The organism is Microbacterium sp. P5_E9, from assembly GCF_054049175.1.
In genome coordinates, this window is the sequence record NZ_JBFUMV010000022.1 from 1 (window position 1) to 56,394 (window position 56,394).

57 protein-coding genes (1 of these 57 only partly in view) are annotated in these 56,394 nt (G+C 67.4%); 38 read left to right on the forward strand and 19 right to left on the reverse strand.

What is annotated here, in order from left to right; all coding sequences use genetic code 11:
• Positions 1-337, forward strand: a 337-nt coding sequence (locus ACXJ3V_RS18745; RefSeq protein WP_457101862.1) for an aldo/keto reductase, incomplete at its 5' end; no start/stop codon positions are given.
• Here the strand turns inward: ACXJ3V_RS18745 and ACXJ3V_RS18750 are convergent.
• Entirely contained in the window at positions 338-1,369 is a 1,032-nt protein-coding gene (locus tag ACXJ3V_RS18750; protein ID WP_457101863.1) for a LacI family DNA-binding transcriptional regulator, read from the reverse strand.
• A gap of 127 nt (positions 1,370-1,496) precedes the next feature.
• Here ACXJ3V_RS18750 and ACXJ3V_RS18755 point away from each other — a divergent pair, with 127 nt between their 5' ends.
• Positions 1,497-1,901 (forward strand): hypothetical protein, encoded by a 405-nt coding sequence (locus ACXJ3V_RS18755; protein WP_457101864.1) that lies wholly within the window; start codon positions 1,497-1,499, stop codon positions 1,899-1,901.
• Positions 1,902-1,935: 34 nt separating this feature from the next.
• Here ACXJ3V_RS18755 and ACXJ3V_RS18760 read toward each other — a convergent pair whose 3' ends face one another.
• Entirely contained in the window at positions 1,936-2,238 is a 303-nt protein-coding gene (locus tag ACXJ3V_RS18760; protein ID WP_457101865.1) for a hypothetical protein, read from the reverse strand.
• Positions 2,239-2,678: 440 nt separating this feature from the next.
• Between ACXJ3V_RS18760 and ACXJ3V_RS18765 the strand changes: the two genes are divergently transcribed.
• Both ACXJ3V_RS18765 and ACXJ3V_RS18770 read left to right on the forward strand, forming a co-directional pair.
• On the forward strand, positions 2,679-3,497 hold the full coding sequence (locus ACXJ3V_RS18765; RefSeq protein ID WP_457101866.1) for an alpha/beta hydrolase: 819 nt from the start codon (positions 2,679-2,681) through the stop codon (positions 3,495-3,497).
• A gap of 149 nt (positions 3,498-3,646) precedes the next feature.
• Positions 3,647-4,006, forward strand: coding sequence for a protein-L-isoaspartate carboxylmethyltransferase (locus tag ACXJ3V_RS18770; RefSeq protein ID WP_457101867.1), 360 nt, complete (start codon positions 3,647-3,649; stop codon positions 4,004-4,006).
• Positions 4,007-4,033: 27 nt separating this feature from the next.
• Here ACXJ3V_RS18770 and ACXJ3V_RS18775 read toward each other — a convergent pair whose 3' ends face one another.
• The gene (locus tag ACXJ3V_RS18775) at positions 4,034-4,378 is read right to left on the reverse strand and encodes a peptide ABC transporter permease (protein ID WP_457101868.1); all 345 of its coding nucleotides are present in this window, start codon (positions 4,376-4,378) and stop codon (positions 4,034-4,036) included.
• Entirely contained in the window at positions 4,375-4,722 is a 348-nt protein-coding gene (locus tag ACXJ3V_RS18780) for a DUF7882 family protein (protein WP_457101869.1), read from the reverse strand. The genes ACXJ3V_RS18775 and ACXJ3V_RS18780 overlap by 4 nt, the downstream gene beginning before the upstream one ends.
• Before the next feature lie 156 nt (positions 4,723-4,878).
• On the opposite strand from ACXJ3V_RS18780, the gene ACXJ3V_RS18785 reads away from it, so the two are divergent.
• On the forward strand, positions 4,879-5,307 hold the full coding sequence (locus tag ACXJ3V_RS18785) for a MarR family transcriptional regulator (RefSeq protein WP_457101870.1): 429 nt from the start codon (positions 4,879-4,881) through the stop codon (positions 5,305-5,307).
• Positions 5,308-5,352: 45 nt separating this feature from the next.
• On the opposite strand, the gene ACXJ3V_RS18790 is transcribed toward ACXJ3V_RS18785, so the two are convergent.
• Positions 5,353-6,225: a helix-turn-helix transcriptional regulator gene (locus ACXJ3V_RS18790; RefSeq protein ID WP_457101871.1), complete on the reverse strand. Its 873-nt coding sequence runs from the start codon at positions 6,223-6,225 to the stop codon at positions 5,353-5,355.
• A 101-nt stretch (positions 6,226-6,326) separates the two neighbouring features.
• Here ACXJ3V_RS18790 and ACXJ3V_RS18795 point away from each other — a divergent pair, with 101 nt between their 5' ends.
• Positions 6,327-7,586 carry a multidrug effflux MFS transporter gene (locus tag ACXJ3V_RS18795; protein WP_457101872.1) on the forward strand — a complete coding sequence of 420 codons (1,260 nt, stop codon included), beginning with the start codon at positions 6,327-6,329 and terminating at the stop codon, positions 7,584-7,586.
• A gap of 33 nt (positions 7,587-7,619) precedes the next feature.
• A complete protein-coding gene (locus ACXJ3V_RS18800) occupies positions 7,620-8,633 on the forward strand; it encodes a zinc-dependent alcohol dehydrogenase family protein (RefSeq protein ID WP_457101873.1) in 1,014 nt (337 codons plus the stop codon).
• A 40-nt stretch (positions 8,634-8,673) separates the two neighbouring features.
• Here the strand turns inward: ACXJ3V_RS18800 and ACXJ3V_RS18805 are convergent, their stop codons facing one another.
• Positions 8,674-9,489, reverse strand: coding sequence for an IclR family transcriptional regulator (locus tag ACXJ3V_RS18805; RefSeq protein ID WP_457101874.1), 816 nt, complete (start codon positions 9,487-9,489; stop codon positions 8,674-8,676).
• Positions 9,490-9,637: 148 nt separating this feature from the next.
• Here ACXJ3V_RS18805 and ACXJ3V_RS18810 point away from each other — a divergent pair, with 148 nt between their 5' ends.
• Both ACXJ3V_RS18810 and ACXJ3V_RS18815 read left to right on the forward strand, forming a co-directional pair.
• Positions 9,638-10,627: a PDR/VanB family oxidoreductase gene (locus ACXJ3V_RS18810; protein WP_457101875.1), complete on the forward strand. Its 990-nt coding sequence runs from the start codon at positions 9,638-9,640 to the stop codon at positions 10,625-10,627.
• Between the two features lie 9 nt (positions 10,628-10,636).
• Positions 10,637-11,839, forward strand: a complete 1,203-nt coding sequence (locus ACXJ3V_RS18815; RefSeq protein ID WP_457101876.1) for a cytochrome P450 — start codon at positions 10,637-10,639, stop codon at positions 11,837-11,839.
• Here the strand turns inward: ACXJ3V_RS18815 and ACXJ3V_RS18820 are convergent.
• Positions 11,836-12,945: a LysR family transcriptional regulator gene (locus ACXJ3V_RS18820; RefSeq protein ID WP_457101877.1), complete on the reverse strand. Its 1,110-nt coding sequence runs from the start codon at positions 12,943-12,945 to the stop codon at positions 11,836-11,838. The genes ACXJ3V_RS18815 and ACXJ3V_RS18820 overlap by 4 nt on opposite strands.
• Here ACXJ3V_RS18820 and ACXJ3V_RS18825 point away from each other — a divergent pair.
• The 7 genes from ACXJ3V_RS18825 to ACXJ3V_RS18855 all read left to right on the forward strand — a co-directional run bounded on the left by ACXJ3V_RS18825 (position 12,938) and on the right by ACXJ3V_RS18855 (position 20,212).
• Positions 12,938-13,954, forward strand: coding sequence for a VOC family protein (locus ACXJ3V_RS18825; protein WP_457101878.1), 1,017 nt, complete (start codon positions 12,938-12,940; stop codon positions 13,952-13,954). The two genes, ACXJ3V_RS18820 and ACXJ3V_RS18825, sit on opposite strands and share 8 nt — an antisense overlap.
• Positions 13,955-14,045: 91 nt before the next feature.
• A complete protein-coding gene (locus tag ACXJ3V_RS18830; RefSeq protein WP_457101879.1) occupies positions 14,046-15,179 on the forward strand; it encodes an FAD-dependent monooxygenase in 1,134 nt (377 codons plus the stop codon).
• Positions 15,180-15,252: 73 nt separating this feature from the next.
• Positions 15,253-15,930, forward strand: a complete 678-nt coding sequence (locus tag ACXJ3V_RS18835) for a fumarylacetoacetate hydrolase family protein (protein WP_457101880.1) — start codon at positions 15,253-15,255, stop codon at positions 15,928-15,930.
• Positions 15,927-16,937, forward strand: a complete 1,011-nt coding sequence (locus ACXJ3V_RS18840) for a phosphotransferase family protein (protein WP_457101881.1) — start codon at positions 15,927-15,929, stop codon at positions 16,935-16,937. Before ACXJ3V_RS18835 ends, ACXJ3V_RS18840 begins: the two co-directional genes overlap by 4 nt.
• Positions 16,934-18,232 carry a phosphopyruvate hydratase gene (eno, locus tag ACXJ3V_RS18845; protein ID WP_457101882.1) on the forward strand — a complete coding sequence of 433 codons (1,299 nt, stop codon included), beginning with the start codon at positions 16,934-16,936 and terminating at the stop codon, positions 18,230-18,232. Before ACXJ3V_RS18840 ends, eno begins: the two co-directional genes overlap by 4 nt.
• Positions 18,229-19,170, forward strand: a complete 942-nt coding sequence (locus tag ACXJ3V_RS18850; protein ID WP_457101883.1) for a C-terminal binding protein — start codon at positions 18,229-18,231, stop codon at positions 19,168-19,170. Before eno ends, ACXJ3V_RS18850 begins: the two co-directional genes overlap by 4 nt.
• A 37-nt stretch (positions 19,171-19,207) precedes the next feature.
• Positions 19,208-20,212 carry a fumarylacetoacetate hydrolase family protein gene (locus ACXJ3V_RS18855; protein WP_457101929.1) on the forward strand — a complete coding sequence of 335 codons (1,005 nt, stop codon included), beginning with the start codon at positions 19,208-19,210 and terminating at the stop codon, positions 20,210-20,212.
• A 38-nt stretch (positions 20,213-20,250) separates the two neighbouring features.
• Here ACXJ3V_RS18855 and ACXJ3V_RS18860 read toward each other — a convergent pair whose 3' ends face one another.
• Entirely contained in the window at positions 20,251-21,258 is a 1,008-nt protein-coding gene (locus ACXJ3V_RS18860; RefSeq protein WP_457101884.1) for a LacI family DNA-binding transcriptional regulator, read from the reverse strand.
• A gap of 226 nt (positions 21,259-21,484) precedes the next feature.
• Here ACXJ3V_RS18860 and ACXJ3V_RS18865 point away from each other — a divergent pair, with 226 nt between their 5' ends.
• The 6 genes from ACXJ3V_RS18865 to ACXJ3V_RS18890 all read left to right on the forward strand — a co-directional run bounded on the left by ACXJ3V_RS18865 (position 21,485) and on the right by ACXJ3V_RS18890 (position 30,200).
• On the forward strand, positions 21,485-22,801 hold the full coding sequence (locus ACXJ3V_RS18865; protein ID WP_457101885.1) for an ABC transporter substrate-binding protein: 1,317 nt from the start codon (positions 21,485-21,487) through the stop codon (positions 22,799-22,801).
• Between the two features lie 78 nt (positions 22,802-22,879).
• Positions 22,880-23,764: a carbohydrate ABC transporter permease gene (locus ACXJ3V_RS18870; RefSeq protein ID WP_457101886.1), complete on the forward strand. Its 885-nt coding sequence runs from the start codon at positions 22,880-22,882 to the stop codon at positions 23,762-23,764.
• A gap of 2 nt (positions 23,765-23,766) precedes the next feature.
• Complete coding sequence (locus tag ACXJ3V_RS18875; RefSeq protein WP_457101887.1) at positions 23,767-24,675, forward strand: carbohydrate ABC transporter permease; 909 nt, start codon at positions 23,767-23,769, stop codon at positions 24,673-24,675.
• Position 24,676: 1 nt separating this feature from the next.
• A complete protein-coding gene (locus ACXJ3V_RS18880; protein ID WP_457101888.1) occupies positions 24,677-27,283 on the forward strand; it encodes a family 78 glycoside hydrolase catalytic domain in 2,607 nt (868 codons plus the stop codon).
• Between the two features lie 23 nt (positions 27,284-27,306).
• On the forward strand, positions 27,307-28,350 hold the full coding sequence (locus tag ACXJ3V_RS18885; protein ID WP_457101889.1) for a family 43 glycosylhydrolase: 1,044 nt from the start codon (positions 27,307-27,309) through the stop codon (positions 28,348-28,350).
• A gap of 35 nt (positions 28,351-28,385) precedes the next feature.
• A complete protein-coding gene (locus ACXJ3V_RS18890) occupies positions 28,386-30,200 on the forward strand; it encodes an adenylyl cyclase (protein WP_457101890.1) in 1,815 nt (604 codons plus the stop codon).
• A 37-nt stretch (positions 30,201-30,237) separates the two neighbouring features.
• On the opposite strand, the gene ACXJ3V_RS18895 is transcribed toward ACXJ3V_RS18890, so the two are convergent.
• The 3 genes from ACXJ3V_RS18895 to ACXJ3V_RS18905 are packed head-to-tail and all read right to left on the reverse strand — an operon-like array spanning position 30,238 to position 32,440.
• On the reverse strand, positions 30,238-31,227 hold the full coding sequence (locus tag ACXJ3V_RS18895; protein ID WP_457101891.1) for a carbohydrate kinase family protein: 990 nt from the start codon (positions 31,225-31,227) through the stop codon (positions 30,238-30,240).
• Positions 31,203-31,535: a hypothetical protein gene (locus tag ACXJ3V_RS18900; protein WP_457101892.1), complete on the reverse strand. Its 333-nt coding sequence runs from the start codon at positions 31,533-31,535 to the stop codon at positions 31,203-31,205. The genes ACXJ3V_RS18895 and ACXJ3V_RS18900 overlap by 25 nt, the downstream gene beginning before the upstream one ends.
• Positions 31,535-32,440: an SIS domain-containing protein gene (locus tag ACXJ3V_RS18905; protein WP_457101893.1), complete on the reverse strand. Its 906-nt coding sequence runs from the start codon at positions 32,438-32,440 to the stop codon at positions 31,535-31,537. The genes ACXJ3V_RS18900 and ACXJ3V_RS18905 overlap by 1 nt, the downstream gene beginning before the upstream one ends.
• Before the next feature lie 182 nt (positions 32,441-32,622).
• Between ACXJ3V_RS18905 and ACXJ3V_RS18910 the strand changes: the two genes are divergently transcribed.
• Genes ACXJ3V_RS18910 through ACXJ3V_RS18945 form a run of 8 tightly spaced genes read left to right on the forward strand, consistent with a single transcriptional unit; the run spans position 32,623 to position 39,482 of the window.
• Positions 32,623-33,930 (forward strand): ABC transporter substrate-binding protein, encoded by a 1,308-nt coding sequence (locus ACXJ3V_RS18910; protein WP_457101894.1) that lies wholly within the window; start codon positions 32,623-32,625, stop codon positions 33,928-33,930.
• Positions 33,930-34,874, forward strand: coding sequence for a carbohydrate ABC transporter permease (locus ACXJ3V_RS18915; protein WP_457101895.1), 945 nt, complete (start codon positions 33,930-33,932; stop codon positions 34,872-34,874). The genes ACXJ3V_RS18910 and ACXJ3V_RS18915 overlap by 1 nt, the downstream gene beginning before the upstream one ends.
• Before the next feature lie 9 nt (positions 34,875-34,883).
• Positions 34,884-35,795 carry a carbohydrate ABC transporter permease gene (locus ACXJ3V_RS18920; RefSeq protein ID WP_457101896.1) on the forward strand — a complete coding sequence of 304 codons (912 nt, stop codon included), beginning with the start codon at positions 34,884-34,886 and terminating at the stop codon, positions 35,793-35,795.
• Positions 35,792-36,799 (forward strand): D-2-hydroxyacid dehydrogenase, encoded by a 1,008-nt coding sequence (locus tag ACXJ3V_RS18925; RefSeq protein WP_457101897.1) that lies wholly within the window; start codon positions 35,792-35,794, stop codon positions 36,797-36,799. The genes ACXJ3V_RS18920 and ACXJ3V_RS18925 overlap by 4 nt, the downstream gene beginning before the upstream one ends.
• Positions 36,783-37,562, forward strand: coding sequence for a DeoR/GlpR family DNA-binding transcription regulator (locus tag ACXJ3V_RS18930; protein ID WP_457101898.1), 780 nt, complete (start codon positions 36,783-36,785; stop codon positions 37,560-37,562). The genes ACXJ3V_RS18925 and ACXJ3V_RS18930 overlap by 17 nt, the downstream gene beginning before the upstream one ends.
• Positions 37,556-38,398, forward strand: a complete 843-nt coding sequence (locus ACXJ3V_RS18935) for a class II fructose-bisphosphate aldolase (RefSeq protein ID WP_457101899.1) — start codon at positions 37,556-37,558, stop codon at positions 38,396-38,398. The genes ACXJ3V_RS18930 and ACXJ3V_RS18935 overlap by 7 nt, the downstream gene beginning before the upstream one ends.
• 18 nt (positions 38,399-38,416) lie before the next feature.
• Positions 38,417-38,800 carry a hypothetical protein gene (locus ACXJ3V_RS18940; RefSeq protein WP_457101900.1) on the forward strand — a complete coding sequence of 128 codons (384 nt, stop codon included), beginning with the start codon at positions 38,417-38,419 and terminating at the stop codon, positions 38,798-38,800.
• 1 nt (position 38,801) lies between these two features.
• The gene (locus ACXJ3V_RS18945; protein WP_457101901.1) at positions 38,802-39,482 is read left to right on the forward strand and encodes a polysaccharide deacetylase family protein; all 681 of its coding nucleotides are present in this window, start codon (positions 38,802-38,804) and stop codon (positions 39,480-39,482) included.
• A gap of 127 nt (positions 39,483-39,609) precedes the next feature.
• On the opposite strand, the gene ACXJ3V_RS18950 is transcribed toward ACXJ3V_RS18945, so the two are convergent.
• Positions 39,610-40,296 carry a hypothetical protein gene (locus ACXJ3V_RS18950; protein ID WP_457101902.1) on the reverse strand — a complete coding sequence of 229 codons (687 nt, stop codon included), beginning with the start codon at positions 40,294-40,296 and terminating at the stop codon, positions 39,610-39,612.
• 72 nt (positions 40,297-40,368) lie between these two features.
• On the opposite strand from ACXJ3V_RS18950, the gene ACXJ3V_RS18955 reads away from it, so the two are divergent.
• From ACXJ3V_RS18955 to ACXJ3V_RS18975, 5 genes are read left to right on the forward strand one after another with little or no spacing between them, the layout of a single operon-like run.
• Positions 40,369-41,193 (forward strand): fumarylacetoacetate hydrolase family protein, encoded by an 825-nt coding sequence (locus ACXJ3V_RS18955; protein WP_457101903.1) that lies wholly within the window; start codon positions 40,369-40,371, stop codon positions 41,191-41,193.
• Positions 41,194-41,207: 14 nt separating this feature from the next.
• Positions 41,208-42,575, forward strand: a complete 1,368-nt coding sequence (locus ACXJ3V_RS18960; protein WP_457101904.1) for a family 4 glycosyl hydrolase — start codon at positions 41,208-41,210, stop codon at positions 42,573-42,575.
• On the forward strand, positions 42,572-44,338 hold the full coding sequence (locus tag ACXJ3V_RS18965; protein WP_457101905.1) for an IlvD/Edd family dehydratase: 1,767 nt from the start codon (positions 42,572-42,574) through the stop codon (positions 44,336-44,338). The genes ACXJ3V_RS18960 and ACXJ3V_RS18965 overlap by 4 nt, the downstream gene beginning before the upstream one ends.
• Positions 44,339-44,800 (forward strand): hypothetical protein, encoded by a 462-nt coding sequence (locus ACXJ3V_RS18970; protein ID WP_457101906.1) that lies wholly within the window; start codon positions 44,339-44,341, stop codon positions 44,798-44,800.
• Positions 44,782-45,675 carry a 1-phosphofructokinase family hexose kinase gene (locus ACXJ3V_RS18975; protein WP_457101907.1) on the forward strand — a complete coding sequence of 298 codons (894 nt, stop codon included), beginning with the start codon at positions 44,782-44,784 and terminating at the stop codon, positions 45,673-45,675. The genes ACXJ3V_RS18970 and ACXJ3V_RS18975 overlap by 19 nt, the downstream gene beginning before the upstream one ends.
• A 10-nt stretch (positions 45,676-45,685) precedes the next feature.
• On the opposite strand, the gene ACXJ3V_RS18980 is transcribed toward ACXJ3V_RS18975, so the two are convergent.
• Together ACXJ3V_RS18980 and ACXJ3V_RS18985 are read right to left on the reverse strand one after the other, a co-directional pair.
• Positions 45,686-46,795, reverse strand: a complete 1,110-nt coding sequence (locus ACXJ3V_RS18980; protein ID WP_457101908.1) for an ornithine cyclodeaminase family protein — start codon at positions 46,793-46,795, stop codon at positions 45,686-45,688.
• The gene (locus ACXJ3V_RS18985) at positions 46,717-47,697 is read right to left on the reverse strand and encodes an ester cyclase (protein WP_457101909.1); all 981 of its coding nucleotides are present in this window, start codon (positions 47,695-47,697) and stop codon (positions 46,717-46,719) included. Before ACXJ3V_RS18985 ends, ACXJ3V_RS18980 begins: the two co-directional genes overlap by 79 nt.
• A 141-nt stretch (positions 47,698-47,838) precedes the next feature.
• Between ACXJ3V_RS18985 and ACXJ3V_RS18990 the strand changes: the two genes are divergently transcribed.
• Positions 47,839-49,254, forward strand: coding sequence for an FGGY family carbohydrate kinase (locus ACXJ3V_RS18990; RefSeq protein ID WP_457101910.1), 1,416 nt, complete (start codon positions 47,839-47,841; stop codon positions 49,252-49,254).
• 26 nt (positions 49,255-49,280) lie between these two features.
• Positions 49,281-50,429 (forward strand): NAD(P)/FAD-dependent oxidoreductase, encoded by a 1,149-nt coding sequence (locus ACXJ3V_RS18995; RefSeq protein WP_457101911.1) that lies wholly within the window; start codon positions 49,281-49,283, stop codon positions 50,427-50,429.
• Between the two features lie 55 nt (positions 50,430-50,484).
• On the opposite strand, the gene hisD is transcribed toward ACXJ3V_RS18995, so the two are convergent.
• Positions 50,485-51,819 carry a histidinol dehydrogenase gene (hisD, locus tag ACXJ3V_RS19000; RefSeq protein WP_457101912.1) on the reverse strand — a complete coding sequence of 445 codons (1,335 nt, stop codon included), beginning with the start codon at positions 51,817-51,819 and terminating at the stop codon, positions 50,485-50,487.
• Between the two features lie 79 nt (positions 51,820-51,898).
• Here hisD and ACXJ3V_RS19005 point away from each other — a divergent pair, with 79 nt between their 5' ends.
• On the forward strand, positions 51,899-52,825 hold the full coding sequence (locus tag ACXJ3V_RS19005) for a LysR family transcriptional regulator (RefSeq protein WP_457101913.1): 927 nt from the start codon (positions 51,899-51,901) through the stop codon (positions 52,823-52,825).
• 31 nt (positions 52,826-52,856) lie between these two features.
• On the opposite strand, the gene ACXJ3V_RS19010 is transcribed toward ACXJ3V_RS19005, so the two are convergent.
• From ACXJ3V_RS19010 to ACXJ3V_RS19025, 4 genes are all read right to left on the reverse strand, one after another.
• On the reverse strand, positions 52,857-53,690 hold the full coding sequence (locus ACXJ3V_RS19010; RefSeq protein ID WP_457101914.1) for a nitrilase-related carbon-nitrogen hydrolase: 834 nt from the start codon (positions 53,688-53,690) through the stop codon (positions 52,857-52,859).
• A gap of 22 nt (positions 53,691-53,712) precedes the next feature.
• Positions 53,713-54,864, reverse strand: coding sequence for a hypothetical protein (locus ACXJ3V_RS19015; protein WP_457101915.1), 1,152 nt, complete (start codon positions 54,862-54,864; stop codon positions 53,713-53,715).
• Between the two features lie 28 nt (positions 54,865-54,892).
• Entirely contained in the window at positions 54,893-55,873 is a 981-nt protein-coding gene (locus tag ACXJ3V_RS19020) for an ester cyclase (RefSeq protein WP_457101916.1), read from the reverse strand.
• 120 nt (positions 55,874-55,993) lie between these two features.
• Positions 55,994-56,394, reverse strand: partial view of a LacI family DNA-binding transcriptional regulator gene (locus ACXJ3V_RS19025; protein ID WP_457101917.1) — the 3' portion only. It continues 601 nt past the right edge of the window; the window shows 401 of its 1,002 coding nt (coding positions 602-1,002); its start codon lies off the right edge, out of view — the gene reads right to left on this strand; it ends in the stop codon at positions 55,994-55,996.

The following is a 56,394-nucleotide window of genomic DNA, read 5'->3' on the forward strand; positions in this document are numbered from 1 at the left end:
GAGTCCGCTGGCAGGAGGTCTCCTCGCCTCCGTGACCGACGGCGGGCGCCGAAGCAATGACCCCGCATTCGACTCCCGCTCCAAGCAGCACGAGGCAGCGTTGCAAGAGACGAGGGCGATCGCAGATGGGTTGGGTGTGAGCCTGGGCAACCTAGCCGTCGCCTGGGTGCTCTCTCGACCGGGCATGACCTCGGCGATCGTAGGCCCGCGCAATCCTGACCAACTGCGCGACCTGCTCAGCGCACCCGATCTGCAGATTCCGGACGACATCACCGCGCGTCTTGATGCCATATGGCCAGGACCCGGCGGGCCGGCTCCCGAAGCGTACGCGTGGTGATCAGGTGGACTCTCGCACAACCAGTTCAGTGTCCAGCGTGAGCCGCCGCGGTGGCAGGCTCGGATCGTCGGCCCTCTCGAGCACGAGCCGGGCCATCGTGCCGCCGATCCGGGCGAACGGAACCCGCACGGTGGTCAGGGTGGGAGATCCACCCAGTGCGACGCTCGAATCGTCATAGCCGATGACTCTGATGTCATCAGGAACGCGGCGACCAGAGTCGAGGATCGCCTGCACAGCCCCCCGTGCCATCACATCACTCACCACCAGGACACCATCAACTTCGGGGATACGTTCCAGAACTCGGTGCATCGCGCTCCGGCCAGACGCCTCGGAGTAGTCTCCATGCTCAACAGCCGTGCGCCCACCGTTGGTGGCCTCGGTGTACGCGGCGATCTGCAGATTGGTCGATGGCTCGCCCGAAGCCCCCGCGATGAGTACCGTGCGCTGCGCTCCGCGAGTCAAGAGATGATCAGTGGCACGACGGAGCGCGCTCGCTGTGTCGACATCGACCACGTCCAAACCGGGTCGTTCGAGGATGGTGCCGGTGGCTGCGAGCGGAACGCCGGCGCGGATCAGGTCTGTCACAACATCCGGGATGATCTCCGGTGAAATGATCACAACGCCGTCTACGTGACGTGCGAGGACGAACTGTCGGACCTTGTCGGCTTGGTAATCGTTGCCCGCTATCAGCACGATCAGCTGCGAACCGAGTTCCGCCAATTCGGCGCTCGCACCGGCCAGAATCGGGGCAATATTCGGGTCGGCGAAGAACTGTTCACCGGCCATTGGAACGACGAGCCCGATCGTGTCAGCGCGATTCGTGGCGAGACTACGCGCTCCGTGATGAGGGACGAAGCCGAGTTGCAGCGCCGCCTCCCGAACCTTGGAGGCAGCGCCCTCGCTTACGTAGCGCTCGTTATTGAGCGCGCGAGAAGCGGTCATGGGCGAAACGCCAGCAAGTTCGGCGACGTCACCCAACGTGGGCCGTCGGGGAGTTGTCGTCGCGTCGCGCCGAGCCACAACTACCTCCACTCATCGTCCTGATTGCGCTACCAGAACCGAATCTAGCAGAGTAGCCAGGCGAAGCTTTGGTCACCCGTGTACGCGCCACCCACTGCTCGCCTTCCGCGCCCTACAGCCCTATGTGCTGACGGCGGCGATGCTCAAACCTGCGCGCCTGATCTATCTCAGCAGTTCGATGCACCGCGGCGGCTCCGTCGACCTCGATCGACTGGCATCCGCGACTGCGACCTACAGCGACACGAAATTGTGGGTGACGACGCTCGGTCAGGCTCTTGCTGATCGATGGCCCGACACGACCAGTCACGCCGTCGACCCGGGCTGGGTTCCCACTCGTATGGGCGGTGCGGCTGCGCCGGACGATCTCGTCGAGGGCCACCGAACCCAGACCTGGCTGGCGACCGATCCCGATGTCAGGCCCGCCACCGGTGGGTACTGGCATCACCGTCGCGCGCAGACTCCGCACCCCGCAGCGACCGACGCCGACTTTCAGGCGCGCCTCCTCGTCACACTCGCCCGACGCAGCGGTATCGATCTCGATTGACTTCTCCTCGCCCGAGCGGGATCGCCCGGGCAGGTCAGTGGGCGAGCGCCTCCCAGTCGACGTCGAGCATGCGGGGCTTCCGCCGCGAGATGCGTGCGCGCAGGACCGTGCCTACGGCCGGCCAGTACCTGCGGTCGAGGACGACTTCGGTCTCGAGGGTCTCCGGCTTCAGTTCAGGGGCTTCGAGCTGGAGCGTCATCTCGCACGTCTGGTAGCGGCCCCGGGGCTTCGGGGCCGACAGCGAGAGGATCCGGATCGTGCCGCGCATCGCATCCGCCATCGGGGAATGCGTCAGCCGCTCGAGCTGCTCCGCCGCGTCCTCTTCCCAGTCCTCCATGGTCCTCAGGCTAGCTATTGTGCGGCTGTCGCCGCTCCGTGGTGGTCGAGAGTATTCCAGCGCGGTCGCCTCTTGCCTGCTTCATCGCCCTCCTCAGCGTGTGTCTCAGTCCGAATGTGGTTCTCGGCGTCGCGAGCCACGGCTATCGCGCGGGCTCGGCCAAACCGTGCGGATCATGGGAGCGGGTGAGGCGGCCGCGCAGCTACGGATGGTGATGACGCCGAGGCCGGCGGGCACCCGCGTCGGTAGCCGCTCCCGGCGCTGCAGCACGCCAATGAGTCGCTTCTCCCAGCGGAGCGTCGCGCAAACCTAGGTATGCGCGACGGATGTCGCGGTGTGCGTACGCCCGTAGCGTTCCCCACAGATCGCAGGTCCACCGACTGCGCACTCGCATCACCGAACTCATCGACGAACTAGGGAGTTGGACGATTTTGAACATCATGCCCGTCAACGGTCGGCACGCTCTGCGCTGGACCCTCGCCCTCGCCGGCGCTGCTGTACTCACTGCCCTCTCGGTCGCCTTGCCGGCCTCCGCACAGGACAAGGCGGCACCACCTGAATCGCTGCCCACGGTGGTGCTGGTGCACGGCGCGTTCGCGGATGCGTCGGGATGGAACGGCGTCACCGAGCGTCTGCAGAAGAAGGGGTTCACGGTGATCGCTCCGGCCAATCCGCTGCGCGGTCTCACCGCGGACTCCGACTATCTGAAGACCGTGCTCGCCACGATCCCCGGCGATATCGTCCTCGTCGGGCATTCCTACGGCGGCGCCGTCATCACGAACGCCGCAACCGGGAACCCGAATGTGAAGTCGCTCGTGTACATCGCCGCCTACGCATTGGCCGCGGACGAGAATGTGCTGGCTGCCAATGCGCTCGGCGGTGGCCACAACGACTTCGCCGATCATCTGATCTTCCGTCCGTTCGGCCCGGGCGCGACGGACCTCGACGCCTACATTGATCCGGCGTTCTTCCGCGATCTGTTCGCCGGCGACCTCGCCAAGAAGCAGGCGGCCGTCTTGGCCGCCTCGCAGCGTCCCGCCGCCCTCCCGACACTCCTGACCCCGTCCGGTGCGCCTGCCTGGGAGACCATCCCGAGCTGGTACCTGGTCGCTGGTGGGGACCACACCATCCCGCCGGAGGCCGAACGGGCGATGGCGGCTCGCGCCGGATCGACGACCATCGAAATCGACAGCTCGCACGTCGCGATGATCAGCAATCCGGATGTCGTCACTCAGATGATCCTGAACGCAGCGAAGTAGCGCCGGGCAGTCGACGAAGAGGGGGCGGGGCCGCGTCCCGCCCCCTCTCGCGTGGCGCCCCTCACAGGGGCGCATCAGGTGGTGCCGCCGTCGCGTAAAATAGATCAGTGCCTCCCTATGCCCGGCACAGGAAGCACCACGGTGATCACATGCCTTACCGCGATCAGGCGACAGTGGACGGCTGGGTGCGCGAGTTCCTCGAGTCCAACGCCAACACGCACATCGAAGTATCGGTGCTCGACAAGGATTTCACGGCTGGACCCGATTCCGGGTTGGTGGTGGTGTCGCTGCGCAACGCGTCGACCCTCACTTATATCCAGCCCGCAATGCGCGATGGCGCGCCGCACTGGCTCGTCACCTTCGAGGCCCGTCGTGAGAGCTTCGATCTCGACTTCGCCGGCGTCGCCCAGCTCGCCGCAGATCTATCCCTCATCTCGCGCATCTGCGAGCATCTGCAGGTCAAGACCGACGTTGCACTCCAGATGAAGGCGGCGGGTTCGGCGCGCTGAGCCGGAGGGGGACCCCTCCCCATCCGGTCATCCCGTCAAGTAGAGCGCCCCTGCGCTGACCATGAGTGTCGCGGCGACAAGACCGGACGATGTCGCAAGCCGGCGTGCCATCAGCTCAGCGGAGGCGCGGGATCGGCGCGTGCCCATTCGCTTGACCTCGAGCACGGCCCGCTGAGCCTCGCGCAGCGAGTAGTAGCGGCCGACGGGCGTCGAGTGGCCATCGACGGCGACGAACGTGCCGTGGGCCGTCGACTCGACGAACCCGAGGTACTCGCCGTTACGCGTGCCGACGCGCAATCCCGGCTGCACCTCATTCCATCGCACCGCAGGCGGGATCATGAGCGGGTGGGATGACACAGCGGGAGCGCTCACGCTGCACGCTCCAGCAGCGAGCGGACGATGGGCACCGGAAGCTCGTCGGGCTCGCCGAGGTCGATGGTCAAGCCGCTGGATGAGCTCGCCGCCTTGGCCATCTGCTCCAGGTAGTCGCGGTCGAGTTTCTCCGCCTCGGCCGAGTCCAACTCGAACCGCAGCGGTATCGAGCAGTGCAGCCAGATCGTGGAGCGGCCGCCGGGCACGCCGTCGGGGTGCCGCCAGCTGACGGAGAAGCTCTCGGAACGCCGGAGCTTTGTCGTGGCCAGCACGCGAAGGTGAGTGAGAGTGCGGTCCGGCATCTCGATCGGGTCGGTGCCGATGCCGTAGTAGAGACGTCCCATTTCCTTGTCTTTCGCTCGGTGAAGCAACTTGCTAGCGAGATTACACACATCATGAATCGCTAGTCAAACTACTTTTATTGATTCGTGTATTGTTGACTTCTGAGAAGTCCGGGGGGCGATATGAACGAGACCGCGACTGTCACGGACAGTGACTCCGTGGTCGCTGCGTACCGCAGCTTCCGCAGCGCCGACGCGGCCTGGCATGAAAGGGTGCGCGCGGCCACAGGGATGGGCGACAACGAGCTGCGGGTAGTCCAGTACCTGCTCTACGCCCGGCGTGAAGGTCGAGATGTCAAGCCGACCGAGATCGCCCGCCACCTTGGAATCTCGTCAGCCTCGACCACGGCGCTCCTCGATCGCCTGGAGCGGGGCGGCTCGCTCCAGCGTCTCAGCCACCCGACGGATCGGCGCAGCATCCTCATCTCCACCACTCCGGAGGCCGAAGCTCGGCTCTCCGCAACCGTCGAAGAGTACGATCGCCGCCTCGCACGCCTGGCCGCTGAGTTGACTGACGATGAGCGCGGCGCGGTCGAGAGGTTCCTCGCAGGCCTCACCGAGGCGGCGGACTCGATCGCAGCCGAATAGGACCACGCCTCGCGTGCAGCCCGGAGGCCGCGGTCCTGCGGCGCATCAGGAAGAAGTCTCGACCACCTGTGGGGTGCTCCATGAGGCGAGGAGTCTGAGCCGCTCGGCTGAGGGCGACCCTGGTTCGGCGGTGTAGATCATCAGCACCTGACCTGGTTCGGCGGTGATGACGAGTTCCTCGTACGCGAGGATCACCTCGCCGATGATCGGGTGGATGAACCGCTTCGTGCCTGCACCGTGGGTTCGAACGTCGTGCGCACCCCATAGCCGCCGGAAGACATCGCTGCGGGTGGAGAGTTCGCCGACGAGGTCCTGGAGTCCTTTGTCGTGCGGGTCGCGGCCGGCTTCTGCGCGCATGATCGCGACGCACATCTCGGCGAACAGGTCCCAGTCGGGGTAGAAGTCATGGGAGGCGGGGTCAAGGAACTGGAACCGGGCAAGGTTCGGGGTGCGCCCACCGTCACCGATGAGGGGTGCGTAGAACGCACGCCCCAGCGCATTGGTGGCGAGCACGTCCTGGTGCTGATCGCGGACGAACGCGACGCCGTCGGTGATCGCCGACAACGCCCACTGCAGGCTCGGCCGCGGCGTGGCCGCCTTCGCGGCACGACGTCGGGGACGACCGGACGAAGGGATGCCGTCGGCGGCACGGGCGAGGTCGAACAGGTGGGCGCGTTCGGTGTCATCGAGCTGGAGCGCGCGCGCGATGGCGTCGAGTACGGATGCAGATGCGCCGGCAATCGCGCCGCGCTCGAGCTTGGCGTAGTACTCGACACTCACGCCGGCGAGGGTGGCCACCTCGGTGCGGCGCAGCCCGGCGACGCGTCGATTGGCGCCGCTCGGAAAGCCGGCCGCGTCGGGGGTCACCTTCGCGCGTCGCGACATCAGGAATTCGCGCACCTCGGCTCGGTTGTCCATGCCGCCATCGTAGGTCGGCCCATCCGAGCGAGGGGTGCCCTGCTGGTACACCTCTCATCAGGAACTCCCTCACTCGCGTGGAACGCGGTTGTGTGGGTGTCATGCCCCCGACATCCCTCACCCCCGTCCGGCCCGCGATCGGCAGATTCGTCCCGACGCTGCTGCTCCTGCTCACGGTCTTCGGGCCGATCTCGATGGACCTGTATCTGCCGGTGCTGCCGGCCCTCACAGTCGAGTTGGATGCCGCGACCTCCGTCGCGCAGCTGACCGTGACCGCGTGCCTGATCGGGCTCGCGCTCGGGCAGCTCATCGCCGGGCCGCTCTCGGACCGGTTCGGCCGTCGCGTCCCGCTGCTGGTCGGGCTGGTCGCGTACGTGGTGACATCGGCGATGTGCGCGGTGAGCCCGAGCATCGAACTGCTCATCGTCGCCCGCGTGGTGCAGGGCCTCGCCGGTGGCGTCGGAATCGTCATCGCGCAGGCCGCGGGACGCGACCTGTACTCCGGTGGCGCACTGATCCGCTTCTATGGGCGGCTCACCGTGCTCGCCGGCCTCGCGGCCATCGTCGGACCGCTCATCGGCGGGATGCTGGCGACCGTCGCCGACTGGCGGGGGCTGTTCCTCTTCCTCGCGGCGATCGGCGCAGTCATCCTGCTCGCGACCCTGCTCGGTTTCCGGGAGACACTTCCGGCGAGCCGGCGCACGTCGGGCGGATTCCGGCAGACCGGCCGTGACTTCCGCGTGCTGCTCTCCGACCAGGTCTTCGTCGGCGCCGTGCTCGTCACCGGACTCGCGAACGCCGCCGTGTTCGCCTACCTCGCCGGCGCCACCTTCGTGCTGCAGGGCATCTACGGGTACTCGCCGCAGCAGTACGCCATCGCGTTCGGGCTCAACTCCGCCGGGTTCATGGTGTTCGGCTTCCTCGCCGCCCGCACCGCCGAGCGGTGGAGCATCCGCGGCACGCTCGTCGTCGGTATCGTCATGTGCGGACTCGGAGCGGGTGGGCTCCTCCTGGCGGGCCTCACCATGGTCCCGGTCGTCGTGGTGAACGCCTCGCTCTTCATCATGGTGAGCGGCGTCGCCGTCACCACTCCGCCCACCACCACGCTGGCGCTCGCGGAGTACCCGCAGATCGCGGGCACCGCATCGTCGCTGCTGGGAATGGCGCGTTTCGCATTCGGCGCCATCGCAGCGCCGCTCGTCGGCATCGCCGGCGCGACCAGCATCCTCCCGCTCGGTCTCGTCACCGCCACCTCGATCGCGCTCGCCACGATCGCCTACGCGACATTGATCGCCGGGCCATCCCGCACGCAGCAACCGCCCTCGGCAGCAGCGCAGTCAGCGCTCGCGGCAATGCACTGACCGCCACCCGTCCGCACTCAAGAAGGAGACCCCATGCGTGGAGTCATCATGCACGCCCCCGGCGACGTCCGCGTCGAGGACCGAACCAACCCGGTCATCATCGAATCCACCGACGCGATCATCCGCATCACCGCGTCCTGCATCTGCGGCTCAGACCTCTGGCCATACCGCGGCACTGATCCGGTGGCGGACACACCCATGGGCCACGAGTACGTCGGCATCGTCACAGAGATCGGCGCGGACGTGACGTCGCTGCACGTCGGCGACTTCGTGGTCGGCTCGTTCTTCGCCTCAGACAACACCTGCGAGATCTGCCAGGCCGGCTACCAGTCACGCTGCGTGCACGCCACCGGGCTGGACGGCACCCAGGCCGAGTACGCCCGGATCCCGTTCGCCGACGGAACCCTCGTCGCAACCCCTGGCCTGCCTGACGCCGACCTGATCCCGTCGCTGCTCGCCGCATCCGATGTGCTCGGAACAGGCTGGTTCGCCGCCGTCGCCGCCGAAGCCGGCCCCGGCAAGACGGTCGCGGTCGTCGGAGACGGCGCGGTCGGCTTGCTCGGCATCCTCGCCGCCAAGGAACTGGGTGCGGAGCGGATCATCGCGATGAGCCGCCACGCCGACCGGCAGGCGCTGGCCCGCGAATTCGGCGCGACCGACATCGTCGTGGAGCGCGGTGACGCGGGTGTGGCGAAGATCAAGGCGCTCACGGACGGGCTCGGCGCCCATAGCGTGATCGAGGCGGTCGGCACCCAGGAGTCAATGATGCAGGCTGTCCGCGCCACCCGCCCCGGAGGACACGTCGGCTATGTCGGCGTCTCGCACGACGTCACACTGCCCGGCCTCGAACTGTTCTTCTCCGGTGTGCACCTCCACGGCGGCCCCGCACCCGTGCGCCGCTTCCTGCCCCAGCTCATCCAGCTGATCTGGGACCGCAAGATCGACCCCGGAAAGGTCTTCGACCTCACGCTCCCTCTCGACCGGGCCGCCGACGGGTACAAGGCGATGGACGAACGCCGCGCCACCAAAGTGCTCCTCACCGTCTGAACAGAGCGAGGTGACCCCGCCTCAGCGGGCGACGTGCTGGTCACTCGCCAAGCTGCTCCCGGTACCGCAACCGGGTCATGTAGTCCCATGACCTCGCGCTCACGCCGGGCAGCGGCTGGCTCTCTGGCGTTGACGGGTTTGCGGAGTAGGCGTCTCGAAGACCGCGCTCGATTCCCTTGGCCGCGATGGCGAGGACTTCGACAATCGGCAGTGGTGAGCTTCCGTCGTTCGGAACGACGGCGCCGAGTGCTGCGTATACCGAGGAGTCCGGACCTCTGACTGGTACGGCGACCCCGCGGGACTCCTCATGGATGTGGCCCTCGCTCACCGCGTAGCCGTCGATACGGGCGCGTTGCAGCGCAGCTTCGAGTTGCGATCTCGTGCGGATCGTGTGGGGTGTGTAGGCGTGAAGCCCCGCTGCCAGGACGTCGTCGAGGGTGGTGCGGGGTGCGTGCGCGAGGAGAACGAGACCGCTGGATGATGCATACAGGGGGAGGCGTCCGCCGATCAGGACGGTGTTGACGACGCCGTCAGGATGCGACAGGCGGTCGATGAACAGCACGTCCGTTCCCGCGAGCACGCCGAGTTGGGCGTGCTGACGGATGCGGGTGTGCGCTGCCGCGAGCCAGGATCGGGCAATTTCGCGAAGTCCGGGTGCCCCGGGCGTATGCGCTGCGAGCTCCCACAGTCGCAGGCCGAGGCGATACGTGCGGTCCGGCATCCGCTCCACAAGCCCCTCGTTCTCCAGGTCGCCGAGCAGGCGGTGCAGTGTGGAGGGCGTCATCGTCGTGGCGCGGGCGAGCTCGCTGAGGGTCAGAAAGGGCTGCAGCGAGGTGAACGCGCTGAGAACGCGCATGTGCCGGTGAAGAGTGGACTCCCCAGCCGATCTCCGCGCCACGGCTTCCCCTTTCGCATCATGCGAATATCGCAGACCCACAGTACTGCGGCTTGCCTAACGTGAGATTGCGATCACAGAGGATCGCGTGAGCGGCAAGGAGGCCGTGATGATCAGGACGCCACTCGCCCCCGCGATCGGTGTGGCTTCGACACCGGTGAACGCACGCGGAGCCGTGGTGGTCGTCGACAAACGTCGTCTCACCGATGAAGTCGTGGAGTTCACGCTCGCACGCCCCGATGGGTCGCGCCTCCCGGACTKGGCCCCAGGCGCGCACATCGACGTCGTTCTCCCGGATGGCGTGACGCGGCAGTATTCGCTCTGCGGTGACCGCTGGGATGCCCTCGCCTACCGGATCGCCGTACAACGCGAGCCGGAGGGACGCGGCGGGTCCGCCGCACTGCACGACGACGTGAACGAAGGCGACATCCTCGGCTTCGGGGGTCCGCGCAACAACTTCCGATTGGCTCCGGCCGCGAGGTACCTGTTCGTGGCTGGTGGCATCGGCATCACCCCGATGCTGCCGATGATCCGGCAAGCGGAGATGCTCGACATCCCCTGGCGTCTGCTCTACCTCGGGCGCTCTCGCGATCGGCTTGCGTATCTGAGCGAGCTCGACCCGCACGGCGACCGCGTGCAGTTTCAGTTCGCGGACGAGGTGGGTCGCGCTGATCTGAGTGCTTGGCGCCCGGAGGATCCCTCGACCCGCGTCTATGCGTGCGGACCGGAGCGACTCCTCGATGAAATCGAGTCCTGGGGATCCAGTGGTCCTGGACTTCCTCCCAGAACGGAGCGGTTCACCGCGTCGGCGGCAGCCCTCGCAGGTCCGTCGATGCCTTTCCAGGTGCACGCTGCGAGATCCGGTGTCACCGAAACGGTCGCTCCCGGGGAATCCATCATCGCGGCTCTTCGACGTAGCGGTGTCGACATCCTCAACTCGTGCGCCCAGGGCGTCTGCGGCACCTGCGAAACGGCCGTCCTCGAAGGCACTCCCGATCATCGCGACACACTCCTGGATGATCGCGAGCGCGCCGAGGGCACGTGCATATTCCCCTGCGTATCGCGGTGTGCCGGAGACCGAATCGTGCTGGACCTGTAAGGAGATCACATGAGCCTCGTGACCACGGCGGAAGCGCCGCACAGTAACATCGACCCGTTCTCGGCGGAGTTCCTCGCCGATCCGCTCCCGCACCAGGAAGCGCTGCGGGAACTCGGGCCAGTCGTCTACCTAGACGCCTACGACGTCTTCGCCGTCGCCCGATACGCCGAGGTCCACCAGGCGCTGACCGACTGGCAGTCGCTCCAATCGGGTGCGGGCGCGGGACTGGCCAACTTTCGGCATGAGAAGCCCTGGCGCCCCCCGAGCCTGCTGCTCGAGGCAGACCCTCCGCGGCACGACGCCCCGCGCGCGGTCCTCACCGCACTGCTGTCTGCCCGACGACTGCGCGCCCTGGAGGAGCAGTGGCGCACGGATGCCGTCGCTGTCGTCGATGAACTCCTGGCAGGAGGTCCCGAATTCGATGGCGTGACGGATCTCGCTGAGGTCTTCCCCCTGCGCGTCTTTCCGGACGCGGTCGGCATCGGGAAGAGTGGTCGGGAGCACCTGCTGCCCTACGGCGACTTCGCCTTCAACGCCTTCGGCCCTCAGAACGACCTCCTCCAGCGCGCTGGGGAGAACATCGCCCCGACGATCGCGTGGATCGGCGAGCAGTGCCGCCGCGAGAACCTGGATGATCACGGCTTCGGTTCGCAGATCTGGGGCGCGGCCGATCGAGGCGAGATCACCCACGAACAAGCCCCTCTGGTCGTGCGCTCGCTGCTGACTGCCGGCGTGGACACCACGGTGACCGGCATCGCGTCCCTCCTGCACGCGGTGGCCACCACCCCAGGGGCATGGGAACGACTGCGCGCTGACCGCTCGCTGCTGCCCCGAGCATTCGAAGAGGCCGTACGTTGGGAATCCCCGGTGCAGACCTTCTTCCGCACCACGACCGCTCCCATCGAGATCGCCGGAGTATCGATTCCAGCCGAGCGGAAGGTGCTGATGTTCCTCGGCGCCGCGAACCGGGACCCTCGGCGATGGAGCGTTCCGGATCGCTTCGACCTTGATCGCGATCCCTCCGGCCACGTCGGCTTCGGGATGGGCATTCATCAGTGCGTCGGGCAGCATGTCGCCCGCTTGGAGGCCGTCACGGTCCTCGACGCGCTGCTGGACCGTATCGAAACGATCGAGCTGGCGGGCGCGCCGGTGCGCCATCTGAACAACACACTCCGCGGATGGGAGCGGATTCCGCTGCGATTCTCCGCTTAGGCCCTCCTCGGCTGAGCATCCGCCTGGGTCTTGCCGTCCAATGCCGGCGGAGTCGCCTCGAGCTCGGCAGCGGCCCGCGCAAACAACCCACGCATCCACTCGTGCTCCGGATCATTGCTGAACAGCGGATGCCACCAGAGCGCGGTCAGCACCGGTGTGGAATCGAACGGTGGAGCCACGGCGACGAGGCCTCCCAGTCGGACGAACCGTTCCGCAAGCCGACTCTGAACCAAGGCGAGCCGCGGGGTGCCGACGATGAAATCCGCCATTGCCAGGAAGCTCTCGACCACCAGATCGACCGCCGGCTCGATACCCAGATTCTGGAGCTGGCGAGAGATGAGGGTGAACGCCGATCGTGACTGGTACGTGTAGACCCAGTAAGCCGTCGACAGATCCTCGACGGTCAGCCCCTGGCGTACCGCCCCGTTGTCTGCCGAAGCGACGATCGTCCAGGTGTCATGCCAGAGGTCTTGATAGGGCAGCGCGTTGAGGAATCCATGCGGAAGAACGATGCCATCGGCGGACCGAAGTCGTGATCGAGCGTCGTCCACGATGTCGGGGCTGTGCAGTTGGAATCGCAATCGCACGTCTGGCGCCTCTGCGGCGGCGGCTCGCGCAACCATTGGCCCAATGGTGCTCAGTGCGTAGTCGGATCCATAGAAGGTGAACTCGCGAGTGGAGTGCTGCGGACTCCACTCCGCTTGGATCGCGAACACCCGCCGTGCACCCTCAAGTGCGATCGCCGCATGAGGTGCGAGGCGGGAAGCCAGCGGCGTCAGATCGAAGGAGTTCCCTCGACGCACCAGGATCGGGTCTGAGAACTGGATCCGGATGCGCCGCAACGAGGCGCTCAGCGCCGGCTGGCTCAGCCCCAGGCGCTCGGCCGCTCGGCTGACACTCCGCTCGGTGATCAGTGCGTCGAGTGCCAAGAGAAGGTTCAGGTCCAGTCGCGAAAGCTTCGGAACGTCGGACATCGCGAACCCCCGTGGATATAACGTCGTTGGATATCGGCTATGCCAAATCTCATCTTCCTTTATACCCCTGAACTGACGGATCCTGTCAGAACGAGCCACCGCGGGCTCGAGGAAAGGATCGATGATGATCAAGCTTCTTGCCCACCTGTCGTTCGTGACGATCACGTCGCCGGACGTCGATGCGTCTGTGAAGTTCTACGAAGACCACGTGGGGCTGACCGTCGTCGACCGAACCGACGACGCCGTGTACCTGCGCTGTTGGGGTGACTACTACAAGTACTCCCTGGTGATCGTGGCCGGGGACGCGCCGTCGCTGGCAACCATGGGGTGGCGCACTTCCAGCCCTACCGCGCTCGAGGAAGCCGCCAAGCGAGTTGAGGCGGCGGGGGTGGTCGGTGAGTGGTTCGAAGACCCCGGGCTTGGTCGTGCGTACCGGTTCATCGGGCCGTGGGGACACAGCCTGACGCTGCACTGGGACGTCGCCCGTCACCAGCCCTCGGCCGCTTCAGCGTCGATCTACTCCGATCGCCCCGAGAAGCGGTCCAAAGTCGCCGGCGCGCCGCGTCAGCTGGACCACATCACGATCGCCGCGAGCAACGTCGATGCGTTCACCGAGTGGTACCGGGACGTCCTCGGCTTCCGGTTCATGGCTCGCACCGTGCTTGACGAAGCGCCGCTCTCGGTGTTCTCGGTGCTGACGACGAACGAGAAGTCTCACGATCTTGGCGTCGTGCTCGACGGCTCGACGATGCCCGGTCGGTTCAACCATGTCGCGTTCTGGGTAGACACTCGGGAAGAACTGCTCATCGCCGCGGACACGCTGATGGAGAACGGTCACCCCATCGAGTACGGCCCCTCGGTGCACGGTATCGGCGAGCAGAGCTTCCTCTACTACCGGGAGCCGTCAAGCCTGCGCATCGAGCTCAACACAGGCGGCTATCGCAACTACGTGCCGGACTGGGAGCCCAACACCTGGAAGCCGTCGCTCGGCTCGAACAACTTCTACCGCAACAGCGCCATGCCGATGTCGATGACGGAGTCTTTCCCAGCAGCTGACGGCCCCAGCGCGACCGAGGAGGGGGTGCCCGAGGAGATCCGGGAAGCCCTCGTCAACCCGTACGCCCAGCATGGCCGAGGCTGACTCGGGCCCACGCCCCAGCACGGGGAAGGCCACTCGCGCGGGCCTTCCGGGGAACCACACCACCAACCAACCAGAACGAGGAGGTTCTGACATGACCGCAGTCAACAAGGTCGCCATCGCAGGATGCGGAGTAGCCGGCATGGCCGCCGCCATCGCACTCGCCAAGGCGGGCGTACACGTGGACATCTTCGAGTCCAAGCCCGAGCTCAGCGCGCTCGGCTCGGGCATCACCCTGCAGGGAAACGCACTGCGTGCCCTCGATCAGATAGGTGTCTGGCAGGATCTGCTCCCGCTTGGTGCCGCCGTCGATGGCCTCACTTTGCGGCTCCCTGGTCCGGGCGCACCGATTCTGCAACAGCTCCCCGAAATGAAGAACGGCGGCCCAGACTACCCAGGCACGTTCGGCGTCTACCGCCCCGAGCTCGCCGGAGTGCTCCTGTCTCACACCCTCGCAGCCGGGACGACCGTCCGATTCGGCGCGAGTGTGACCCGTGTGGAGGTGACCGGCGACGGAGTGGAAGTGTTCGTCGACGATGTGTCAGTCGGCGTCTACGACCTCCTGATCGGCGCCGACGGACTCAACTCCGTCGTACGTGATCTGATCGGCATCGAGGTGAAGCCACAGCCGACCGGGATGGGGGCGTGGCGTTCCTTCGTCTCACGCCCTCCCGAGGTCAACTCCTCCGAGCTGTTCTATGGCGGACCGGTCTACATCGCCGGCTACACCCCGACCGGCGATGACACGATGTACGCGTTCCTCGTCGAAGCCGCTCAGGACCGCGTCGGAGTCTCGGACGAGGAAGCCATGCGCATCATGATCGACGAGTCGCGCGCCTACCAGGGACCGTGGGACTCGATTCGGGCCGACCTCGAAGCGGGTGCACACGCGCATTACACCTGGTTCACTCAGCACCTCGTGCCCGCGCCATGGAACCGTGGCCGCGTCGTCCTCATTGGCGACGCCGCGCACAGCTGCCCGCCCACGATCGCGCAGGGCGCCGCTCAAGCGCTCGAGGATGCGATGGTGCTCACGGAACTGCTGCTCGGTCGCGACTCTCTCGACCAGCAGCTGTGGGATGACTTCCACCAGCGCAGGGTGCCTCGCGCGCAGGCCGTCGTGGAGGCGTCCGTCCAGCTCGGCCAATGGCAGATCGACGGCGACCGCGACGCAGACGCCGGTGGTCTCATCTTCGGGCTGGCGCAGAAGATGGCGCAACCGGCATGAATGTCCTGGCCGATATGTCCCTCCGATCACTGGACAACTACGGGCACGCTCGTCCCAAAAGGGCGCAAGGACGATGACGGGGAGCGGGAGCCGGCTCGCGCTCGATGCGCATGTGGCATCGGCCGAGTCGGCGCCCGGCCACCTGATCGGCTGGAAGGCGGGCCTCGGGGGCCCCGGCGCGATCGACACGCTCCACCTGCAGGGCGCCCTTGTCGGGCGCCTGGTCCGAGAGGGACAGCTGTCCTCAGGGACGACCGTCTCGGTCGCGGACTGGGTGGACCCTCGTCTCGAGCCGGAGATCGCGGTGCGGATCGGACGGCGACTCACCGGCGACGAAACCCCCGAGAGTGTCATCGACGCCATCGCCGAGGCGATGCCGGCGTTCGAACTCGTAGATGTCACCGGGACCCTCGACGATGTTCCAGCCATTCTCCAGGCGAACATCTACCACCGCGCGATCGTACTGGGCGCACCCCTCGATCCTCTCGAGGCTCTTCAGGGTGCGCTGCCGGTCACGATCATTGCCGGGGCGCGTACGGTGGCGCATCGCAAGCGTGCAACGGACGCCATCGGCGGCATTGCCACCGTGATCGCTCATGCGGCGCGTGCCGTCGCGGCCGCCGGAGAGGCAGTCGAATCTGGACAGCTGGTGATGACCGGCTCGCTTGTCGCACCGATACCCGTCGTGGCCGGGCAGGACTACCTCGCCGACCTCGGGCGACTGGGTGTCGTCTCGTTGAGAACGTCATGACGAGCGCGACCGACTTGCTCGATGAGGAGAGTGTCATTGCCTGGGCGTACGCGCACGGAGTGATCCCCTCAATACGTGGCGTGCGCGCGAAGGGATTGTCAGGGGGCATCTCCAATGTCGTGCTCGCCGTCCACTCGGGCGACCGAAGTGCGGTGGTCAAACAGTCCCTTCCCGAACTTCGGGTGGCAGAGAAGTGGGAGTTCGACCGAGCCCGCGTTGTCACGGAGCGAAAGGCAATCTCCTACCTGTCGACGATCATCCCTGGTCACGTGCCCGAGGTTCTCGCGGTCGACGACGAGCACTTCGCGTTCGCGATGACGATGGCCCCTCCGCCCGGCGAGGTCTGGAAGGCACTGCTGATGCGCGGCGAACTCGACCCCGGTACCGCCGGCGCGGCAGGCGCAATCCTCGGCCACATCCAGACCGCCTCGCGATCGGATCGCGAGTTGCTCGCGGACTTCGACGATCGGATGCCGCTTGTCCAGGGTCGAATCCAGCCGTACCACCTGACGGCCGCCGCGAAGAATCCTGACGTTGCTGACATCATCACCCGACATGCCGACCAGCTCGTAGCCGCCCGTGACGTACTCACGCTGGGGGATTTCGCGCCGAAGAATCTGCTGGCGTACCCCGACCGGGTTTTCATCATCGACCTCGAGGTCGCCCACCTCGGCCATGCGGCATTCGACCCGGCATTTCTACTCACCCATCTTGTGTTGAAGAGCCTCGTGCTGCCGTCGCGCGTCGATGACCTCGCCACCTTGGCAGCCACCTTCTGGAGTGCCTATCAGAACACCGCCGGTGAGCCCGCCGCCGAGAGTGACGTGCGCGTTGCGCTCGGCTGTCTGCTGCTCGCCCGGGCGGATGGCAAATCTCAGGTCGAGTATCTGGGCGCCCACGCACCCAGCGTTCGGGCAGCCGCCAAGGATCTGCTCACGAGTGATGTCGACACCCCGATCCACGAGAGCGTCGCACGCGCGCTCCACACCCTCGGAGGGACCCAATGACCACCCACTACATCGATTCTGTGATCGGACGCGAGATCCTCGATTCGCGTGGTCGCCCGACTGTCGAGGCGGAGGTGCGCCTGAGTGACGGGCGTTCCGTCATCGCCAGTGTCCCTTCAGGTGCCTCAACCGGACGCCATGAAGCAGTCGAACGCCGCGACGGTGATCCGCAACGCCATCGAGGAAAAGGGGTGCGGCAGGCGGCGAACTCCATCAGCACCGAGATCTCTCGCCGTCTCGAGGGCATGCCCGTCGACGGCCATCAAGTCGATCGCGCCCTGATCGATCTGGACGGAACGGAGGACAAGAGCCGACTGGGGGCCAACGCCATCTTGGCGACGTCCCTCGCCGTAGTTCGCGCGGAGAGCATCGTCGCCGGCCGGCCACTCTGGCGGCACCTCTCCGGAGGCCGCGATGTGACATTGCCCATGCCGATGGTGAACATCATCAGCGGTGGCCTGCACGCAGGGAAGCAGTTGGACTTCCAGGACTTCCTCATCATCCCCGTCGGCGCGGAGCGCTACAGTCAGGCGCTCGACTGGATCAGCGATGTCCACGCGGCCACCGCCGAAGTTCTCAGCCGCCGAGGCTACTCGCTGCTGCGTGCCGATGAAGGCGGGTACGGCCCCGCTCTCTCCGGCCATGAAGAAGCTCTCGAAATACTGGACGCTGCCGTGGAGTCGGCAGGACTTCGCCTCGGCGAAGACATCGGGTACGCACTTGACGTTGCCGCATCCCATTTCTATGACGAGACCCGCGATGTCTACCACCTGGCCAGCGAGGGCCGAGATCTCACTGCCACCGACGTCATCGACCTCCTGGAGGGCATGGTGGACCGGCATCCGATCCTGTCCATCGAAGACGGCCTCGCCGAGGACGATTGGGAACACTGGCCCGCCCTGGTAGAGCGGCTCGGAACCCGTATCCAGGTCATCGGCGACGATCTGTTCACCACGAATACCAAGCGTCTCGCTCGTGGCATCAGCGAGCACTCCGCCAACGCCGTCCTCGTGAAGATGAACCAGATCGGAACCATCTCGGAGACGCTCGAGGTCGTCGTCCAGGCGAAAGCCGAGGGATGGGCGACGATCATCTCGGCGCGATCCGGCGAGACGGAGGATCCCGCGCTCGCCGACCTCGCCGTCGGCTGGGCCGGCGGGCAGATAAAGATCGGCTGCGTCACGCAATCCGAGCGACTCGCCAAGTACAACCAGCTCACCCGCATCGAACAGCAACTGGGCGACCTTGCCGTGTTCGCCGGCCGCGCCGCCCTCGGCGGAGGAGCAGGACAATGAGCGCACCCAAGATTCTGATCACCGACTACACCTGGCCGGACACCGCAGTGGAACGGCGAGTGCTCTCGGAGCTCGACGCGGAGGTCATCGAAGCTCCGAACGGTGACGAGCACACCCTCGTACGGCTCGCCGAGGGCGTATCGGCGATCATGACGTGCTTTGCGCACGTCACCCCCGCGGTCATCGATGCCGCCGCCGCGACTTTGAAAGTCGTTGCCCGCTACGGCGTCGGCGTCGACAACATCTCTGTCGACGCCGCCACCCACCTTGGGATACCGGTCACGAACGTCCCGGCATACTGCGTCGACGAAGTAGCGGAGCACGTGCTCGCGATGATCTTCGCCCTCGAACKAGGCCTTCCTACCTACGATCGCGCTGTCAGGGACAACGACTGGCGACTCCGAGCAGATCTCGGTACCCGACGCATTCGCGGGCGGACAGTAGGAATTGTCGGCGGGGGCCGCATCGGCTCCGCGCTCGCCGAACGCTGCGAGGCTCTCGGCATGCGGGTGCTGATCCACCACCCGCGTTCGCCTCACCTCGGCGACCCTTCGCTGTTCGAGCTGCTCGGCCAATCCGACTACGTGTCGCTGCACGTACCTCTCACGCCGGCTACCGCCCACATGGTCAATGACGACTTCCTGCGGGCGATGCAACCCGACGCCTACTTGATCAACACCGCACGCGGAGCCGTCGTCGACCCGGGGGCCCTGGAGCGTGCACTGAAGCTCGGGTGGATCGCCGGAGCAGGAATCGACGTGTTCGAGCCGGAAATCCTTCCACCTGGACACCCCCTGCTCGCGCAGGCGCGCCTGCTCGCCACCCCACACACGGCCTTCTCGTCGCGGGAGTCGATCGCCTCACTGGCTGAGCAGGCGGCGCAAAGCGTGGTCGACGTCCTGACGGGCAGGACACCGGCCAGCGTCGTGAACCAATGACTACGCAAGCCCCTGAGGATAAAAACGCTTGGATGACGTGCTCGAAGCGAAGGACAACGCCATGACCGATCATGATGCCCCACCTGTCTCGACCGATGCGTTTGGAGTCGGCACCTTTGTCGATTCCGACGGCGCATTCCCGGGAGTGGTGCGTGACAACACGGTGTACGACGCCAGGCCGGTGGTCGGGCGTGATGCGACCCTGCGCGACCTCCTCAGCGACTGGGACGCATGCCTGGATTCGCTGGCGGAGTTCGTCTCGACCCAGCCCCAGGGGCGCTCTATTGCCGACGTCGAGATTCTGCCGCCCGTACAGCCTGTCGGACAGATCCTCTGTGCGGGAGCGAACTATCGACGTCACGTTCAGCAGATCGTGGTCAGCACCTTCCGGAACTCGGGTGACCTGCGGTCAGATGAAGAGCTTCGAGATCTCGCGCTCCAGACGGTGGAGCGCCAGACGCATTCTGACCCCTTCATGTTCGTGGGTCTGCCATCCGCAGTCTCCGGCGCACGCGATGACATCGTCCTGTGGTCTCCCGGCGAGCAGCACGACTGGGAGATCGAACTCGGGGTTATCCTCCAGCATTCGATACACCGCGTCTCGCCCGAGGATGCGATGAGTCACGTCGCCGGGTATGTGATGAGCAATGACCTCACGGTGCGTGACGTCATGTCCCGACCGGGTATGCCTCTTACCGACTTCCTGACGTCCAAGAACGGTCCCACCTATTTCCCTACTGGGCCCATAATCCTTCCGGCTCGATTCGTGCAGGACTACCGCCGTCTGCAACTCACCCTTCGGGTCAATGGCGAAATCATGCAAGACGAGTCGGTCAGCGACATCATCCGTGGTGTTGAGGCGTGCGTCAGCTACGCATCTCACCGCGCCTGCCTGTCGGTCGGTGACATGATCCTGACCGGATCACCCGCAGGCAACGCCGGCCACCACGGGAACCGATGGCTGCGTCCCGGCGATGTTATTGAAGCAACCATCACTGGCCTCGGCACTCAGACCAATCGATGCGTCGCTCCCTCGCGGTAGACGAACAGCATCAAGGACATGTCAGGAAGTTTCGGGGGTCAGTCCCGCCACCAGGCGTCGCCCAGCGTGGAGCGCCGCGGCACCAGATGCGGCGACAGCACGACCGACCGGTTGGCGACTCCGGGATTCGCGATCTTCTCCAGGAGGAGGTCGGCGGCGGTGCGGCCCATCTCCTCGCCGGGCTGACTGACCGTCGAGATCGGGATTGCGCTCTCGGACGCGAAGTGGTTGTTGTCGTAGCCCGTCACTGCGATGTCGCCGGGAACCGAGAATCCGGGCAGGTCTGCCAGCACCTGCACGAGGCCGATCGCGAGCAGATCGGATGCCGCAACGATGGCGTCGTATGTTCCGGCGCCGCGCTCGACGATGAGCTGCGCGGCCTGCCGGCCGTGGCGGATGTTGAGCCCCCGCGTCTCGAGCACCTCGAGGTGGGCGTCGGGAACACGGTCGACCTCGGCTGATGCGCCTCTGTGACGATCGCCCACAGCGGTGAGGGTAAGGGGTCCGCCGACGAAGAGCACCCGTCGCGCACCGCGATCGAGCACGTGCGACGCGGCAAGTGCTCCGCCGCGCTGCTCGTCAACCGCGACAGACGAGTAGGCGTTCGTCGCGGACGTGAAGTTGACGAGCACCGTCGGGGTGGAGCGGATCGGCAGCACCCCGGAATGCGCGAGAGGAGTGTCGAGGGGGGCGAGCAGGATGCCGGCGACCCGTGACCGTTCGAAGAGCTCCAGGTTGCGCACTTCACGGTCGCGGTCGATCTCGGAGTTCGCGATGAGCACGTCGAAACCGCGGCGGCGCATGGCCTGCTCGACGCCGCGGGCGATGTCGACGAAGAAGGAGTTGCCGAGGTCTGCGAGGACCAGCCCGATGGTCGTGCTGCTGCCTGCAGCGAGGGATCGCGCGGCGTCGTTGCGGACGAAGCCGAGCTCGGCGATCGCGCCGAGCACCTTGCGGCGGGTGTGCTCCGAGACCTTCTCCGGATTGTTGAGCGTGTTCGACACGGTGCCGAGCGCGACTCCCGCATGCCGCGCCACATCGCTCATGCTCGGCTGTGAGCGTGAGCTTCCTTGTGGATCGACGGCGATGAAGTCCTCCGGGCGGGGGCCGAGCGATGAATCCGCTCTCTGAGCATTATGGCGGACGATCGACTGAGGGATGACATTGAAGCGCTTCATAACGGATTGGTCACGCGTTTGACGCTATCCGATCGCTGTGGCACCATGTCAAATGAAGCGCTTCAAAACGAGGCGTCGCATTCAAGGAGGAATAGTGACCACTGCAGCAGGGCGCGTTCGGCGCCTCATCCCGGTCGCAGCACTTGTCGGTGTCGGCGCTCTCGCCCTCACGGCGTGCTCGGGTGCCGCCGACTCGGGGTCGGCCGCCGGCACCGGCGAGTTCACGTATCTCGGCCAGACCGAGAACACCACGATCATCGCAACGCTCGAGACTCTCGCCGGTGACGCCTGTGTCGATGCAAACGCCGCGGCACCCCTGAAGGCCGACAGCATCGCCGGAACCCAGTGGGACCAGCAGCTCCAGCTGCTCGCGAGCCAGGACGGACTGTCCGACATGCAGATGGCGGCAGGCACGCCCTCCCTCATGCAGGACTTCATCGACGCCGGGCAGGTGCTCAACCTCACCGAGACCCTGGACGAGCTGGGCGCGTCGGACGCGATCCTCCCCGCGGCGGAGTCGACGATCAAGGCTCTCTATGGCGGCGGCGATCTCTACGCCCTGCCCACCGAGTTCAACATCGAGGGCTTCTGGTACAACAAGGAGCTCCTCGCGGACAACGGCATCGAGGTGCCCGAGACGTGGGACGCCCTGGTTGACGCGGCGGCGACGCTCAAGAGCGCCGGCATCCAGCCGTTCTCGGCGGCGGGCAAGGACGGCTGGCCCGTCACGCGCCTCGTGGGCGACTACATCTTCCGCGACCTCGGCGCTGACGCGCTGCAGAAGGTCGCCGACGGGGATGCCTCGCTGACCGATCCCGAGTATGTCGCGGCGGCCGACGCCGTCGCAGAACTGGGCAAGGCCGGATACTTCGGGGACGCCGTCGGATCGGTCGACTACAACGCCGCGATGAACCAGTTCCTGACCGGCAACGCCGCGTTCTTCTACATGGGCAGCTGGGCTCTCGCGAACTTCAACGACCCGGAGCAGAACAAGATCGGTGCCGACAACGTCGGCTTCGCACCATTCCCGGCGGTCGAGGGCGGCGCGGGCAGCATCGACGAGGTGCCCGCCAACGTCGGCATCCCGGTGATGTTCTCGGAGAAGGGCGCCGACGCCGACACCAAGGCGTGGATCGACTGCATCGTGAACAACTACGGCGACACCGTCCTCGCGGACTCCGGCGTCGTCTCGGGCTTCACGCTGAGCGATGCGCCGACCGACCTCGCCCCGACCACGCAGATCGTCCAGGACACGATCCAGAACGCGCCCTCGAGCGTGCTGTGGTTCGAAGCGCTGTTCACCTCGAAGGGAACGAGCATCAGCCAGACCAACGGCGGTGCACTTGCCAACGGCTCCGTCAGCGGCGCCGACTTCATGCAGCTGGTCCAGTCGGCCAACGACGAAGGCTGATCGAACCAGGCCCGAGGGGGGCGCAGCTGCTCGCCGCGTCCCCCTCGGGGCCACCCACGACATAGGAGTCACCCGGTTATGCAAAAGGTGCTCGGCGACAAACGCGCCATCCTGATCCTGCTCGGCCCTGCGCTGCTCATCTACTCGCTGGTCATGCTCGTCCCGATCGTGTGGTCGCTCTACTACACGGTGCAGGACGGCAACCCGATCGTCGGGTTCACCTTCAACGGATTCGGAAACTTCGTCAAGTTCTTCCAGGATCCGGCGGCGTGGGACGCGGTCTTCTTCACCCTCAAGTACGCCGTCATCCTCACCGCCCTCCAGGTCGCTCTCGGCTACGGGCTCTCGCTGCTCTACGTGTTCTGGCTTCGGAAGGGCTCGGGGCTCGTGCGCACCATCGTGTTCTTCCCTGTCGTCCTGCCCACCGTCGCGATCGCGCTGCTCTTCCAGCGACTCTTCGAGGCCGCTCCCACGACAGGGCCGGTCAACTCACTCATCATGCTGCTGGGCGGAGACTCGATCGACTGGTTCGGGATGCCGGCGGCGTCCTTCTGGATCGTCATCCTGATGGACCTCTGGCGCTCGATGGGCTTCTACGCCGTCCTGCTCTACGCGGGACTCGTCGACATCCCGGAGGAGCTCATCGAGTCCGCCCGCATCGACGGCGCGTCTGGCTGGAAGCTCATCCGGACGATCATCATCCCGCTGAGCCTTCCGGTGCTGCTTTCGAGCATCATCTTCAGCATCAACGGAACCCTCAAGGTGTTCGACACCGTCATCGCCCTCACTGCGGGAGGGCCCGGCAACGCCACCACACCGCTCACGCTCTACATGTTCCGCACGTCATTCGCGTACGGCGACTACGGCTATGGCAGCACGATCGCGCTCATGCTGACGATCCTCTGCCTGCTGTTCACCATCGTCATCTTCCGATCGACGCGTCGCGATCTCAGCAAGGAGTGACCATGTCCGCCACGACCGCATTCATTACGGGCAAGGATCTGCCCGACATCCACGAAGCCCCACCGCGACGACGCCGCTCGCTGCGCAAGACGCTCAGTCGCATCCCCGGATGGCTCCTCATCAGCCTCCTCCTCATCATCGTGATCTACCCGATGGTGTGGATGTTCCTGGGCTCGTTCAAGACGCAGGACGAGTTCCTCAACGCCCCGTTCTGGGCGCTCCCCGACAAGTGGTCGCTCGACAACTACATCGAGGTCTTCACGACGGGCAACTTCGGCACCTACGTGCGCAACAGCATCCTGGTCGTCTTCCCCTCCCTTGCGCTCATCCTGCTTCTGGGAGTGGCCGCCGGCTTCGCGCTCGAGGTGATGATGTGGAAGGGCAAGGCGACGGTCCTGCTGCTCTTCCTCATCGGCATCATGGTGCCGACGCAGATGATCCTGCTTCCGCTGTTCACCATCTACTTCCGGCTGCACCTCACCGGCACGTTCTGGCCGCTCATCATCACCTATGTGGCCACAGGTCTGCCACTGACGGTGTTCATGATGGCGACGTTCTTCCGGGCGGTGCCGCGCRAGATCTTCGAGGCGGCGACGCTGGATGGCGCGAACATCTTCCGCATGTTCTGGTCGGTCGGCGTTCCCCTGGTGCGCAACGCTCTGTTCACCGTCGGACTCGTGCAGTTCTTCTTCCTCTGGAATGACCTGCTGGTCGCGTTGACGTTCACGACGAGCAGCGAACTGCGCACCATCCAGGTGGGGCTGCTCAACTTCACCGGGGAATATGGCGCGGTGCAGTACGGTCCGACCTTTGCGGCGATCGCGGTGAGTGTGTTCGGGACGCTGCTGATCTACCTGTTCCTCAACCAGCAGGTCATGAAGGGCCTCACGGCCGGATCGGTCAAGGGCTGACGTGACGGAGATCACAGAGATCTGGCTCGAGAACAGGCGCGCAGGGACGACCGTTGGGATCGACGAGGATGCGCCTCGCATCTCGTTCACCGTGACCGAGTCTGCCCACGCTTATGAGCTCGAGTTCACCCGCGAGGCTGGTGGGGTGGAGCGCGCCAGCGCGGCCGACACGTCGCGCGTCGCCTGGCCGTTCGCTCCTCTCGCCCCGCGCGAAGGCGGGGTGCTGCGTGTGCGCGGCGAGGGGACGGATGCCTGGAGCACCGGTACGACGATCGAACGAGGTCTCGCCGGCGACTGGCGGGTGGACTTCGCGTCGCCATCCACCTCCGCGCCGCAGGGGACGCTGCGCCCCGGTTTCCTCCTGCGAGCGAGCTTCGACGCGGGAGTTCCCGTGGAGCGCATCGCGAAGGCACGGCTGTACTCGACGGCGCACGGCGTCTACGAGCTGGAAGTCAACGGCGGTCGCGTCGGCGACGACCGGCTGGCGCCCGGCTGGACGAGCTACAGCCACCGGCTGAGGCACCAGACGTACGACCTCACCGCGGTTCTCGTGGATGGCGAGAACGTGCTCGGCGCCTGGCTCGCCGACGGCTGGTACCGGGGCCGCATCGGCTTCGACGGCGGACTGTGGGATCTCTACGGGACGGATGTCGCGCTGCTCGCGCAGCTCGAGCTCACCACAGTCGACGGCGAGCATGTCGTCGTCCCCCTCGACTGGACGTTCCGCGAGTCGCCGATCACGGCGGTCGGTCTCTATGAGGGTGAGACCTACGACGCCCGCCTCCTGCCGCAGCGCTGGTCGGCTCCGGGCTTCGATGCGTCCGGCTGGGCGGCCGCGACTACTCTTCCGCGGGAGTCCTTCAGTGCCGCTGTCGAGGCCCCCACGGCGCTGCCGGTCCAAGAAACCGAAGTGCTGCATCCGATCTCGATCGACCGTCGTCCGAACGGTCGCATCCGGCTCGACTTCGGCCAGAACATCTCGGGGGTCCTGCGCATCCGGCCGCGCGCCGCGGCCGGGCACACCATCGTGCTGCACCACGCCGAGGTGATCGAGAACGGCGAGCTCGGCATCCGTCCCCTCCGTTCCGCGACGTCCGTCGATACGTACGTCACGGTCGGGGTGGAGGGCGAGGAGTACTCGCCGCGGTTCACGATCCACGGGTTCCAGTACGCCGAGCTCGAGAACTGGCCCGGAGAGCTGCGCGACGGCGACGTCGAGGCCGTCGTGATCCACACCCGGATGCGGCGCACCGGAACGTTCGAAAGCTCGCATGCGGGCCTGAACCAGCTGCACTCGAACGTCGTGTGGAGCATGCGCGACAACTTCGTGGACCTTCCGACCGACTGCCCGCAGCGCGATGAGCGCGTCGGGTGGACCGGCGACATCCAGGTGTTCGCGCCGACGGCGCTGCGGCTGTTCGCGGCCCACGGCACGCTCACCGGATGGCTGCGCGACCTCGCTCACGAGCAGCGCGATCAGGGGCACGTTCCCAACTTCGTGCCGTGGGTCGAATGCGGGTTCCCGAACTTCCCGACGGCCGCGTGGGGGGATGCCGCGGTCATCGTGCCGTGGACGATGTACCTCGACGACGGCGACACGCAGATCCTGGTCGACCAGTACGAGAGCATGCGCGCGTGGGTCGACCTCGTGGCCGACCTCACCGGACACACGGGACTGTGGAACGCCGGATTCCAGCTCGGTGACTGGCTCGATCCCACGGCACCCCCGGAGAGCCCCGGCGACTCGCACACCGACAAGGCCCTCGTCGCTACGGCGTACCACGTCAAGACCGCGCGCATCGTGGCCGAGACCGCGACCCTGCTCGGCGACAGCGAGGGCGCCGAGCGCTATCAGCGGATCGCCGAGCGAGCAACTGTCGCCTTCCAGGACGAGTTCATCAGCGCGTCGGGCCGAGTCGTGAGCGACACGGCGACCTCGATCGCGGTCGCCCTGGTCTTCGACCTGTTCGCCTCTCCGGAGCAGGCCACACGCGCGGGGGAGCGGCTGCGCGACCTCGTCGGCCACGGCGGCTTCCACATCTCGACCGGCTTCGTCGGCACGCCGATCATCTGCGACGCCCTCGTGATGTCGGGAAGCATGGACTACGCGTACCACCTATTGCTGCAGGAGGGCCTTCCGTCCTGGCTCTACCCGGTGACGATGGGCGCGACGACGATCTGGGAGCGGTGGGACAGCATGCTGCCCGACGGGTCGATCAACCCCGGCGACATGACCTCGTTCAATCACTACGCCCTCGGTGCCGTCGCCGACTTCCTGCATCGCTCCGTCGCGGGGCTGTCGTCGGATGCGCCCGGCTGGGAGGTCGTGCGCTTCGCGCCCCGTCCCGGCGGGGGCCTCGAGCATGCGTCCGCGCAGTTCGACAGCGTGCGGGGAGCGGCTGCCATCTCGTGGCGCCGAGAGGGCGAGACCCTGACGATCGAGGTGACGGTGCCGGCGGCATCCCGCGGGATCGTCGTTCTCCCCGAGACCCGCGAGGAGGTCGCGGTCGGACCGGGCCGCCATTCGTTCCGCACCTCGTTCCGGGCTGTCGCCGACGACCCTGACGCACCGTTCTTCGGCTGGCGGCGCGAGCCCGTCGAAGCCTGACCACCACTCACCGCAGAGGACTCATGAACCAGCTCAGGACGTCGATCACTCCCGGCCGCCCATGGCTCGACACGAAGGGCGAGCGCATCCACGCCCACGGCGGCTCGGTGATCACCGTCGACGGGGTGCACTACTGGTACGGCGAGAACAAGGAGTTCTCGACTCCGGGCAGCGGCATCTGGCACTGGGGTGTGCGCTGCTACTCGTCGACGGACCTCTGCAATTGGGAGGACCGGGGGCTCATCATCCCGCCGGACGAAGCGGATGCCTCGTCCCCGCTGCATCCGTCAGCGGGGATGGATCGACCGCACATCATCTACAACGCGTCGACACGCAAGTACGTGTGCTGGATCAAAGTCATGACGAAGGGCTCGATCCAGCGCTCTACTGTGCTCACTGCCGACAGCATCCTCGGACCCTACGAGACCGTCCGCACGTGGCTGCGGCCGCTCGACATGAGCGCGGGCGACTTCGACCTCGTGGTCGACCCGCACGATGGCAAGGGCTACTACTACTTCGAGCGCGTGCACTCCGAGATGATCTGCGCCGACCTGACCTCGGACTACACGGACGTGACGGGGTACTACTCGACCCACTTCCCGCAGCCGCAGCCACCCTTCGTACGTGAAGCGCCGGCCTATTTCTCGCGCAAGGGGCAGCACTATCTGCTGACCTCGGGAACCACCGGGTACTACCCGAACCCGTCCGAAGCCGCCGTGGCGAAGTCCTACCACGGGCCCTTCGAGGTGCTCGGAGACCTGCATCCGTCCGATCAGTCGCGGACGTCGTTCCACTCGCAGATCTCGTCGGTGTTCCGGCATCCCGGCAAGAAGGATCTCTACATCGCGATCGCGGATCGATGGCTTCCCACGTACCTCGAGCACGGGGCCCGCGCGCACCAGGCCTTCGTCGATCACTTCGCGCCGGGCAAGGACAGCGACGAGCCCATGGAAGAGTTCGCCCACGTGGACACTTCCACCGCCGACTACGTCTGGCTGCCGATCCGGTTCGAAGGCGATCGGCCGATCATCGAGTGGCGGGACGAATGGAGCCCGGACGAGTACTGATGCAAGAATCACTCTTTCGGCCGGAGGCAGATGAGATGCGCGAACCACAGCAGCACGCGACGTCGGCGCGGTACGCGGACCCGGACTTCGGACCCAACGTCAAGATCTTCGCCCCGGACATCCCCGTCGACGAGATCAATGCCTATCTGCTGAGCATCTCCGATGAGAGCGAGTTCGGTGATGGTCGGCACGCGGTGTTCTTCAGACCCGGCATCTATGGCGAGGCATCCGGCCAAGACGACCCTGCGCACGCTGCGGGCATCCTCAACGCCACTGTCGGGTACTACACGGCGATAGCCGGTCTCGGCCAGTCACCCGACGACGTTCTGATCAATGGTGCGCTGCACGTGGATCCCGGCGACACCCTCACCAACTTCTTCCGATCACTGAGCAACATCGCGATCAATCCCATCCAGCGTCCGGTCGGGGTGGACGCGGCCAGCGAGTCTCCGCACGGTGTCGCGGATCCGCACACGATGACTTGGGCGGTCTCGCAGGCTACGCCGCTCAGGCGCGTCCATATCAAGGGAAGCCTCGATCTCACCGGGAAGGTCCCCAGCAACGCCTTCGGATCGACGCTGATCAACAGCCGGATCGACGGCGCCGTGATCAGTGGCGACGCAACGCTCGGTCCTGCTCAAGCGCAGTGGTACACGCGCGACAGCTGGATCGGCGCCTGGAATGGGGTCGGTGTGAACACCGTCTTCTCGGGCGTGGAGGGCGCTCCACCCTCGAACTTCGTCGGCGACGGCACGACAACCCTCGCGCACACCCCCACCTCGCGCGAAGCGCCGTTTCTGTTCATCGACGAGGACGACGCCTACAAAGTGTTCGTGCCGCACGTGAAGCACATGTCCTCCGGTACGCACTGGTCAACCGGGCCGCAGGACGGCACCGCGCTCCCGCTCGACGCCTTCTTCATTGCGCACCCCGAGCACTCCGCCGCCGACATCAACATGGCGCTCGCGACGGGTAAGAATCTGATCCTCACGCCTGGCCTCTATTCCCTCGAGGCGCCGATCGTGGTCGATCGCGACGGCACGATCATCCTGGGGTTGGGATTCGCAACCCTCGTACCCGCTCCGGGAATCAGCGCCTTCACCGTAGGAGACGTGAACGGCGTCATCATCTCGGCGGTCACCGTCGACGCCGGCCCGAACACCGACATCCTGATCCGCATCGGCGAAAGCGGCAACACCCGCCTTCTCGAATTCGATGCACCGACTTCGCTCAGCGATGTCTTCGTGCGGGTCGGCGGCCGGACCAATGGACAGGTCCGCGTCGCACTGGAGATCAACAGCGACAACGTCATCCTCGACGACTGCTGGATCTGGCGCGCTGACCATGGCGCGGGAGCGGGGTGGACGAGCAACCTGGCCGAGTACGGACTGGTGGTCAACGGCTGCAACGTCACCGCCACCGGACTCATGGTCGAGCATTTCCAGAAGAACCAGGTCGTCTGGAACGGCGAACTCGGCACCACTGTCTACTACCAGAGCGAGTTCCCCTACGACGTACCCGCCCAGGTGGAGTGGATGGACGGCGAAAGCAGCGGCCACCCCTCGTATGTGGTGGCCCCGGGAGTGAAAAGTCACCAGGGGACCGGGCTTGCGATCTATGGCCTCTTCTTCGCCGGGCTGTCGCGGCCCACTCCTTCTCACATTCGCGTGTCCGCGGCGGTCACAGCACCCGTCGCGGAACATGTGAGGTTCACGGCGCTCTCGTCGGCGATCATCGTCGCCGGCGCCATCGACCACGTGATCAACACGACCGGGCAGTCCGTCGACGCCACGTCACCGAATTCTCTGGTGCCGGGCATGACCGCGGTCACCCGACTGGCGTCCGGCTAGCTCTGCGCACGCAGTCCGACGTTCAAGACCGGTGAGCTCAGACCGAGCGCAGAACGACGCGTCCCGCGATCTCCTCGGCGAGCTGGCGAGATGGCTGCGCGCCCACGCCTCCGGCTCCGCGAGTCGAGGCGGTGCCGCATGCGACGCCGAGGGCGAGACTGCGATCGATCGGCAGCCCCGACAGCCGACCGGCGAGGAACCCCGCGGCGAGGCTGTCGCCTGCCCCGACGGTGTCGACGAGATCGCCCTCGATCTCGGGCACATCGGCCCGGACACGCACGGTGGTGCCGGCGTCCCGCCAGGCGGCGACCGCGCCCTCGGCTCCGAGCTTGTGCACGACGACCGCACCATCGGGCATGCGGTCAAGCAGCGATGCCACCGCGGCATCCGGCTCTGAGATGCCCGTGATCCCCGCCAGCTCCTGTTCGTTGCCGAAGAACACGTCGGCGTGGGCGATGAGATTCAGGATGCCCCGATCCCACTGCTCCTCCGGGTCGAAGTTGCCGTCGACCGAGGTGGTGAGCCCGGCCGCGCGGGCGTGGGCGAACAGGGCGGCCGCGTCGTCCCACAGGGCGTGCTGCAGGAACCAGCTGCCGATGTGCAGGTGCGCGGCGTCGTCGAACGAATCCGGAACGTCGGCGGCGGCGGTATGCCCGATCGAGCCCATCGCGGTGAGGATGGCGCGATCGCCGCCGGGCCTCGTGAGATGCGTCGACGACCCGGTCGGCAGCGACGGGTCGACGCGTACGCGCGACACGTCGATCCCACGGGCCGCGAGCTCGCGGAGGATGAAGTCGCCGAATACGTCGCGTCCGACCACCCCGATCATGGTGGTGGACACTCCCGCCGCGGCCGCACCGCACGCCGTGATCGCCGACGAGCTGCCCATCGTGAGCGCGGTGAACGGCACGAGCTGCTCGTGCTGACCGAAGCGGATGTCGTCGTCGGTGAGGCCGACGATGAGGTCCACGCAGAGCTCACCGACGACGAGCAGGCGACCGGTCACTCCGGAAGCGGCTTCAGCCATTGGGTCCATACCCCTTCGCAATCGAGATCGTGGCGTTCGCACCACGACCGGACGGATGCCTCGGCCTCGCGCAGCGTCGCCGCCATGTTCTCGCGTCCGCGGTCGGATCCCTGCACGGTCACGATGTGCCAGGCGGAGACCGCGGTCGCGGCATCCGCCCCGCTCTTCGCGCTCGCCCCACTGGGCGTGTGCACGGCGATGACGTCGCCGTCGCCGAGTCCCAGTATGGCTGCCACAGTGTCGGCGAGATCGATGAGGAGGCGCCCCACCTCCGGATGGGCGGGGACGGCGACGGTGACGACCGGCATCAGCTGGTGACGAGGACCGAGCGGTTCAGGAACGGCGGGGTATCGGGATTGCGCCCGGCCTCCCGGGCGAGGGCGAGCGCGAGGCGGTGCGCGAGCACGAGGTTCGCCTGCGGGTCGAGATCGTTCGAGTAGACGGTGGCACCGGTGGAGCGCACGTCGGCGGCGACGACTTCGGGCACATCGCCGAGCACCCAGACGAGCGAATCGGGGCCGGCACACGAGATGGGGCCGTGCTGGTACTCCCACACCGGGTAGGCCTCGGTCCACGTTCCCGCGGACTCGCGGAGCTTGAGGGCGGCCTCGTGCGAGAGCCCGACAGTCCAGCGATGCCCGAGGAAGACGACCTGCTTGACCTTCGCGGGGTCGGCCGGCAGCGGGAGTTCGAGCGCGGTGCGCGCGTCGGCGACCAGCGTGTCGGGAACCAGGCCGATCGAGGCACGAAGAGTCGTGAGACCCGTGGTGGCGAACCGCGTCTGCACGACCGAGGTCTCATCGGCGAAGCCGAGGTGCACGATGCGGTCGCACAGCTCGCCGAGCGGGGTTTCGAGGTCGCCGAGGATCGCCGTGATCCGGTGTGTGCCCTTGTACCGCTCGACGACCTCGACGACGTCGGCGGTCGTGCCCGAGCGCGAGATGACGACGATGTGCTCGTCGTCGTCGATCCAGGTCAGCTCTGTGGGGATCGCGGCGCGCGTGCGGCCGAGGCCGGCGTCGTTGCGCAGGTACGCGTACGAGTCGCCGATGTAATACGACGTGCCGCAGCCGATGACGATGACCTTCTCGCCCTGCTGCGGGAGCAGCGCGAGCTGCTCCGCGGGCAGCGCCAGCGCCTGCGTCCAGATCTCCGGCTGGCTCGTGAGCTCCTGCTCGGTGACGACGCCCAAGGCGGCGTTGCTGTCATTCATGCGGTTCCTCCTGGGCTGTCCTCAGCGTCGAGGACTCGATTGAGTGAGCAACATTCAATCAGAAATGAGCATGTTATGGAAGTTCTTGACTATTTCCCCTCGTTTGGTGAATACTCGTCCCAACCAAGAGGCGCAACGCAGCACCGCGGTCGCGCCGCAGACGAACCCGAAGGGATCGCAGCGTGAAATTCACCAACAAGCGTGTTGTCAGCGGGGCGGCCGTGCTCGCCGCCGGAGCACTGGCGCTATCCGGCTGTGCCGGTTTCGGCGGGGGCGGCGGCGACGACGAAGCCGGTTCGCAGAAGCTCACTTTCACCACATGGGGCAGCGAGGCCGAAGAGATCCAGTTCAAGGCGCTGATCAAGCAGTTCGAGAGCGAGCACGAGGGCGCCAAGATCAAGCTGAACGTCGTGCCCTACGACCAGATGTTCTCCAACATCGACGCGCAGCTTTCATCCGGCGATGCGCCCGACCTCTTCCGGGTGGACTACGGCAACCTGGGCGTGTACTCCAGCCAGGGCCAGCTGCTCGACCTCAGCCCCTACTTCACCGACGACGAGATCGCCGATTTCGTCCCCGCGATGTGGGAAGGCGTCTCGTACGACGGCGCACCCTACGGCGTGCCGCACCAGACCGACGTGTCGGCGCTTCTCGTCAACACGGCGATGGTCGAGGCGGCCGGCGTCGACCCGTCCACGTTCCCGACGACGCAGGACGAAGCCTGGACGTGGGATGAGTTCGCGGATGTCGCTGCGCAGCTGCGCGCGGGCCTTCCGGCGGACAAGTACCCATTCGTCTACAACTGGCAGCTGGGTGGCGCGCCGCGCTGGTTCAGCTGGCTGTTCCAGGCCGGCGGCACCTTCATCGGCGAGGACGGCACCACACCCACCATCGATTCCGCCGAGGGCGAGAAGGCGCTGGACTTCACGAAGAGCTTCTTCGAGAACGAGTGGGTGCCCCCGACCAGCTCCACCAAGGGAACCGTCTATGCAGACAACCTCTTCACCGAGCAGACCGCGGCGATGGCGTTCGCCGGCTCGTTCCTCGTGCCTGACCAGGACGCACTGAACGAGTTCGAGTGGACGGCCATCCCGATGCCGAGGGACGAACGCGGCGCGACCGATCTCGGCGGCAACGCGCTGGTGGCCACGAAGGACACGAGCAACCCCGAGCTCGCGGCCGAGTTCCTGAAGTTCATGGTGTCGGCCGATGCGATGTCGGCGTTCTGCGCCGCCACGAACGAGCTGCCCACGCGGCTCGACCTCGCCGGCGACGCGATCAGCTTCGACGTCCGTCCCGACGTGATGCCGGTGTTCGTCGACCAGGCCGCCACGATCGAGGCCGCCGATGTCAAGCAGCTGACTTCGCCCGCCATGGCGGCGATCAACACCGCCCTCCAGGACCAGCTCGAGGCGGCGTTCATCGGCGGTCAGTCGACCGCCGACACCCTGGCGAACCTCACCAAGGCGATTCAGGAAGCGGCTCAGTAATGACCGCTGCCGTGACCGCCTCCGTCCGGAAGGGCGCTCCGGCGCCCTCCCGGACGGGGGCGGCGCGCCGCACGGCGCGCCGTAGGGATTCGCTGACGGGATGGGCATTCATCGGCCCGAACCTGATCCTGCTCGCGCTGTTCATGTTCCTGCCGATCCTGTGGGCCGTCCCGCTCTCCTTCCAGGAGACGAGGGGCTTCGGAGACCCGAGGTGGGTCGGACTGGACAACTACATCCGGATGGCGACCGACCCGGTCTTCTGGCTGAGCCTCGGCAACACCGTGCTCTTCACCATCGTCACGGTCCCCATCGTCATGATCGGCGGCCTCGGCCTCGCGGTGCTGGTGAACTCCGTGCTGCCGGCGCGGGGTATCTGGCGCACGATCATCGTGCTGCCCATGGTCATTTCGGGTGTGGCATCCGGCATGATCGCCGTCGCCTTGTTCTACGAGAGCAACGGGCTGATCAACAAGGTCCTGGTCGCCATCGGTCTCGAGCCGATCCCGTGGCAGTCCAACGGCACGGCGGCGATGATCTCGGTCATGATCGCCGCCATCTGGCTCAGGATCGGCTTCAACATGGTGATCTACCTGGCAGGGCTCCAGGGCATCTCGCCCGAGCTGTATGAGGCGGCACGCATCGACGGCGCCAGCCGCTGGCAGCAATTCCGCTCCGTCACCATGCCGCTGGTGGGGCCGAGCTCCTTCTTCCTGCTGATCATGAACGTCATCGCATCGTTCCAGGTCTTCGACCTGATCTACGTCATGACCGGCGGCGGACCTGGCAACGCGACATCCGTGCTCGTCACCTACGCCTACCGAAAYGGGTTCCAGATCCGCGAGCCCGGCTATGGCGCGGCGATCGGCATCGTCATCCTCCTCATCACGCTCGCCTTCACCTTCATCCAGTGGAAGACCAGCCGAACCCGCGACATGGTCGAATAGGGGCTCCCCATGACTCAGACAACCACCCTCCTCCAGCTCGCGGAAGTGGACCAATTCGGCGAGCGACGGGCCAAGCGCCTGCTGCGACGCCGGCGCCGCGGGCAGGTCGATCGCAAGGGCATCGTCGCCCGGACGATCATCGCGGTCGTCGTGTGCGCCATCGTGATCTTCCCGCTCTACTGGATGCTCGTCATGGCCTTCTCGCCGCGTGGCGAGGTCTTCTCCTCCGAGCTCCGCTTCTGGCCGAGCGAGATCACGTTCGACAACTTCGAGAGGATTTTCCGGCGCTTCGACGTGACCCTGTGGTTCCAGAACTCGGTGGTCATCGGGCTGTTCGTGACGGCGCTCACCGTGTTCGTGAATCTGCTCGCCGGCTACGCGTTCGCGCGGCTGCAGTTCCGGGGGCGGAACACGATCTTCCTCCTGACCCTCGCCACGATGATGATCCCCGTCCAGGCGATCATGGTGGCCCAGTTCAAGCTCGTCTCGGGCCTGGGCATCTATGGAACGTACTGGGGCGTGATCCTGCCGGGCGCGGCCGCAGCCTTCGGCATCTTCCTGGCGCGGCAGTTCTTCATCGGCATCCCCGAAGAGATCCTGGAGGCCGCACGCATCGACGGCGCCGGCCAGATACGCACCTTCATGCAGGTGGTGCTGCCGCTGTGCAAGCCGCTGATCGCGGTGCTCACGCTGCTGACGCTGATGTCGAGCTGGAACGACTTCGCGTGGCCGCTCATCGCCCTGAAGGACAACGAGCTGTTCACGCTGCCGATCGGTCTGCTCTACCTCAAGAACCAGACGGCCCCGGAATACGAGTCGATCATGGCCCTCGCTCTGATCTCGGTCCTGCCCATGGTGATCCTGTTCCTCATGTTCCAGCGCTACTTCGTGCAGGGCTTCGCCCGGAGCGGCATCAAGTGACCCTGACGTACCTGTGCACACTGGACCTGCCCGACGAGTGGTTCGACCAGCTCGCCGAGCGCGTGCCCGACCTGCGCATCCATCGACTCGACCTCGGCGGGCACCCTTCCCCAGCACTGCTCGCCGAGGTGGACCTGCTGCACACCAGCGAGTGGTTCCCGGAGGCCGCACAGGTGCCGGCGCTGCGGTGCGTTCAGCTGGACACGTCCGGCGTCGATCACGTGCGCCGCACTTCGCTGTGGGATACCGACATCCCCATCGCGACCCTCGGTGGCATCGCCCCGGTGCCGATGGCCGAGTACGCGATGATGACGATCCTCGAGCTCGCGCACCGGATGCCGCTGATCCAGCAGCTGCGCGACGGTCGCGAGTGGCCGACGAACGCCGACCGGCTGGAGCGACTCACCCCGCGTCAGCTCGCCGGCGCGACCGTCGGGATCGTGGGGTACGGGCGGATCGGGCGGGAGATCTCGCGGCTCGCGTCGGCATTCGGGATGCGGGTGCTCGGCCTCAAGCGGACGGTGTCTGATGCCGCGGCATCCGGCAAGTTCGACACCGGCCGCCGCAGCCCCGACGAGGACCCCACCGAGCTGTTCGGGATGGATCGCCTCGACGACGTGCTCGCGCAGAGCGACATCCTCGTCGTGGTGGTCCCGCTCACCGAGCTCACGCGCGGGATGCTGGGCGCAGCGCAGTTGGATCGGCTCCCGCACGGCGCGCTCGTGGTGAACATCGCTCGCGGCGGCATCCTCGATGAGGCGGCCCTGCTCGAGCGGCTGCGCGACGGCCGCATCGCCGCGGCGGCCCTCGACGTCTTCGACGACGAGCCCCTGCCGGCGACTTCTGCGTGGTGGTCCGAGCCGAACACGCTCGTCACGCCCCACGTCGCGGGGCTCGCGCCGCAATATCATGCACAGACGCTCGACCTCGTGGTCGAGAACCTGACCAGGCTCGCCGAAGGGCGTCCGGTACTGAATGAGGTCGATCGTGTCTCCGGCTACTGAACCCCTGCTCGGCGCGAAGCGCCAGCGCGAGCTGCTCAACTTCATCCGCGCCTACGGTGCCGGCTCGGTCGCCGAGATGTCGCGCCTGCTCGGCGTGAGCACATCCACCGTGCGACGTGACCTCAACGAGCTGCAGGAGCGCGGGCTCATCGAGCGCGTGCACGGCGGAGCGGCGCACGTGAGCGACGATGTCGAGCCGCTGCGGCCGCTGCGCGAAGTCGCCTTCGCCGAGGAGAAGCGCCGCATCGGCCAGGCCGCCGCACGGCACGTATCGGACAACTCGACGGTGCTGATCACCGGCGGGACCACGACCGAGGCGATGCTGCCGTTCCTCGGCACAGTGAGCGGACTGACGGTGCTCACGAACAGCCTCAGCGTCGTGAACCGGGTCTCGCAGTACAGCGACATCGCGATCATCGTGCTGGGGGGCGTGCTGCGCCGGCAGGAGATGAGCCTGCTCGGTCACCTCACGATCGCGGGACTCGACGAGTTCGGCATCGACCAGGTCTTCACCGGCGCCTTCGGCATCGACCCCGAGATCGGCGTGACGGGAACCAACCTCAGCGAGACCCAGACCGATAGGTCTCTCATCTCCTCCGCTCGGGAGCTCATCCTGCTCGCCGACCACAGCAAGCTGTCGCAGCGCGGGCCTGCCCGGCTCGTGCCGACCAGCGCGATCACGACGCTCCTCACCGACGATGCCGCAGACGCCGGCATCATCGAGCGCTTCCGTGCCGCGGGGGTGAGCGTCGAGACATGCTGACCACCGCTGCCCGCCTGCTGCAGGCGGGGGACGGCGCGCGCCTGCCCGCGCTCGCCGCCTTCAACGTCATCACGCTGGAATACGCCGAAGGGATCGTCGCCGGCGCCGAGCGCGCCGGTCTTCCCGTGCTCTTGTCCGTCAGCCACAATGCGGTGCGGTTCCACGGCGCGCTCGCGCCGCTCGCGGCGGGATGCCTCGCCCTGGCCGAGTCCGCAGGCGTACCGGTCGGCCTGCACCTGGATCACTGCGAAGACGCCTTGCTGATCGAGGAGGCCGCCCGCCTGGGCTTCGGCTCGGCGATGTTCGACGCCTCGCTCCTTCCTTACGACGAGAACGTCGCGCAGACCGCCGCGGTGACGGCCCGTGGCCATGAGCTCGGCATCTGGGTCGAGGCGGAGCTCGGCGAGATCGGCGGCAAGGACGGCGCGCATGCGCCGGGAGTGCGCACCGATCCGGAGGAGGCGGCCGGGTTCGTCGCCGCGACCGGCGTCGACGCGCTCGCCATCGCGGTCGGGACGTCACACGCCATGACCGAGCGCACCGCGCATCCCGATGACGACCTCATCTCGCGGATCGCTTCGGCCGTTGCCGTACCACTCGTGCTGCACGGCTCGTCCGGCGTCTCGGACGATGGTCTGGCCGCGGCGGTCGCCGCCGGAATCCGCAAGGTCAACGTCGGCACTCAGCTCTCCGCCGCCTACACCGGGGCGCTCATCTCGGGGCTCGGCCCCGGTCCCGATCCGCGCAGAGCCCTCGCGGCTGCTCGCGAGGCGATCGCCGGCGATGTCGAGCGTCTGCTTCGCATCATCTCGGTGCCCGCACCCCTCCTCTCCTGAACTCCCGAAAGGAAACTCATGTCCGCGACAGTCAGCGGGCCCTCGTCGCACGACGGCGAGGCCACCGCCGCCCAGCTTCTCGCCGCCGGCGACATCGTCGGTCTGATGCGCGCCTGCCACGACCGCCGCCTCGAACGCGAGGGCATCCCGATGGTGCTCGGCTTCGTCGACGAGCGGGGGACGATTCCCGCCGCGTCCGATCCGGCGCAGATCGCCGAAGGCGGCGCGTACGCCGACGTGTTCGACCGCTATTCCGCCGCTCTGGTGCCGTTCGCACGCGACGAGGACGAAGGCGCCGTCATCGCCGCGATGCAAGTGGTGGCGTACACGCACTTCGCGCCCGGCGCGACGCCGATCACCGACCCCGCGGGTGCCGAGGCATCCGCCGCCGAAGGAGCCTGACGTGACCCAGCCGTCGTTCACCGCCCAGCGCGAGCAGCTGCGCCGCGGGCACTTCATCCGCGTGGTCAACTACCACTCGACCCCTCGCGGCGCGCGGGACGAACTCGCCAAGGAGCTCGCCGGATTCGCCCGCGACTACGCGCCCGTCACCCTCGACGATCTCGATCGGCTCTTCGACACCGGCTCGTGGCACAAGGACAAGCCGGGGCTCATCCCGGTGTTCTACGAGGGATACCGCAACTCCGCGACGGTCGCCGCACCCCTCTGCGACGAGTTCGGCCTCACCGGCTGGTTCCCCATCGCGACATCGTTCGTGGACTGCGACCCCGAGCACCAGGAGGCCTTCGCCCGCGCGCACTGGATCTCACTCGTCGAGGAGGACGCTCAGGGCGGGCGCATCGCGATGAACTGGGACGAGGTGCACGACCTCTCGCGCCAGCACGTGATCTACCCGCACACCGCCCATCACGAGGGCTTCGACACCGTCCTGTCGGATGACGACATCCAGCGCGAGGTCGTCGAGTCGAAGCGGCAGCTCGAGGCTGTCACCGGTCAGCCCGCGCCTGCCTTCGTGTGGCTGCACGGTTCGTCCTACGGCCAGAGCCCCCGCCACGACGCCGCGGTGAAGGATGCCGGCTACCGCTACCAATTCGCCAACACGATGATCCACCGCGTGAACTGACTCCCAGCGCAGCGCCGCCCCACCCCCAAGGGGAGCGCTGTGACCCCAGCGCAGCGCCGCCCCGTCCCCCAGCGGGCGGCGCTGCGCGCTTCTTCGCACGCCGTGAGAGAGAAGCGTGCCGGCGGGTTCAGATTCGCCGGATGCCGAGGTGCATGATGCCGCCGGAGCGGTCGCGCCAGGTCAGCTCGGTCGTGCCGCCGTTGCGGAGGGATGCCGCGGCGCGCGCCGTGCCGGGCTCCATAGTGTCGGCACCCACCCCGGCGGCGACGACCGCGGAGGTTGCGTCGGACTGCAGACCGGGACCGTCCTGGGCGGGCAGCCACGCGCGCGACGGATAGCCGTCCGGCGGCGAGACGCGGTGGCTGATCGCGCCGGCGGCGTCCACGACGGTCACTCCGAGCGTGCCCTCCCGATGCGACGCGCCGAAGCGCGTGACGTCGGCCGCGGCATCCGTGCTCCGTCTTTGAAAACCGGGACCCGGGGACCAGTACCAGCTCTCGAGCACACCGTCCTCGGCGAGTGCGAGCACTTCGAGGTGGTCGGGGCCGAGCGTGGATTGCAGGATCAGCGCATCGAGGTAGCGATGGCCCCGAGCGAAGGGGAGTCCGGCGCTCCATGATCCCGGCGGCACGTCAGGCGTCTCGAGCGGATCCGTGTCGAGGTCGGCATTGAACCAGAACACCCACAGCCCGTCGGAGCGGTCGCACGCGACGAGTTCAAGGTTTCCGCGGGCGCCGTAAACGCCTTGCGCGAGGCTGACGGCCCCCGCAGTGGGGCGGTCCGGACCGACGACAAAAGGTTCACGTGAAAGCATCTGATTATTCTTGCTCATTTCTGCGCGTTTGTGACAGACTGTCCGCAACGCATCCGGGTCCGAAGGAGAATCATGAGAATCGCTCGCGCCGTCATCGACGGCAGCCCTCGCATCGTGGTGAAGGATGCGGGCTCGCTCCGGGTCGCCCCCGTCGATCACGCGGACGACGCCCTGGCCGCGGTCGCCTCCGTCGGATCCGGCGCTTCGGCGTCCTGGGAGCCGCTCGACGAGGCATCCCTGGTTCTCGCCGCGCCGGTCGCAGGAGCCGGCAAGATCATCGCCGTCGGCCTCAACTACGCCGATCACACCAGCGAGACCGGCTTCACGCAGCCGGAGCGTCCCCTCACCTTCGCGAAGTACACCACATCGCTCACCGGCCCGAACGACGACATCGTCGTACCCGGTCACCTCACCCAGCAGGTCGACTACGAGGCGGAGCTCACGCTGCTCATCGGCCGCCGGTGCGGCGGAGCCACCCCCGCCACACTGGACGACGTCGCCGCGTATACCGTCGCGAACGACGTGTCGGCTCGAGACGTCCAGTTCGGCGACGTGCAGTGGACGCGCGGCAAGTCGTTCGACACCTTCACCCCGCTCGGACCGTGGCTGGTCACCGCCGACGAGTTCGGCGATCCCTCCGGTCACCGGATCTACACCGAAGTCAATGGCGAGACCCTGCAGGACGACTCGACGTCCGAGCTCATCTTCGACATCCCCGCTCTGCTCGCCTTCATCTCGGATGGTGTGACGCTCGAGCCCGGCGATCTGATCCTCACGGGCACGCCCGCCGGGGCGGGCGCCTTCCGCACCCCGCCTCGCTACCTGGAGGATGGCGACGAAGTCGTCTGCGGCGTCGAGGGCATCGGCGAGCTGCGCAACCGAGTGACCGTCCGCTGATCGGGAGCAGGAACATGACCACTGATACCCGCGTCCTCGTCCTCATCGGCGCCGGCTCCGCCGTCTTCACCCGCGGCCTCCTCGCCGACCTCATCGGTGCGGAGGACCTCGGCGCCTGGGAGATCCGACTCGTCGACGTCGACACCGAGAACCTGAACATCGCCGCCGATCTTGCCGAGCAGATGGTGGCCGCGCGCGGGGCCGGGGGCACGATCCGCGTCACGCGCTCGACCGACCGCCGCGCCGTGCTTCCGGGCGCCGACTTCATCGTGACGTGCGTCGGCGTGGGCGGGCGACCCGCATGGCAGCTCGACCACGAGATCGTGCAGAAGCACGGCATCTATCAGCCGGTCGGCGACTCGATCATGCCGGGCGGCATCTCACGGCTCCTGCGCACGACTCCGGTGCTCGTCGAGATCGCCCAGGACATCGCCGAGCTCGCGCCCGACGCGTTCTTCTTCAACTACTCCAACCCGATGACCGCCAATGTGCAGGCGATCCACCAGCAGACGGGCCTCGACGTGGTGGGCCTCTGCCACGGCATGCACCACATCCAGCGCGAGCTCGCGCAGCTCATCGATGCGCCGTTCGAGCGCACCTCGACGCTGTACGCGGGCATCAACCACCTGACGTTCATCTACGACTTCCGCCTCGACGGGAAGGATGCCTGGCCCCTGATCCGCGAGCGCGTGCACCGTGAACTCGCCGAGGCGCCAGACCCCGCCGACATCGGCAACATCTTCTACGAGACGCCGACCGCGTGGCACAACCCCTTCGCGTGGGAGCTGTTCGAGCGCTACGGCGCGTTCGCGGCGGCCGGCGACCGGCACGTCGTGGAGTTCTTCCCCGAGCGGTTCTGGCAGGGGGACTACTACGGCAAGAAGCTCGGCATCGACGCCTTCTCGCTCCCCGAGATCCTGGAGTGGGGCGAGAACCGCTATCAGGGGATGCGCCGGCAGGCGACCGGCGAGGAACCGCTCGACCAGTCCATCTTCGAGCGCTCGGGCGGTGAGCAGGAGCAGCTCATCGCGATCATCCGCTCCATCACGTTCGACTCACGCGAGATGTTCAGCTGCAACGTCGTCAACAACGGCCTCGTGCCGGGCCTGCCGGACTGGTCGGCGGTGGAGATCCCCGGCGTCGCGACGGCGCGCGGCATCCGCCCCATCGCGGTGCCCGACCTGGGCAAGCCCCTCACCGCGATCCTCGCGCGCCGGCTCACCTCTGTCGACCTCGCGGTCGAGGCGGCCTTGAACGGCGATCGGGACCTCGTCATCGAAGCCATGATCGCCGACGGCGCGGTGTTCGATGCGGACAAGGCGGCAGCCCTGACCGACGATCTGATCGCCGCCCAGGCACAGCACCTGCCGAGGTTCTCATGAGCGCCGAGAACATGGGCTCGACCGGTCTGACGGACCGGCCGTGGGGCGATGGCCTGCGCAGCCAGGTCTGGTTCGGCGACCCCGGCAAGACAGGATTCATGCACCGCTCGTGGTTGCGCAGCGAGGGCCTTCCCGACGACACCTTCGAGGGTCGTCCGGTCATCGGCATCGCCAACTCCTGGTCGGAGCTGACGAGCTGCAACATTCATCTCCGGGCGCTCGCCGAGCACGTCAAGCGGGGAATCTGGCAGGCCGGCGGCGTGCCGTTCGAGTTCCCCACCACTTCCGCCGGCGAGCCACTGGTCCGACCCACGGCCATGCTGCTGCGCAACCTCATGGCGATGGACCTCGAAGAGACGCTCCGGATGAACCCGCTCGACGGCGTCGTGCTGCTCGCCGGGTGCGACAAGACGACTCCGGCGTACCTGATGGGCGCGGCATCCGTCGATCTGCCCACGCTGCTGATCACGGGCGGTCCGATGCTCAACGGCAAGTACCGCGGAACCGACATCGGGTCGGGCACGTCGGTCTGGCGGTTCACCGAGGCCTACCGAGCCGGGCAGATCTCGGCCGAGGAAGTGCGCGAGGCCGAGGGGTGCATGGCCCGCAGTCAGGGCCACTGCATGACGATGGGCACGGCGTCGACGATGGCCTGCGTGTCGGAGTACATGGGCATGCAGCTCCCTGGCACGGCCGCGCTCGGCGCGAACGACTCGCGACGGGCGACCGCCGCGCACCTCGCCGGCCGGCGCATCGTCGAGATGGTCGCCGAAGACCTGCGCCCCTCGAAGATCCTCACGCGCGAGGCCTTCGAGAACGGCGTACGCGCCAACGCCGCGCTCGGCGGCTCGACGAACGCCGTCATCCATCTGCTCGCCCTCGCGCGCCGCGTCGGGGTCGAGCTCACCCTCGACGACTTCGACACGCTCGTGCGCGACATCCCGGTGCTCGCCGACATGATGCCGTCGGGCCGGTTCCTGATGGAGGAGTTCCAGGATGCCGGTGGCACCCCGGGACTCGCCGAGACCCTCGGCGACCTCCTGCACCGTGACACGCTCACCGTCACCGGCGCCACGCTCGGCGAGAACTACGCCGGTGCCCAGGTCTGGAACCGCGAGGTCATCCGTCCGCTCGACAACCCGGTCAAACCCGTGGGATCGGGCATCGCCGTGCTCCGCGGCAATCTCGCCCCGCGGGGCGCTGTCATCAAGCAGTCTGCGGCGACACCCCAGCTCATGGTCCATACCGGCAGGGCGCTGGTGTGGGATTCGCTGCAGCAGTACCTCGCCGACGCCGACGACCCCGATCTCGACGTCACGCCAGACGACATCCTCATCGTGCGCAACGTCGGCCCGAAGGGCTACCCGGGCATGCCGGAGGTCGGAAACATGCCGCTCCCGCGCAAGATCCTCGAGGCGGGGGTCATGGACATGGTCCGCATTTCGGATGCCCGCATGAGCGGCACCTCCTACGGCACCGTGGTGCTGCACGTCGTGCCCGAAGCCGCCGCGGGCGGCCCGCTCGCCTTCGTGCGCACGGGCGACATCGTCTCCCTGGACGTGCCGAACCGATCGATCTCGATGGATGTCGACGACGCCGAGCTCGATCGTCGCCGCGAGTCGTGGAGCCCGCCGGTCGTCGCCGGCAGCGACCGCGGGTGGACCCGCCTGTACGTCGAGCACGTGGTGCAGGCCGACGAAGGGTGCGACCTCGACTTCCTGCAGGGCAGAAGCGGTGCCGCCGTCGGACCCCAGGCGTTCTGAATGACGGGGCGGACCGTTCTGGTCATCGGGGCGACGGGCATCCTCGCGCCCGCCGCATCCGTGCTCAGGGATCGAGGCGAACGCGTCGTGGCGGTATCGCTTCACGGCGCGCACGACACGATCGCCGTGGATGCACAGCGGGCGGACGAGCTCGCCGCATCTCTCTCTGCAGAGCGGTGGGACGACGCACTCGTCTACGGGCCGGCGGTGACGGACTCGTCACTGGCATGTGTCAGGGCGGCCACCCCCGGTCGCTGCGTGCTGGTGCGGACCTCCGCAGCGGCAGACCCTGCTCTCGGCATCCTGATCATTCCGCGCGACACTGTGCAGCTGGGCTGGACCTCGGCTGCCGAGCATCGCTGGCACACGCCGGAAGAGGTGTCGGACACGGCCCTGGCCACCCTGGCCGACGGCGCACCGCGCACGCTCGGTGCGGTGCGGCCGTGGAGCGACCGCCCGTGATCGTCGCCCTCGCGCTCTCGCCGAGTCTCGACGTCACCTACGAGGTGGATGGCCTGCGCCGCGGCGAGATCACGCGTCCGACCGCGGTGACGCGCGTCGCCGGAGGGAAGGCGCTGAATGTGGCCCGCGTGGCCCATGCGCTCGGCGCGGACGTGCGGGTGGTGGTTGCGCTGGGCGGCCACACCGGGTCATGGATCGCCGAGCTGCTCGCGGCCGACGACGTGCCAGCTGACGTGGTGCCCCTCGCCGGGATCACTCGGGTCAGCTCGGCGATCGTCGAGTCGGGTGCCGCGACCTCGAGCACCGACCTGTACGAGCCGGCGACGCCTGTGCGGCCTGAGGAGTGGGAGAGGTTCCAGGATGCCGCGGTCGCCGCGGTCGCCGGGCGGGCGTCCTGGGTCGCGATCTCCGGATCCTGGCCGGCCGGTATCGAGGCCGGCCAGGTGGCAGCGCTTCTCTCGACGCTGCGGCAGGCAGGCGCCCGAATCGCGGTGGACAGCTCCGGGGCCGGGCTGCGTGCGATGATCRCGGCAGCCGATCTGGTGAAGGTGAATCGTTCGGAGGCCGAGGAGCTTCTCGGTGCCCTGCATCCGGATGCCGCGAGCGCGGCCGCTGCGCTGTGTGCACGATACGGCTCGGACGCGGTCGTGACCGACGGCGTCCGGGGCGGGGCCGCGCTCCTGTCGGGGGTGGCGCACGCCATCGCCCCTCCAGGCGCACTCGGCCGGTTCTCGGCGGGGAGCGGCGACGCCTTCCTCGGCGGACTGCTGACCGGGTTCGATCGCGGGGTCGCGGCATCCGATGCTCTCGACCTGGCCCGCGATGCGGCTGAACGCAACGCCCGCGTGGCCGGTCAGGGCATCCTGTCGTCATGATTCAGGTCGGCTACTGACCCTGCGGCGCCTGCTGCGTGATGCGCCGGAATGCTTCGCGCGCGAGCACCAGGTCCTCCCATGCCATGCCGACCGACTTGAAGACCATCGGTCGGGAGGCGGGAATCGGAACATTCCCATTCACGAGGTCAGTGAGCGAGACGAGTGATTCGGCTGCGATCGCGCCCTCCGCGATGGCCATCACGACGTCGCCGGCCTCCTGGAGCGCCACGCCCACATCCTCCACGACGACCGTGGATCTTCCGAGGAGGGCTGAGTCGAGCTCTCGCTTCTCTGCATGATGCGAACCGACTGCGACGACAATCGCGTCGTCTCTCACCAGGTCGCCAGAGAACAGGGGGATCGACACAGGCGTGGCGCAGATCACCATGTTCGCGTGAGCCAAGGCGTCATTCACTGCTGCCGTATCGGCGACGGGCACCTGGCGGGCGCCCCGCCACCCCGGTGGGAGTCTTCTAGGCGAACGCGCAACGATTGTGGCATCCAGCGGGACGCTCCTTGTTGCAAGCTCTGCTCGAAGCGCCTCGAGATGCGACATCCCCTGAACGCCCGCCCCGAACACGACCACCCGCACCGGGGCCTCGAACTGCGCGACGCGCCCCCGCGTCGCCAGCATCGACACCGCTGCGGTGCGGATGCCGGTCAGCCCTGTCGCTTCGAGGATGGCCGCAGGCGCCGCGGTCGCACCGTCGAAGAGCACGTACACTCCCTGAATGCGCGGGACGGCTGCGCCGGCGTTCTCCGGCGCGACGGTCACCAGCTTCGTCCCGAACCACCCGTCATCATGCGAGGGCATGACCAGAAGTTCGGCACTCGCGGCCTTCAGGGCAATGCGGAGTGGATCAGCCTCCGGTCGCAGACCACCGCGAAGTGCGCCATGCAGCGCGTCGACAGCTTCCACTGCGGGAAGCGCGTCCCGGATCTGATCCGCAGAAATCCAGCGCGGCGCGACATGCGCTTTCACAGGCGCGAACTGCGGTTGGAGATAGGTGTCGCCCACCGCGACCACCTCCCGTTCGACACTCAATAGATGTTGTGCGGCCCGACCGGCTCGTCGCCGCGCATTCCGGCGATCTGCGCGCGCAGGGCGATGTCGTCCCACAGGCGCACCTCCTTCACCAGTGCGCCCTGGTGCAGGGTGAGCTGGGAGACACCGAGCAGATCGATCGGCTTCCCGGTCCTCGGGCCGTAGTTCGGCACGCCGGTGTAGTCGCCGGTGAACTTCCACAGCACTGCGACGCGGGTGCCCGCATAACGGACGTCGTGGTTCGCCTGAATATCGCGGATCTCGAACTGCCCGCCGGGGAAGGACTCCAGGAGGCGCAGCAGCGCACGCCGGTAGCCTTCGGGGCGGATGACGGTGCGGTTGCCGACCGTCTGGAGGACGAGATCGCGGTGGAAGTACTTCTCCACCTTCTGCAGGTCGCGGCCGTTCCAGACCGTCTGGATCATGTCGATGACCGTCTCGACCTCGGTGCGGTGCTCGTCGGGGCGCGGTCCGGAATCGCCCGCCGCGATCGGATCGACCGGGGCGGTGTCCGTCCACGTCGCGCCGTACCCGCGGAAGGCCTGCACCCGCGCGAGCTCGTCCTGATCCCTTCCGTGGTGCAGTGCGTCGGCGAGGGTGTCGCGGACCACCCATTCCTCGACCATGCGCCCCCGCCGGTACAGGCAGTTGGCGATCGTACGGCTGTGCTCGGCGCTGTGCAGGTCGCTGACGAGCACCAGGTGCGAGCTCAGGAAGGCGTCGTCGCCGCGCGCCTCCCAGATGACGTCCTCGGCCTGGGCGGTGAAGTCGGGTCCCGTAGAGATCCGCATCAGCGTGCCCTCGAGGACTTCGTCTCGGGATGTGAGCGTGCCGTACCCGCCGTGCACGATCGAATCCGGCTCGTAGTTCTCGCGGATGAACGAGATGGCGCGATCGACCCAGATGAGATCGGTGACTTCGCGGATGAAGTCGTCGGGATCCGCGAATGGGCGATAGGCAACAGGGTCGAGGGTCACTCTCTTGCTCCTTCAGGTCGGCGTCGCATTCGCCGTACGCCGGATCGTCGTTTCGTCCGATGGTATGCGTATGCAGTTCAGGCGACAACCTAAGAGGACACACAGGAGCACCACTGCGCATACGTATGTAGGATGAGCAGCGTGACCACCGTCCTCGCGATCGACCAGGGCACGTCGGGGACGAAGGCGGTCGTCGTCGCGCCCGACGGGACGGTGCTCGGGCTCGCTGAGCTGCCGGTGCGGCCGGCCTATTCCGCAGGTGGCGCCGTCGAGCACGATCCCCGGCTCATCCTCGAGAGCGTCCTTGCGTCGGGACGCGCCGCCATCGCCCAGGCAGGCGTGGACGTCGACATCGTCACCCTGGCGAATCAGGGCGAGACGGTGCTCGCTTGGGACCCCGCGACGGGTGCACCGCTGACCCAGATGATCGTCTGGCAGGACCGTCGCGCGGAGAGCGTGTGCCGCGAGCTCGCCGAGCACCGCGACGAGATCGCGGACCGCACCGGCCTGGTGCTCGACCCCTACTTCTCGGCGCCGAAGCAGGCCTGGATCCGAAGGAACCTCACCGCCGAAGGGGTCGTCACCACCTCGGACGCGTGGCTGCTGCACCAGTTGACCGGCGAGTTCGTCACGGATGTGTCGACGGCGAGCAGGTCCCTCGTGACCGGGCTCGACTCGACGGAGTGGGATGCCGAGCTGCTCGCACTGTTCGGCCTGGGCGATGAACGACTGCCCGCCATCCTGCCCTCCGATGCGGTAGCCGGGTCGACGCGCATGTTCGGTCGTGACATCCCGGTCGGCGGCCTCATCGTCGATCAGCAGGCGGCGCTTCTCGCCCAGTCGGGTCTTGTTCCCGGTGAGGGGAAATGCACGTTCGGCACGGGGGCGTTCCTGGTCGCGAACAGCGGCACGGGCGCCCAGCGATCGAGCTCGGGCCTCGCGGCATCGGTCGCCTGGAGCGTCGGCGGTCGCCCCACCTACTGTCTCGACGGCCAGGTCTACACCGCGGCGTCGGCGATCCGGTGGATGGAGAACCTGGGCTTCATCGCCCACGCCGCCGACCTCGACCGGGTCTCGGAGCCGGACTCCGCCGGCGTGTTCAGTGTTCCCGCGCTCGCCGGCCTCGGCGCCCCCTGGTGGCGTCCGGATGCCCGGGCGGCCCTGTCCGGCATGAGCCTCTCGACCGGTGTCGGCCACATCGTCCGTGCCGTGCTCGAGGGGATCGCCGCCCAGGTGGCGGAGCTCGGTGAGCTGGTCGCGGGCGACATCGGGCAGCCGCTCACGCGCCTGCGCGTGGATGGCGGCCTCACCCGCAGCCGCGTGCTCATGCAGGCGGTCGCAGACCTCATGCAGATCGAAGTCGACGTCTATCCGTCCGCGCACGCGACCCCCCTCGGTGCCGTCGCGCTCGCGCGGATCGCCTACGAGCCCGGCCGCGCCATTGAGGATTCCGTGATCGCGTGGACGCCCGCGAAGGTCTACACGCCCCGCTGGGCTGCGGAACGAGCCGCGGACTTCCGCGGGACGTGGCGTGCCCTCGCCGAATCCAGCCTCTGATCCCACGCCTCGTCCTGGAGAACACCATGAATCACCACACGGCTACTGTCGCGATCGTCGGCGGTGGGATCGTCGGCACCGCCATCCTGCACGCCCTCACGCATCGCGGTGTCGATTCTGTGCTCGTCGAGGCCGAGGCCGACCTCGCCTATCAGGCCAGCGGCACGAATTCGGGGGTGCTGCACACCGGCTTCGACTCGACGCCGGGTGACCTGGAGACCGCACTGATCCTTCGCTCGGCTCAGCTCCGCCCGGCGGTGATGGCAGCTCTCCGCGTACCGGTGCTGCACGTCGGCGCCGTCCTCGTCCCGCATCGCGACGAGGACCACGACGTCATCCGCGGACTGGCCGAGAACGCCGCCCGCAACGGCGTGACGGCGGCGATCCGATCCAGCGACGGTGCGCTGCTGGTCCCCGGAGAGTCGGTCACCGACCCGGTGGCCTTCACCCTGGCACTCGGTCGATCCGCCCTTGCGGCGGGCGCCGGCATCCTCCGCAAGGCGCGCGTCACCGCGATCGATGCTGCGGGAGAGAACCTCATCGTGCGCACCGACGACGGCCGCACCGTGACCGCGCCGTTCGTCGTCAACGCGGCCGGTCTCCACGCGGACGAGGTCGCACGCCTCATCGGCGACGACAGCTTCGAGATCTACCCGCGCAAAGGGGAGTTCTTCGTGTTCGCCCTGCCGAAAGGCCGGACGCTCGAGGAGATCATCCTTCCGGTCCCCACCAAGCGCACCAAGGGCGTCCTGGTCTTTCCGACCCTCGATGGTCGCGTCGTCTGCGGTCCCACCGCACACGACCAGTTCGACAAGGAGGACTGGAGCGTGCGGCCGGACGCGCACCGCGAGGTGCTCGACAAGGCGCTCGCGCAGCTTCCGGCGCTCGCGGGGCTCGAGCCGATCGGCACCTATGCCGGCCTACGGCCGGCGGGTCGCGACGCGAACTACATCATCGGACCGTCACCCGTGGACGAGCGCTTCATCAACGTCGCGGCGATCCGGTCCACGGGTCTGTCTGCGTGCCTCGGAATCGCCGATCATGTGACCGGGCTGCTCCGGGAAGCAGGCGTCGAGGTAGGAGACCTTCGGCCGGCCACGCCGGTGGAGGTCGTGGCGTCGGATCGCCCTTGGTGGCAGCGCACCGCGCACCGGCGTCGCGTCGCGGCGGTGTGAACGTCGCGTCGCTCGGGACGATCGGGCGGACGGCTGACGCCGTCCGCCCGATCCCTTACGCTGCGGGCTGGTCGCCCTGGTAGGTCGCGAGGCGCATCGTGGCGGTCGCGCTGTGCGCGGCCATGCCCTCGGAGTCCGAGATGACCTGCACGGCGTTCGCGAGCGCGGGCGTGGCCTCGCGTGCGATGCGCTGGTACGTGAGCGGCTTCAGGAACCGAGAGACCGAGAGCCCCGCGCTGTGCTTTGCCCCGCCGGCGGTCGGCAGCACGTGGTTGGTGCCCGCCATGCCCTTGTCGGAGTATGCGACGGTGCTCCACGGTCCGATGAAGATCGATCCGTAGTTGCGCAGGTTGTCGTGGTACCACGCATCATCGGCGGTGAGGATCTCGAGGTGCTCGGGTGCGAGGTCATCCATCAGCGCGACCGCGGTCTCGCGGTCCTTGGCGACGGTGACCGAGCCGTAGTCGCGCCACGCCGGCCCGGCGATCGGTTCGGTGGACAGCTCGCCGAGCTGACGCTCGACCGCTTCGATGACGGCGCGGCCGTGCTCGGCCGAGGTCGTGACGAGGGCGGCGGGGGAGTTGGGACCGTGCTCGGCCTGACCCAGCAGGTCTGCGGCGACGATCTCGGGGTCTGCGGTCTCGTCAGAGATCACCGCGACCTCGGAGGGGCCGGCGAGCAGATCGATCGCGACGGCCCCGAAGAGCTGCCGCTTCGCCTCGGCGACGAATGCGTTGCCGGCGCCGACGAGCATGTCGATGGGGAGTTCGCCGAGCAGGCCGTACGCCATCGCAGCGAGCGCCTGCACGCCGCCGAGGACGAAGACGCGGTCGACCCCGGACAGGTGCGCGGCGTAGACGACGGCGTCGTTCGCGCCCCCGTGCGGCTGCGGCGGCGTGCACGCGATGACGGTGGGAACGCCGGCGGCCTTGGCGACGCCGACGGTCATGAAGGCGCTGGCGGTCAGCGGGAAGCGGCCAGCCGGGAGGTAGGCCCCGACTCGCGACACCGGGATGTAGCGGGCTCCGGTGATGAGGCCGGGGACGAGCTCGGTCTCGAAGTCGGTGAGGTGCGCGCGCTGCTCGGCGGCGAAGGCCTTCGTGCGCGCCGAGCCGAGCTCGATCGCCGCACGGAGGTCGGCGGGCAGGCGGTCGCCGCTCGTCGCGATCTGCTCCGCGCTGAGCTCGATGTCGCCGCCCTGGTAGTTGTCGAGCTTGCGGGCGTAGTCGAGCACGGCATCGAGGCCGCGGTGCTGGATATCGGAGAGCATGGCCGACACCGTCTGGATGACGGCGGGGTCGCGCTGYGCCGCAGGGGCGTCGATCAGCGGGGTCTTGAGGTGGCGGAAGGAGCCTTCGAGGCTCTGCAGGAGGGCGGGGCTGTAGCGCATACCCACAGGCTAGGCAGGCGCTCTGATATCGCACAAGCCCAGTAGATACGATACGAAGCAAAGGGTTTACCATTGGCTCGTGACCATCACCCAACTCAAGGCGTTCCTCGCCGCGATGCAGTTCGGATCGTTCACCGCGGCCGCTGTCGAACTCGACGCGACCCAGGCCTCGGTCTCCGAACTGGTCGCGCGCCTGGAGAACGAACTGGGGGTGCGGCTGTTCACCCGCGGCCCCCGGCGGCTCACGCCGACCGACTCTGCTCTCGCCCTGCGTGAGCACGCCGAACTGGCGGTGAGTGCGATCGCCAATGGCATCGAGACCGTCGCGGCGATCCACTCGCTCGAAGGGGGCACCTGCACGTTCGGAGTGCTCCGCAATGCGGCGTACTACGACCTGTCCGACCTCGTGCAGCGGTTCCACCGCCGCCATCCGAAGGTGAAGGTGCGGCTCGTCGGCCTGAACTCCGCGCTCGTCGCGGAGTCGATCGCCTCCGGTGAGATCGAGGCAGGGCTGCTCGTCCTGCCCGTCGAGGAGTCGGGTCTGCAGATCAAGCCCCTGTTCCGCGACGAGGTGCTCTACGCATCGACCCACCGCTCGCCGAGTGAGGGGCCCCTGAGCATCCACGAGGTCGCCCGGGCCAAGCTCGTGCTCTACGACGCGTACGCGGGCTGGAGCGACCCGACCCGCCGGCAGCTGCTCGAGCGCGCGCGCCTCGAGGGACTGACCATCGACCCCGCCATCGAGGTCGAGCACGTCGAGACGGCGCTGAGTCTGGTCGCCACGGGGGCGGCCGACACGATCGTGTCGCGCACGATCGCGGAGTCGCCGTCGTTCCCACCCGGGATCGACGTCACGCCCTTCGCGGAGCCGCTCTACGACACGATCGCGCTCGTCCAGCGCGAGGGCGCCTACCTGTCGCCGGCGACGCGGCGGCTGGCGGACCTGGCCGAACGCACCCTGCTGGCGAAGGTCGGCGAGCACGCCGGGCGGTCGCGCGCGGAGTGAGGAGGTGACGGATGCCGCGGCATCCGTCCCTTCAATACAGCTCCGGTCGCCGATCGCCGAACAGGTCGTTGTGCGGCGGCAGCGACTTGTCGCCGGGGGAGCGCAGCGTGAGCGTGGCGATGGCCGAGCCGCTCTCATCGGGCAGCGCGGCGACCCAGCCGTCTTCGTCGATGACGGCGGTGCCTCCTGTCCAGGTCACGCCTCGCTCGGCGCCCGACCGATCGGCGATGACCGTCGCAAGCCGTGAAGACCGTGCCGCGGCCATGGCCTGGATCGTCTCGGGCGGATGCTCGCCGTCCGGTCTGGCGATGAGGGGCCAGTTGACCGGCAGGGCGAGGACCTCCGCGCCGGCGAGCGCGAGGCGACGGGGGACCTCCGGGAACTCGTTGTCGTAGCAGATGGCCACGGCGAGTCGGCCGATCGGGGTGTCGAACAGGGCGCCCGCGCTCGGTCCCCGTTCGAAAAGCGCCGCTTCGGCGCCCCAGAGGTGCGCCTTGCGATAGTCGCCGATCCKCCGCTCCCCGGTGAGGACGGCAGCGGAATTGAAGACCTGGCTGCCGTCGCGTTCGGCGTAGCCGACGACGGCGACGACCCCGGCCGGCAGGGTCGACGAGAGGTCCGCCCAGCCGGGATGCCCGCGGGTGATCGATGCCTTGGCCGCTTCATCCCGGTCGGCGAACACGTAGCCGCTTGTGGCGAGCTCCGGCAGCACGATGAGCTGTGCGCCGCGCGCGACGGCAGCCTGCAGCGCAACCCGAATGCGCTGCAGGTTGCCGTCGACGTCGCCGAGGACGACCTCCGGAGAGGTCGCGGCGAGACGCAGTGACCGGGTCCCGCGATGGGGAGCGCGCTGTGACCTGGTCATGCGTGGGCCTGTGGGCTGCGGATCAGTCGTCTTCAGTGGCCGTGATCATCACGCCGACGGGCGCGAGGTAGCCGTTGGGATCGATCATCCAGTCGGCGGCGCGGGCGGCGTCGACGACCTCAGGGGCCCACTCCAGGTAGACCCGGTCGTCGCCCGCGTTGACGACGAGCAGCTCGCCGACACCGGAATCGTCGGCCTCGATGCAGCGGAATTCCCGCCAGGCGCCTTCGGGGACCGAGAACGAGTCGGAGGGGCCGATCTCGACGGTGGTGGCCGGGTCGCCGTTCAGCGTGATCGCCCAGCGCCCGGACTTGACCAGCAGCACCTGCGCCTTGTCGTGGCGGTGGCGCAGCAGTCCCTCGTCAGCTGCGGCTCGCACCCAGGCCATGTTGAACGAGTGCGGCTCGTGGATGCGGGGCACCTGGCGGCGGTCCTCGCTCATGCCGTACCCGATCGCAAGGCTGAGCTCCGCGGCCCCACCGGGCAGGGTCGCGCACAGCAGCGCGTTGCGGCTGTACACGCGGTCGCCCGGCTGGATGACGCGCCCGCGCAGCTCCTCGACGGAATAGACGGTGAGCTCGTCGACGTACTTCTGCTGGATCGGCTTGATCAGTGCGACGCCCTCCGGAAGCACGTCTCCGGCGACCGTGTCGATGAGCTGGTTGTCGGCGGTGAGGTGCAGGCCGTAGGACTCGGCCTCCTTCAGCACCGAGGGGCCCCAGATGATGCCGCCGGTGACGTCACGACCGAGCGTCGTCCACAGGATGCCGTCGTCCGGGCCTTCGTTGGTGAAGCCGCGGAAGATCCACGTGGGGATCGAGATGATGTCGCCGTCGGTGCTGACGTACTCGCCCTGCTTGCCGTCGATGCCCCAGCGGAGGCGGAACACGCCGCCGAGGTTGACGAAGACCTCCGCGGTGAAGTGCAGGTGGAGGTTGTTCGAGATGCCCTTGGGCATTCCGGCGGCCCCCGTGTTGAACCCGTGCGGCTCGGTGAGGTTGATCACCTGGCCGGCGTTCTGCGAGACGCCGCCGCCGATGAAGGCGTAGTTCTCCTTCTGGTCGGAGCCGGGCGTGCGGCAGTCGATGAAGGCGGCCTTGTGGGGCGCCCAATCGGTCTTGCGGATCGTGCGGCGCTGGACTTCGGTCTGATCGACGATCACGTCGGTGCTCATTGCTCTGATTCCTTGTCTTTGTCGATGGTCAGTAGATGTTTGTGGGGCCCACGGGCTCATCGCCGCGCACGCCGGCGATCTGCGCCCGCAGGGCGATGTCGTCCCAGAGGCGCACTTCTTTGACGAGCGCGCCCTTGTGGAACGTGAACTGGGAGATGCCGAGCACGTCCACCGGCTTGCCGGTGAGGGGTCCGTAGTTGGGCTTGCCGTTGTACGCGCCGACGAACTTCCAGGTGACTGCCACGCGCAGGCCGGCGTAGCGGATGTCGTAATTGGTCTGGATGTCGCGGATCTCGAACTGCCCGGCCGGGAACGACTCGAGGAAGCGCAGCAGCGCGCGACGGTAGCCCTCGGGGCGGATGACGAGCCGGTTGCCGACCGTGAGCAGCACCAGGTCGCGCTGGAAGAAGGTCTCGACCTTCTGGAGGTCACGCTCATTCCAGACCATTTGGATCATGTCGAGCACCGTCTCGACCTCGGAGCGGTGCAGGTCGGGTCGGGCGCCGGAGTCGCCGAGCGCGATCGGATCGGTCGGCGCCGCCTCGGTCCACGACCCGGTGTACCCCCGGAAAGCCTGCGCGCGCGCCAGCTCGTCGAGGTCGTCGCCGCGCGTCAGCGCGCCCGCGAGCGAGTCGCGGACCACCCATTCCTCGACCATGCGGCCGCGACGGTAGAGGCAGTTCGCGATGGTCCGGCTGTACTCCGAGGTCTGGAGGTGGCCGGACAGGACGAGGTGCGAGCTGAGGAAGGCGTCGTCGCCACGGGCCTCCCAGATGACGTCTTCGGCCTGCCCGGTGCGGTCGGGCGTCGCCGAGATGCGCATGAGCGTTCCCTCGATGACCTCATCGCGGCTCGTGGAAGTCCCGTACGCGCCGTGGACGATCGAGTCCGGCTCGTAGTTCTCGCGGATGTAGCTGATCGAGCGATCCACCCAGATGAGGTCGGTGACCTCGCGGATGAAATCGTCGGGGTCGGCGTATGGCTGGAAAGCCACCGGATCGAGAGACACCCTTGTGCTCCTTCTGTTCGCCGCACGTGCTGTGCGATGCCCCTGAATTGAGGTCGTACATCGCAGTGTATGCGTATGCACAAGCAAAACGCAAGGATGCCGAACGCGCCGGCGGCGGGATCAGACCTGCGGTGCGGCGGCGAGCGTCTTGCGCTCGATGAAGGTGGTTTCGAACTCGACGTGCGAGATCGGGGCGTCCGCGTGCTTGATGCGGCGCGTGATGAGACGGGCGGCCTTGCGCGCCATCTCTGCGAAGTCGTAGGCGATCGTCGTCAGCTCGATGATGGGCCACGACGCGGCCGGCAGGTCGTCGAAGCCGATGATCGAGACATCGCCGGGGACGGAGACATCTGCCCGGCGTGCCGCGTTCAGCGCGCCGTAGGCCACCACGTCGTTTCCGCAGAAGATCAGGGTCGGCGGGGCGGGCAGGGCGAGGAGCGATGTCGTCGCCTCGTCGCCTGAGAGCGTGTCGAACGGACCCCGGCGCACGTACTGCGGGTCCAGGGTGAGGCCGTGCTCTG

Excerpts from the sequence above, each read along its gene's own strand:
- ACXJ3V_RS18755 (WP_457101864.1), top strand. The coding sequence starts at position 1,497 with ATGCTCAAACCTGCGCGCCTGATCTATCTCAGCAGTTCGATGCACCGC.
- ACXJ3V_RS18760 (WP_457101865.1), bottom strand. The coding sequence starts at position 2,238 with ATGGAGGACTGGGAAGAGGACGCGGCGGAGCAGCTCGAGCGGCTGACG.
- ACXJ3V_RS18765 (WP_457101866.1), top strand. The coding sequence starts at position 2,679 with ATGCCCGTCAACGGTCGGCACGCTCTGCGCTGGACCCTCGCCCTCGCC.
- ACXJ3V_RS18770 (WP_457101867.1), top strand. The coding sequence starts at position 3,647 with ATGCCTTACCGCGATCAGGCGACAGTGGACGGCTGGGTGCGCGAGTTC.
- ACXJ3V_RS18780 (WP_457101869.1), bottom strand. The coding sequence starts at position 4,722 with ATGGGACGTCTCTACTACGGCATCGGCACCGACCCGATCGAGATGCCG.
- ACXJ3V_RS18790 (WP_457101871.1), bottom strand. The coding sequence starts at position 6,225 with ATGGACAACCGAGCCGAGGTGCGCGAATTCCTGATGTCGCGACGCGCG.
- ACXJ3V_RS18795 (WP_457101872.1), top strand. The coding sequence starts at position 6,327 with ATGCCCCCGACATCCCTCACCCCCGTCCGGCCCGCGATCGGCAGATTC.
- ACXJ3V_RS18800 (WP_457101873.1), top strand. The coding sequence starts at position 7,620 with ATGCGTGGAGTCATCATGCACGCCCCCGGCGACGTCCGCGTCGAGGAC.
- ACXJ3V_RS18805 (WP_457101874.1), bottom strand. The coding sequence starts at position 9,489 with ATGCGCGTTCTCAGCGCGTTCACCTCGCTGCAGCCCTTTCTGACCCTC.
- ACXJ3V_RS18815 (WP_457101876.1), top strand. The coding sequence starts at position 10,637 with ATGAGCCTCGTGACCACGGCGGAAGCGCCGCACAGTAACATCGACCCG.
- ACXJ3V_RS18825 (WP_457101878.1), top strand. The coding sequence starts at position 12,938 with ATGATCAAGCTTCTTGCCCACCTGTCGTTCGTGACGATCACGTCGCCG.
- ACXJ3V_RS18830 (WP_457101879.1), top strand. The coding sequence starts at position 14,046 with ATGACCGCAGTCAACAAGGTCGCCATCGCAGGATGCGGAGTAGCCGGC.
- ACXJ3V_RS18835 (WP_457101880.1), top strand. The coding sequence starts at position 15,253 with ATGACGGGGAGCGGGAGCCGGCTCGCGCTCGATGCGCATGTGGCATCG.
- ACXJ3V_RS18840 (WP_457101881.1), top strand. The coding sequence starts at position 15,927 with ATGACGAGCGCGACCGACTTGCTCGATGAGGAGAGTGTCATTGCCTGG.
- eno (WP_457101882.1), top strand. The coding sequence starts at position 16,934 with ATGACCACCCACTACATCGATTCTGTGATCGGACGCGAGATCCTCGAT.
- ACXJ3V_RS18860 (WP_457101884.1), bottom strand. The coding sequence starts at position 21,258 with ATGAGCGATGTGGCGCGGCATGCGGGAGTCGCGCTCGGCACCGTGTCG.
- ACXJ3V_RS18870 (WP_457101886.1), top strand. The coding sequence starts at position 22,880 with ATGCAAAAGGTGCTCGGCGACAAACGCGCCATCCTGATCCTGCTCGGC.
- ACXJ3V_RS18885 (WP_457101889.1), top strand. The coding sequence starts at position 27,307 with ATGAACCAGCTCAGGACGTCGATCACTCCCGGCCGCCCATGGCTCGAC.
- ACXJ3V_RS18890 (WP_457101890.1), top strand. The coding sequence starts at position 28,386 with ATGCGCGAACCACAGCAGCACGCGACGTCGGCGCGGTACGCGGACCCG.
- ACXJ3V_RS18895 (WP_457101891.1), bottom strand. The coding sequence starts at position 31,227 with ATGGCTGAAGCCGCTTCCGGAGTGACCGGTCGCCTGCTCGTCGTCGGT.
- ACXJ3V_RS18900 (WP_457101892.1), bottom strand. The coding sequence starts at position 31,535 with ATGCCGGTCGTCACCGTCGCCGTCCCCGCCCATCCGGAGGTGGGGCGC.
- ACXJ3V_RS18905 (WP_457101893.1), bottom strand. The coding sequence starts at position 32,440 with ATGAATGACAGCAACGCCGCCTTGGGCGTCGTCACCGAGCAGGAGCTC.
- ACXJ3V_RS18920 (WP_457101896.1), top strand. The coding sequence starts at position 34,884 with ATGACTCAGACAACCACCCTCCTCCAGCTCGCGGAAGTGGACCAATTC.
- ACXJ3V_RS18935 (WP_457101899.1), top strand. The coding sequence starts at position 37,556 with ATGCTGACCACCGCTGCCCGCCTGCTGCAGGCGGGGGACGGCGCGCGC.
- ACXJ3V_RS18940 (WP_457101900.1), top strand. The coding sequence starts at position 38,417 with ATGTCCGCGACAGTCAGCGGGCCCTCGTCGCACGACGGCGAGGCCACC.
- ACXJ3V_RS18950 (WP_457101902.1), bottom strand. The coding sequence starts at position 40,296 with ATGCTTTCACGTGAACCTTTTGTCGTCGGTCCGGACCGCCCCACTGCG.
- ACXJ3V_RS18955 (WP_457101903.1), top strand. The coding sequence starts at position 40,369 with ATGAGAATCGCTCGCGCCGTCATCGACGGCAGCCCTCGCATCGTGGTG.
- ACXJ3V_RS18960 (WP_457101904.1), top strand. The coding sequence starts at position 41,208 with ATGACCACTGATACCCGCGTCCTCGTCCTCATCGGCGCCGGCTCCGCC.
- ACXJ3V_RS18965 (WP_457101905.1), top strand. The coding sequence starts at position 42,572 with ATGAGCGCCGAGAACATGGGCTCGACCGGTCTGACGGACCGGCCGTGG.
- ACXJ3V_RS18970 (WP_457101906.1), top strand. The coding sequence starts at position 44,339 with ATGACGGGGCGGACCGTTCTGGTCATCGGGGCGACGGGCATCCTCGCG.
- ACXJ3V_RS18995 (WP_457101911.1), top strand. The coding sequence starts at position 49,281 with ATGAATCACCACACGGCTACTGTCGCGATCGTCGGCGGTGGGATCGTC.
- ACXJ3V_RS19015 (WP_457101915.1), bottom strand. The coding sequence starts at position 54,864 with ATGAGCACCGACGTGATCGTCGATCAGACCGAAGTCCAGCGCCGCACG.